This is a genomic window from Paenibacillus sp. EPM92, from assembly GCF_016586185.1.
In the GTDB taxonomy this organism is placed as follows: Bacteria; Bacillota; Bacilli; order Paenibacillales; family NBRC-103111; genus Paenibacillus_G; species Paenibacillus_G validus.
In genome coordinates, this window is sequence record NZ_BCPS01000040.1 from 1 (window position 1) to 51030 (window position 51030).

Annotated in this window: 56 protein-coding genes and 5 tRNA genes; 38 read left to right on the plus strand and 23 right to left on the minus strand. The window is 52.1% G+C overall.

The genetic code is table 11. The features are described from left to right. Window positions 1-67: 67 nt before the first annotated feature. A complete protein-coding gene (locus JMF85_RS07195) occupies window positions 68-304 on the minus strand; it encodes a hypothetical protein (protein WP_201317980.1) in 237 nt (78 codons plus the stop codon). Between the two features lie 11 nt (window positions 305-315). Continuing rightward, a complete protein-coding gene (locus tag JMF85_RS07200) occupies window positions 316-846 on the minus strand; it encodes a Druantia anti-phage system protein DruA (protein ID WP_201317981.1) in 531 nt (176 codons plus the stop codon). Window positions 847-1082: 236 nt separating this feature from the next. Here JMF85_RS07200 and rfbB point away from each other — a divergent pair, with 236 nt between their 5' ends. The 7 genes from rfbB (at window position 1083) to JMF85_RS07235 (ending at window position 8375) form a co-directional block, all read left to right on the plus strand. Next, entirely contained in the window at window positions 1083-2099 is a 1017-nt protein-coding gene (rfbB, locus tag JMF85_RS07205) for a dTDP-glucose 4,6-dehydratase (RefSeq protein ID WP_201317982.1), read from the plus strand. Between the two features lie 3 nt (window positions 2100-2102). Beyond that, window positions 2103-2954, plus strand: coding sequence for a dTDP-4-dehydrorhamnose reductase (rfbD, locus tag JMF85_RS07210; protein ID WP_201317983.1), 852 nt, complete (start codon window positions 2103-2105; stop codon window positions 2952-2954). After that, on the plus strand, window positions 2951-3898 hold the full coding sequence (locus JMF85_RS07215; RefSeq protein ID WP_201317984.1) for a glycosyltransferase family 2 protein: 948 nt from the start codon (window positions 2951-2953) through the stop codon (window positions 3896-3898). The genes rfbD and JMF85_RS07215 overlap by 4 nt, the downstream gene beginning before the upstream one ends. 162 nt (window positions 3899-4060) lie before the next feature. After that, on the plus strand, window positions 4061-4927 hold the full coding sequence (locus JMF85_RS07220; protein ID WP_201317985.1) for a glycosyltransferase family 2 protein: 867 nt from the start codon (window positions 4061-4063) through the stop codon (window positions 4925-4927). Between the two features lie 6 nt (window positions 4928-4933). After that, complete coding sequence (locus JMF85_RS07225) at window positions 4934-6340, plus strand: undecaprenyl-phosphate glucose phosphotransferase (protein ID WP_155615801.1); 1407 nt, start codon at window positions 4934-4936, stop codon at window positions 6338-6340. Window positions 6341-6435: 95 nt separating this feature from the next. Next, window positions 6436-7041, plus strand: a complete 606-nt coding sequence (gene cysC / locus JMF85_RS07230; RefSeq protein ID WP_201317986.1) for an adenylyl-sulfate kinase — start codon at window positions 6436-6438, stop codon at window positions 7039-7041. A gap of 131 nt (window positions 7042-7172) precedes the next feature. Further along, window positions 7173-8375 (plus strand): outer membrane lipoprotein-sorting protein, encoded by a 1203-nt coding sequence (locus JMF85_RS07235; RefSeq protein ID WP_155615803.1) that lies wholly within the window; start codon window positions 7173-7175, stop codon window positions 8373-8375. Window positions 8376-8465: 90 nt separating this feature from the next. Here JMF85_RS07235 and JMF85_RS07240 read toward each other — a convergent pair whose 3' ends face one another. Beyond that, window positions 8466-8843 carry a hypothetical protein gene (locus tag JMF85_RS07240; protein WP_201317987.1) on the minus strand — a complete coding sequence of 126 codons (378 nt, stop codon included), beginning with the start codon at window positions 8841-8843 and terminating at the stop codon, window positions 8466-8468. A gap of 192 nt (window positions 8844-9035) precedes the next feature. Here JMF85_RS07240 and alr point away from each other — a divergent pair, with 192 nt between their 5' ends. From alr to JMF85_RS07260, 4 genes are all read left to right on the plus strand, one after another. Further along, window positions 9036-10232 (plus strand): alanine racemase, encoded by a 1197-nt coding sequence (gene alr, locus JMF85_RS07245; RefSeq protein ID WP_054799557.1) that lies wholly within the window; start codon window positions 9036-9038, stop codon window positions 10230-10232. Window positions 10233-10552: 320 nt separating this feature from the next. Then, entirely contained in the window at window positions 10553-10834 is a 282-nt protein-coding gene (locus JMF85_RS07250) for a CopG family ribbon-helix-helix protein (protein WP_054796896.1), read from the plus strand. A 3-nt stretch (window positions 10835-10837) separates the two neighbouring features. After that, on the plus strand, window positions 10838-11188 hold the full coding sequence (locus JMF85_RS07255; protein WP_010494553.1) for a type II toxin-antitoxin system PemK/MazF family toxin: 351 nt from the start codon (window positions 10838-10840) through the stop codon (window positions 11186-11188). Between the two features lie 66 nt (window positions 11189-11254). Beyond that, the gene (locus tag JMF85_RS07260) at window positions 11255-13483 is read left to right on the plus strand and encodes a Tex family protein (RefSeq protein WP_201317988.1); all 2229 of its coding nucleotides are present in this window, start codon (window positions 11255-11257) and stop codon (window positions 13481-13483) included. 100 nt (window positions 13484-13583) lie between these two features. On the opposite strand, the gene cmpA is transcribed toward JMF85_RS07260, so the two are convergent. Further along, a complete protein-coding gene (gene cmpA, locus JMF85_RS07265; RefSeq protein ID WP_127609707.1) occupies window positions 13584-13727 on the minus strand; it encodes a cortex morphogenetic protein CmpA in 144 nt (47 codons plus the stop codon). 77 nt (window positions 13728-13804) lie between these two features. Beyond that, window positions 13805-14167, minus strand: a complete 363-nt coding sequence (locus JMF85_RS07270; protein WP_054799558.1) for a hypothetical protein — start codon at window positions 14165-14167, stop codon at window positions 13805-13807. 145 nt (window positions 14168-14312) lie between these two features. Here JMF85_RS07270 and JMF85_RS07275 point away from each other — a divergent pair, with 145 nt between their 5' ends. The 11 genes from JMF85_RS07275 to JMF85_RS07325 all read left to right on the plus strand — a co-directional run bounded on the left by JMF85_RS07275 (window position 14313) and on the right by JMF85_RS07325 (window position 20337). Then, complete coding sequence (locus tag JMF85_RS07275; RefSeq protein ID WP_054796867.1) at window positions 14313-14789, plus strand: SprT family protein; 477 nt, start codon at window positions 14313-14315, stop codon at window positions 14787-14789. Between the two features lie 18 nt (window positions 14790-14807). Further along, window positions 14808-14883: transfer RNA gene (locus JMF85_RS07280), tRNA-Asn, on the plus strand. 8 nt (window positions 14884-14891) lie between these two features. Then, window positions 14892-14979, plus strand: a tRNA-Ser gene (locus tag JMF85_RS07285). 266 nt (window positions 14980-15245) lie between these two features. Then, window positions 15246-16259, plus strand: a complete 1014-nt coding sequence (galE, locus tag JMF85_RS07290; protein ID WP_201317989.1) for a UDP-glucose 4-epimerase GalE — start codon at window positions 15246-15248, stop codon at window positions 16257-16259. 156 nt (window positions 16260-16415) lie between these two features. Further along, window positions 16416-16487: transfer RNA gene (locus JMF85_RS07295), tRNA-Glu, on the plus strand. An 8-nt stretch (window positions 16488-16495) separates the two neighbouring features. Continuing rightward, window positions 16496-16578 (plus strand) — tRNA-Leu (locus tag JMF85_RS07300). 135 nt (window positions 16579-16713) lie between these two features. Further along, window positions 16714-17133, plus strand: coding sequence for a pyridoxamine 5'-phosphate oxidase family protein (locus JMF85_RS07305; RefSeq protein WP_054796868.1), 420 nt, complete (start codon window positions 16714-16716; stop codon window positions 17131-17133). Between the two features lie 112 nt (window positions 17134-17245). Then, window positions 17246-17327: transfer RNA gene (locus JMF85_RS07310), tRNA-Leu, on the plus strand. Between the two features lie 383 nt (window positions 17328-17710). Continuing rightward, window positions 17711-17890 (plus strand): putative motility protein, encoded by a 180-nt coding sequence (locus JMF85_RS07315; protein WP_054799559.1) that lies wholly within the window; start codon window positions 17711-17713, stop codon window positions 17888-17890. Window positions 17891-18102: 212 nt separating this feature from the next. Next, on the plus strand, window positions 18103-18849 hold the full coding sequence (locus tag JMF85_RS07320) for a glycerophosphodiester phosphodiesterase (RefSeq protein WP_054796870.1): 747 nt from the start codon (window positions 18103-18105) through the stop codon (window positions 18847-18849). 99 nt (window positions 18850-18948) lie between these two features. Next, on the plus strand, window positions 18949-20337 hold the full coding sequence (locus JMF85_RS07325) for an S-layer homology domain-containing protein (RefSeq protein WP_236595763.1): 1389 nt from the start codon (window positions 18949-18951) through the stop codon (window positions 20335-20337). A gap of 60 nt (window positions 20338-20397) precedes the next feature. Here the strand turns inward: JMF85_RS07325 and JMF85_RS07330 are convergent, their stop codons facing one another. Further along, window positions 20398-20847, minus strand: a complete 450-nt coding sequence (locus JMF85_RS07330; RefSeq protein WP_127610122.1) for a DUF2621 domain-containing protein — start codon at window positions 20845-20847, stop codon at window positions 20398-20400. A 143-nt stretch (window positions 20848-20990) separates the two neighbouring features. On the opposite strand from JMF85_RS07330, the gene JMF85_RS07335 reads away from it, so the two are divergent. After that, on the plus strand, window positions 20991-22118 hold the full coding sequence (locus JMF85_RS07335) for a deoxyribonuclease IV (RefSeq protein ID WP_127610120.1): 1128 nt from the start codon (window positions 20991-20993) through the stop codon (window positions 22116-22118). A 60-nt stretch (window positions 22119-22178) separates the two neighbouring features. Beyond that, window positions 22179-23072, plus strand: a complete 894-nt coding sequence (purU, locus tag JMF85_RS07340) for a formyltetrahydrofolate deformylase (RefSeq protein ID WP_201317990.1) — start codon at window positions 22179-22181, stop codon at window positions 23070-23072. A gap of 206 nt (window positions 23073-23278) precedes the next feature. Here the strand turns inward: purU and JMF85_RS07345 are convergent, their stop codons facing one another. Further along, complete coding sequence (locus JMF85_RS07345; RefSeq protein ID WP_054799562.1) at window positions 23279-24424, minus strand: GGDEF domain-containing protein; 1146 nt, start codon at window positions 24422-24424, stop codon at window positions 23279-23281. A 330-nt stretch (window positions 24425-24754) separates the two neighbouring features. Between JMF85_RS07345 and tkt the strand changes: the two genes are divergently transcribed. Further along, window positions 24755-26758 (plus strand): transketolase, encoded by a 2004-nt coding sequence (tkt, locus tag JMF85_RS07350; RefSeq protein ID WP_141336321.1) that lies wholly within the window; start codon window positions 24755-24757, stop codon window positions 26756-26758. A gap of 16 nt (window positions 26759-26774) precedes the next feature. Beyond that, window positions 26775-27092: a pyrimidine/purine nucleoside phosphorylase gene (ppnP, locus tag JMF85_RS07355; protein WP_054796878.1), complete on the plus strand. Its 318-nt coding sequence runs from the start codon at window positions 26775-26777 to the stop codon at window positions 27090-27092. A 103-nt stretch (window positions 27093-27195) separates the two neighbouring features. Here ppnP and JMF85_RS07360 read toward each other — a convergent pair whose 3' ends face one another. Further along, a complete protein-coding gene (locus JMF85_RS07360; RefSeq protein WP_127610112.1) occupies window positions 27196-28449 on the minus strand; it encodes an NAD(P)-binding domain-containing protein in 1254 nt (417 codons plus the stop codon). 153 nt (window positions 28450-28602) lie between these two features. Here JMF85_RS07360 and JMF85_RS07365 point away from each other — a divergent pair, with 153 nt between their 5' ends. From JMF85_RS07365 to JMF85_RS07375, 3 genes are all read left to right on the plus strand, one after another. Further along, window positions 28603-29958, plus strand: a complete 1356-nt coding sequence (locus JMF85_RS07365) for a glucose-6-phosphate isomerase (protein WP_127610110.1) — start codon at window positions 28603-28605, stop codon at window positions 29956-29958. A 118-nt stretch (window positions 29959-30076) separates the two neighbouring features. Further along, a complete protein-coding gene (locus JMF85_RS07370) occupies window positions 30077-30718 on the plus strand; it encodes a YigZ family protein (RefSeq protein ID WP_054796880.1) in 642 nt (213 codons plus the stop codon). Window positions 30719-30787: 69 nt separating this feature from the next. Beyond that, on the plus strand, window positions 30788-31372 hold the full coding sequence (locus JMF85_RS07375) for a TetR/AcrR family transcriptional regulator (protein ID WP_127610108.1): 585 nt from the start codon (window positions 30788-30790) through the stop codon (window positions 31370-31372). Between the two features lie 103 nt (window positions 31373-31475). Here the strand turns inward: JMF85_RS07375 and JMF85_RS07380 are convergent, their stop codons facing one another. After that, window positions 31476-31877: a secondary thiamine-phosphate synthase enzyme YjbQ gene (locus tag JMF85_RS07380; RefSeq protein WP_054796881.1), complete on the minus strand. Its 402-nt coding sequence runs from the start codon at window positions 31875-31877 to the stop codon at window positions 31476-31478. 119 nt (window positions 31878-31996) lie between these two features. Between JMF85_RS07380 and JMF85_RS07385 the strand changes: the two genes are divergently transcribed. After that, window positions 31997-32218: a DUF1128 domain-containing protein gene (locus tag JMF85_RS07385; RefSeq protein WP_127610106.1), complete on the plus strand. Its 222-nt coding sequence runs from the start codon at window positions 31997-31999 to the stop codon at window positions 32216-32218. A 175-nt stretch (window positions 32219-32393) separates the two neighbouring features. After that, window positions 32394-32714 carry a 50S ribosomal protein L33 gene (locus JMF85_RS07390; RefSeq protein WP_201317991.1) on the plus strand — a complete coding sequence of 107 codons (321 nt, stop codon included), beginning with the start codon at window positions 32394-32396 and terminating at the stop codon, window positions 32712-32714. A 75-nt stretch (window positions 32715-32789) separates the two neighbouring features. On the opposite strand, the gene JMF85_RS07395 is transcribed toward JMF85_RS07390, so the two are convergent. The 5 genes from JMF85_RS07395 to cls form a co-directional block, all read right to left on the minus strand. Beyond that, complete coding sequence (locus tag JMF85_RS07395; RefSeq protein WP_230876374.1) at window positions 32790-33737, minus strand: alpha/beta hydrolase; 948 nt, start codon at window positions 33735-33737, stop codon at window positions 32790-32792. A gap of 21 nt (window positions 33738-33758) precedes the next feature. Further along, window positions 33759-34721 carry a peptide-methionine (S)-S-oxide reductase MsrA gene (gene msrA / locus JMF85_RS07400; RefSeq protein ID WP_127610102.1) on the minus strand — a complete coding sequence of 321 codons (963 nt, stop codon included), beginning with the start codon at window positions 34719-34721 and terminating at the stop codon, window positions 33759-33761. 93 nt (window positions 34722-34814) lie between these two features. After that, the gene (locus JMF85_RS07405; RefSeq protein ID WP_127610100.1) at window positions 34815-35144 is read right to left on the minus strand and encodes a DUF1904 family protein; all 330 of its coding nucleotides are present in this window, start codon (window positions 35142-35144) and stop codon (window positions 34815-34817) included. 160 nt (window positions 35145-35304) lie between these two features. Further along, entirely contained in the window at window positions 35305-35571 is a 267-nt protein-coding gene (locus JMF85_RS07410; protein WP_127610124.1) for a metal-sensitive transcriptional regulator, read from the minus strand. Window positions 35572-35755: 184 nt separating this feature from the next. Further along, complete coding sequence (gene cls / locus JMF85_RS07415; protein WP_201317992.1) at window positions 35756-37201, minus strand: cardiolipin synthase; 1446 nt, start codon at window positions 37199-37201, stop codon at window positions 35756-35758. Between the two features lie 354 nt (window positions 37202-37555). Between cls and JMF85_RS07420 the strand changes: the two genes are divergently transcribed. After that, complete coding sequence (locus JMF85_RS07420) at window positions 37556-37918, plus strand: VOC family protein (RefSeq protein ID WP_054796886.1); 363 nt, start codon at window positions 37556-37558, stop codon at window positions 37916-37918. Between the two features lie 57 nt (window positions 37919-37975). Here the strand turns inward: JMF85_RS07420 and JMF85_RS07425 are convergent, their stop codons facing one another. The 5 genes from JMF85_RS07425 to JMF85_RS07445 form a co-directional block, all read right to left on the minus strand. Continuing rightward, window positions 37976-38227 (minus strand): hypothetical protein, encoded by a 252-nt coding sequence (locus JMF85_RS07425; RefSeq protein WP_174817613.1) that lies wholly within the window; start codon window positions 38225-38227, stop codon window positions 37976-37978. A 2-nt stretch (window positions 38228-38229) separates the two neighbouring features. Next, window positions 38230-39216, minus strand: a complete 987-nt coding sequence (locus tag JMF85_RS07430) for a Gfo/Idh/MocA family protein (RefSeq protein WP_141336324.1) — start codon at window positions 39214-39216, stop codon at window positions 38230-38232. A gap of 301 nt (window positions 39217-39517) precedes the next feature. Continuing rightward, entirely contained in the window at window positions 39518-39694 is a 177-nt protein-coding gene (locus tag JMF85_RS07435; RefSeq protein WP_127610508.1) for a helix-turn-helix transcriptional regulator, read from the minus strand. Between the two features lie 635 nt (window positions 39695-40329). Beyond that, window positions 40330-41247 carry an RluA family pseudouridine synthase gene (locus JMF85_RS07440; protein WP_164751972.1) on the minus strand — a complete coding sequence of 306 codons (918 nt, stop codon included), beginning with the start codon at window positions 41245-41247 and terminating at the stop codon, window positions 40330-40332. 194 nt (window positions 41248-41441) lie between these two features. Continuing rightward, on the minus strand, window positions 41442-42017 hold the full coding sequence (locus JMF85_RS07445) for a YitT family protein (RefSeq protein ID WP_306439381.1): 576 nt from the start codon (window positions 42015-42017) through the stop codon (window positions 41442-41444). 128 nt (window positions 42018-42145) lie between these two features. Between JMF85_RS07445 and JMF85_RS07450 the strand changes: the two genes are divergently transcribed. After that, window positions 42146-42496, plus strand: a complete 351-nt coding sequence (locus tag JMF85_RS07450; protein ID WP_141336326.1) for a YuzC family spore coat inner layer protein — start codon at window positions 42146-42148, stop codon at window positions 42494-42496. 67 nt (window positions 42497-42563) lie between these two features. On the opposite strand, the gene JMF85_RS07455 is transcribed toward JMF85_RS07450, so the two are convergent. After that, window positions 42564-43139 carry a GbsR/MarR family transcriptional regulator gene (locus tag JMF85_RS07455; RefSeq protein WP_236595766.1) on the minus strand — a complete coding sequence of 192 codons (576 nt, stop codon included), beginning with the start codon at window positions 43137-43139 and terminating at the stop codon, window positions 42564-42566. A 259-nt stretch (window positions 43140-43398) separates the two neighbouring features. On the opposite strand from JMF85_RS07455, the gene JMF85_RS07460 reads away from it, so the two are divergent. From JMF85_RS07460 to JMF85_RS07480, 5 genes are all read left to right on the plus strand, one after another. Beyond that, entirely contained in the window at window positions 43399-44607 is a 1209-nt protein-coding gene (locus tag JMF85_RS07460) for a quaternary amine ABC transporter ATP-binding protein (protein ID WP_127610531.1), read from the plus strand. After that, on the plus strand, window positions 44594-45436 hold the full coding sequence (locus JMF85_RS07465; RefSeq protein ID WP_054796891.1) for an ABC transporter permease: 843 nt from the start codon (window positions 44594-44596) through the stop codon (window positions 45434-45436). Before JMF85_RS07460 ends, JMF85_RS07465 begins: the two co-directional genes overlap by 14 nt. Window position 45437: 1 nt before the next feature. Then, a complete protein-coding gene (locus JMF85_RS07470; protein WP_155615855.1) occupies window positions 45438-46340 on the plus strand; it encodes a glycine betaine ABC transporter substrate-binding protein in 903 nt (300 codons plus the stop codon). A gap of 286 nt (window positions 46341-46626) precedes the next feature. After that, window positions 46627-46857, plus strand: a complete 231-nt coding sequence (locus tag JMF85_RS07475; RefSeq protein WP_054796892.1) for a DUF2789 family protein — start codon at window positions 46627-46629, stop codon at window positions 46855-46857. 113 nt (window positions 46858-46970) lie between these two features. Beyond that, window positions 46971-48737 carry a B12-binding domain-containing radical SAM protein gene (locus JMF85_RS07480; protein ID WP_127610535.1) on the plus strand — a complete coding sequence of 589 codons (1767 nt, stop codon included), beginning with the start codon at window positions 46971-46973 and terminating at the stop codon, window positions 48735-48737. Window positions 48738-48885: 148 nt separating this feature from the next. Here the strand turns inward: JMF85_RS07480 and JMF85_RS07485 are convergent, their stop codons facing one another. The 3 genes from JMF85_RS07485 to JMF85_RS07495 all read right to left on the minus strand — a co-directional run. After that, window positions 48886-49851, minus strand: coding sequence for a type I phosphomannose isomerase catalytic subunit (locus JMF85_RS07485; RefSeq protein WP_155615856.1), 966 nt, complete (start codon window positions 49849-49851; stop codon window positions 48886-48888). Window positions 49852-50007: 156 nt separating this feature from the next. Then, on the minus strand, window positions 50008-50580 hold the full coding sequence (mnmM, locus tag JMF85_RS07490) for a tRNA 5-(aminomethyl)-2-thiouridylate-methyltransferase MnmM (protein WP_127610539.1): 573 nt from the start codon (window positions 50578-50580) through the stop codon (window positions 50008-50010). 73 nt (window positions 50581-50653) lie between these two features. Further along, window positions 50654-51030: c-type cytochrome (locus JMF85_RS07495; RefSeq protein WP_201317993.1), on the minus strand; the 377-nt coding region annotated here is incomplete at its 5' end.

A 51030-nucleotide genomic window follows, 5' to 3' on the forward strand; every position in this document is an offset into this window, starting at 1 on the left:
TGTTATGCCCAAAATGTCGAAAAAATCGCATCCTAATTTAATAGATTACGAGATTGGAGGACATAACTTATTCCTCAAAAAATCGTGTCTTGACAATGGGGAGCATTACACTTTTGCGGTCCAAGTCGCTTAGCAGCCCTTTGATGTAAGTTTCGCAATTATACTGCTGGTCGCTGCGAGAAAAACAAGAAGCGTAGCTACTCAGGTAGCTGCCAAGAAGCGAACCCAAAGCGGTGACGGATTGTTCGTTCAATCCGACCTCGGCAAATAATTCCGGACTCCAATCCGGTCTGCTCAACATCATGTCCCATGACCTCACGCGATCCAAATGGGATCCGGTCGCCGTGGGAGTTGGGCAATGAATTTCGGCAGCTTCCGACCCAACAGGTAAAGGAAGACACCCTTTCGATTTCCATGATACACAAAGCGTTTGCCTACCTTGCCAAAGCCGCGGGTCTCGCTTACGTACCGCCAGTTAGCGGCTTTATAGCAGGTTCCGGGATAACGAGTGAAGTCTACGAACATTTCCACTGCGTAAGGCGTAACACCGTGAAGTCTAGGCCAGTCGTTTTGGAGTAGACGAAGGGATTGGGACAATACATGAGAAGCCAGGTTCTTAATGCGAACCCATGGCAAAATGAGAAAACGGTTGTTGTTGACTACATGGGAAAGCAGCTTGTGCTTGCCATCGTCATCCCAGCCCAGCCACTGATCCCTTACGCCGACGCGTAAGGAAGCGCGATTAAAGCTGATTGCAGCGATGGGCATGTCAAGGTAAAGCACCTGATACTTGAGCCTGGGGCCGATCATACTTTCATAGCCAAGATAATGCCACGTACGAACCATATGGTTCTATATCTCCTCATTCTCGGTACCATTCACCAAAACATAAGAAAGGGGTTGAAACTCTTTCAAATTGCCAACCAGTGGATGCTGGTTTATTCCAATGTCCATACGTGTCCATCCTGTCTATGAAGTAACCTTACGACCGAATCCGACCTTCAACTTACCATATTTTGTTTTCCTTGTTCATCATTTTTTAAACTACGTTGTAGTGTTAATTTCGATTAGGTGGGGATGACGTGAAGCTACTCGTAACTGGCGGTGCGGGTTTCATCGGAACCAACTTCATGTTATACATGCTCAATAAATATCCAGAGTATCAGATCATCAATGTCGATGCGTTGACTTATTCCGGGAATTTGGACAATTTGAGAAGCATACAAAACAATCCGAACTACCAGTTTGTTAGAGCCGATATTGCAGATCGCGAAGCCATGTATGGTTTGTTCCGGCAAGGCATTGACCTTGTTGTTAATTTTGCAGCGGAGTCTCATGTGGATCGCAGTATTTTGGAACCTGATGTTTTTGTTAAAACGAACGTGATGGGGACACAGGTTCTTTTGGATGCTGCAAAAATCCATAAAGTTTCGAAATTCGTTCAGGTGTCAACGGATGAGGTTTATGGTTCTTTAGGAGAAACCGGTCTTTTCACGGAAACGACTCCGTTATCACCAAACAGCCCATATTCCGCAAGTAAAGCCGGAGGCGATTTGCTTGTTCGCGCGTATCACGAGACTTTTGGACTGCCGGTGAATATTACTCGCTGCTCTAATAATTACGGACCGTATCAATTTCCGGAGAAACTCATTCCACTGATGATAGCAAATGCACTAAACGATAAACCTTTACCCGTATACGGGGATGGCTTGAATATTCGCGATTGGTTGTATGTTGAGGATCATTGCAGTGCGATTGATCTTGTACTCCATAGAGGCGTGAATGGGGAAATCTATAATATTGGCGGCAATAACGAACATACGAACATTCATATTGTAAAAACAGTGCTTAAAGAATTAGGTAAGCCAGAGTCGCTGATTCGATACGTTCAAGACCGGCCTGGCCATGACCGAAGATACGGCATTGATGCTGCCAAAATTCGCACCGAATTGGGTTGGGTACCGAAGTATAACTTCGCATCAGGCATTAAAGAAACGATTCATTGGTATATCGACAACCAAGAGTGGTGGAAAAAAATTCAGTCCGGGGAGTATCAGCAATATTATGCGAAGCAATACGGTTCTCGGATGGGTGAATAAAAAGTGAGAATATTAATAACGGGTGCGAACGGGCAATTAGGCAAGGATCTGGATATTCAATTAAAGGATCAACATGAGGTATATGCTTTAGGTCGCAGAGAGTTAGATGTCACCTTTGAAGATCAATGCAAATCGCGGATCCTGGAAATACAACCGGATGTGATCGTACATTGCGCGGCTTATACCGCTGTAGACTTAGCTGAAACTGATGAGGATACGGCATATAAAGTCAATGTCTTTGGGACACGAAATTTAGCTGTGGCCGCGGAAGAAGTTGGTGCCAAATTTTGTTATCTTAGTACCGATTATGTATTCGATGGTACAGCATCTACGCCGTATAAAGAATACGACCATACAAATCCGCAGAGCGTTTACGGGAAAACGAAAAGAGCCGGCGAACATGTGACCCAAACCTTATCCTCCAAATATTTTATCGTTAGAACATCGTGGGTATATGGACGGGAAGGCTCCAACTTTGTTAAAACGATGCTCAAGCTTGCGAAAGAGCAGGGTACATTAAAAGTTGTTGCCGATCAGATCGGTTCGCCTACTTACACAGTGGATTTGGCCAGGTTTTTATCCGAATTGATTGTTACAGATCGATATGGAATTTATCATGCCTCCAATAAAGGAATATGTTCTTGGTATGAATTTGCCTGTGCTATCTTTGAAGAAAGTGGCATTAGCGTCAAAGTGGAGCCATGTTCTACGGAGGAATTTCTTAGACCTGCCCCGCGGCCGAAATATTCGGTGATGGACCATTTGTCTATCAGGGCAAACGGCTTTCAAGATTTACCCCATTGGAGAGAGGCTCTTCGAGATTTCTTAAGAGAACTGAGTGAAGAAAATAAATGAAGACAGTGAGCGTTCACATCGTCACTTACAACAGTGAAGCTTATATCGAAGAATGTCTGGAAGCTGTCTTAAGGCAGACCTATCCGATTGCTCAAATTATCGTAGTAGATAATGCTTCTTCGGACGGGACCAGAGCTATACTGGAAAAGTTTCAGGGTAAGGTCGAAACGATACTTAACCATTCCAATACTGGTTTTGCTCCGGCTCATAATCTGGCTATACATACATCTTCAAGCCATTACTATCTCGTGCTGAATCCGGATATCCAACTCCACGAAGAATATGTCGCTTATCTTGTTGGCGTAATGGAACGTTTTCCTGTGGTGGGCAGCGCTACTGGAAAACTTCTTCGTTCACAGGATCAAGGGACCGTAGACAGTACGGGTCTCATCATGAATTGTGCCAGAAGGGCTTTCGATCGCGGAGCAGAGGAACCTGCTTCGGATTGGAACGAGTCTTCCGAGGTTTTCGGCGTTTCCGGCGCTGCCGCGCTTTACAAGCGCGAGATGGTTGAAGATATCAGCATTGAGGGCGAGTTTTTCGATGCAGACTTTTTTGCCTATAAAGAAGATGTAGATGTAGCTTGGCGCGCACAGCTTCTGGGATGGAAAGCTTACTACGAATCGAAGGCCATAGCTATCCACGAGCGCGGATGGAAATCAGGAAATCGGAAGCAGCAGCCTGTTTTCGTTCGACGACTTTCTTACATTAACCGATATAAAATGATGTTGAAAAACGACCGAATCTCTTATGTATTTCGTCACTTGTTTTCCATAGTGCCGTATGAGATTCTCAGCCTCGGCTATGCTCTTGTCAAGGAACCGATGCTACTGCCGGCTTGGATCGATTTTTGGAGAAAGCTTCCTGCCGTTCTGGCTAAAAGAAGATGGATTAAGTTAAACCAAAAGGAGAATAACTCCAATATTTACCGATGGTTCGGTTAATATAATGATCTCGGATTTATCTGCCTCAGCGCAAATAAGCCATTCGGTATGATGGGGAATGGCTTATTTTGGCGTATTACATTTATTAGGAAAATGTCCGTGCGTTTTCATCGTTGACGCATTGATGATATAATCAATATCAAACATTGTATGGGAGATACCATGGACCTAAGCATTATTGTATTGAATTACAATACAAAGCAGCTGACCTTGAATTGTCTCGAATCGATTCGTAATTCGGTTACGGAATATCTTTACGAAATCATCTTGGTGGACAATCATTCTACAGATGGATCTATAGAAGCCTTCGAGAGGCATTACCCTGAAATAGAGCTTATTCGGAATCAAGTCAATGTGGGTTTTTCCAAAGGTAACAATCAGGCTATGAAGATTGCACGGGGAAGATATGTACTGCTGCTTAACTCCGATACGATCGTGAATTCGGATACATTAGATGTCATGCTGCAGTTCATGGACCAGCGACCAACAGTTGGCGCCGCAGGCTGTAAGGTGGTATTACCTGATGGATCGTTGGACAAGGCATGCCGACGTGGCTTTCCCACGCCCTCGGCGTCATTTTACTATGCATTCGGTTTCGCCAAGCTGTTTCCTAGAGTGCCCAGATTTAATCAATATCAACTGTCTTATTTGGACCCGGATCAGGACTACCCGGTAGATTGTCTTGTGGGTGCCTTCATGATGGTTCGTCGGGAAGTAATCGATCAGGTTGGAATGCTTGACGAGGATTTTTTTATGTATGGCGAAGATATTGACTGGTGTTATAGAATAAAGGAAGCGGGCTGGGGGATTCATTATTATCCTTACACGGAGATCGTTCATTATAAAGGCGCTAGCAGCCGACGGAGGCCCTTCAAAATTATATACGAATTCCATCGTGCCATGATCTTATTTCATAAGAAACATTATGAGAAGAAGTACTCCTGGGTGGTTAATCTTCTGGTGTATGCTGGGGTCGGCCTTAAATTAGCAATATCCATTATATTAAATCGCTTTGGATCGGTGAGGTGATGATACTTGATTCGACAAAGCCAAGGCTTTTTAACGCAAGTGTATGCTATAACAGACTTCATCTTCATTCAGCTTGTATTCTTGTTCTCTTGGTGGCTTAAATTTCGGAGTGGTTGGATCCCATACGAGAATACCTTACCTATTGCGGATTATGCTCTATGGAGCCTGATTTATGGTGGTATTGCGATCTTCCTGAGTTATTTCGTTAACTTTTACACACCGAAACGTCGTAAGAAATTCTCTTACGAGCTTTTTACCGTTATTCAGGTATATACGGTGAGCTTACTGATCTTACTTAGCTTTTTGTTTATCTTCAAGGAAGTTCATATCTCTCGATCCTACTTACTTCTTTTCCTTGTGAACAATATAATCATGATTAGTTTTTACCGGTACATCTTGAAGCATGTACTGAGGCAACTCCGAGAAAGAGGTTACAACAAGCAGTTCGTATTGATTCTAGGAGCGGGGACATTAGGCAAACGGTTCTATCAAAACCTGCTGCAGCATCCTGAACTGGGATATGAGGTGGTTGGATTCTTAGATGATCACCAGACAACACATGAAGTGGGGTTCGAATCCTATAAACCGATTTTAGGTCAGATTGATGAACTGGAGAGAATTCTAGAGAGCTTAATCATTGATGAAGTAATCATAGCACTGCCGCTTGCAGCCCATCATAAGTATGGGAAGATCATCAATATTTGTGAGAAAGCTGGATTGAAGACATTAATTATCCCAGACTATTATGATTACCTGCCGTCTAAGCCTTATTTTGATAATTTTGCAGGGATTCCACTCATTAATGTGCGGGATATTCCGCTAGATGAATTCCGCAATCGGTTTTTCAAACGCGCTTTCGATATTATTTTCTCGCTAATCGCCATTATTCTTACTCTTCCTCTATTGATCTGTATTGCAATTGGAATTAAGCTGACCTCACCTGGTCCGGTTATTTTTAAACAAGAGCGCGTAGGATTAAATCGACGCACGTTCATGATGTACAAATTCCGCTCGATGAAGGTTCAGAAGGAGTCCGATTCCGACACGAAGTGGACAACGGAAAATGACCCCAGGAAAACAAAATTTGGTTCGTTCCTGCGCAAAACAAGTCTAGACGAATTGCCGCAGTTCTTTAATGTTCTATTTGGTCATATGAGCGTCGTGGGGCCACGGCCGGAAAGACCTTATTTCGTCGAACAGTTCAAGGAAGAGATTCCGAAGTATATGGTGAAGCATCATATTCGTCCTGGGATCACAGGTTGGGCTCAGGCTAGTGGTTTTCGCGGGGATACGTCCATCGAAGATCGAATTAAGCATGATATCTTTTATATCGAGAATTGGAGCTTTATTTTCGATATCAGGATTATTTGGAAGACGATTGTAAACGGCTTTATAAATAAGAATGCATACTAGGAAAATCCCTGAATATGGGGATTTTGCTTGTTGTAGGCGTCATTTGTATAGTATGATACCTACAAGAATCAATCAAAGATAGGTTGTGGAATATCATGACTTCAGATTCACGTAATATAACTTGGCATCAAGCTGTAATTGGAAAAGCAGATCGCCATCAGTTGAACCAGCATGGCAGCTGTGTATTGTGGCTCACTGGACTTTCTGGCTCAGGGAAGTCCTCGCTAGCTGTATCACTTGAACGAGAGCTATTTGCAAGAAATATTCGTTCTTATGTGCTAGACGGCGATAACATACGACACGGTCTAAATAAAAACTTGGGATTTAGCGTGGAAGACCGGAAAGAAAACATTCGCCGGATCGGTGAAGTTGCAAAGCTTTTTGTGGATGCGGGTCTGTTCACAATTACGGCATTCATTTCTCCATTCCAAGAAGATCGGGATATGGTACGTAAGTTATTTAATCAGGATGAATTTATCGAAATTCATGTTTCTTGCTCCCTGGAAGAGTGTGAGAAAAGAGATCCTAAGGGGTTGTATAAGAAAGCCCGGAATGGTGAGATCAAAGATTTTACGGGTATTTCGTCGCCCTATGAAGTGCCGGCTAACCCAGAATTAGTGATTGAGACAGATAAGCTTAGTATCCAAGAATCAGTAGATAAGATCGTTGAGTTTTTGCAAAATAGAAAACTAATAGGATAGGCAGCTCCTATAACCGGCCGGTTATAGGAGTTTTTATTTCCTCCCCCAACTTTGTCCGCATAATCGTCCAAGTCCCCACATAGACATGTTATCAAGTTGGACAATGACAATGTGGTGGAGGGATGAGAGCAATGCGGCGATTTAAATGGGCGGTAGCTCTGACGTTGTGCTTGAGCTTGGTGCTTTCGGGATGCGGATTACTTGGGAAGAAGGATGCAGGCTCGGTTGTAAGGGAATTGGACAGCATCGTCAACAAGCTGGATAGCTATCATGCCGAAGGCACGATGACGCTGAATACGGGGACGGAGCCGCAGGAGTATTCGGTCGAAGTTTGCTATATGGCGGAGTCGTACTACCGGATCGCGCTGACGAATGCGAAGAAGGACATCACCCAGATCGTGCTGCGCAACGATGACGGGGTGTTCGTGCTGACGCCGCATTTGAACAAAAGCTTCCGTTTCCAGAGCGATTGGCCGGAGAATCAAGGACAGGTATACTTGTACCAGTCGCTCGTGCAAAGCATTCTGATGGATAACGAGCGTCAATTTACGACGGACGATAAATCGTATGTGTTCGACGTAGCCGCGAACTACCAGAACGGATCGCTAGCCCGCCAGAAGGTGTGGCTGGATAAGAAAAACTATGCACCGCAGCATGTGGAAGTGTCCGACACGAACAATAATGTCATGGTTGTTGTTAAATTCGAGAAGTTTGAATTCGGCACGAAGTTCGAGAAGGACCAATTTGATATGCAGCGCAACATGACGGGCTGGGATATGAAGACGCTGCCGACGCTGGGTCATGACCATGAAGGAGATAAAGCTGGAGCAGCCGATACGCAAGGTACGGATAAGGCTGCTAACGGGCAAGCAACCGGTGATAAAGCAGCAAACGGAGCTCAAGGGTCCGACAGTAAGGCAAACAGCGGTCAAGCGGGCAGTGCGAATGGTAAAACGACGGATAAATCGGCTGCTGTCGGCAATACCAACAAGCAGCAATCGTTCGGGATCATCGAGCCGAATTACATCCCGAGCGGTGTAAAGAAGCAGGATACAACCGAACTGAAGCTTGGCGAAGAGAAAGCGGTCATGCTGCGCTACTCAGGTAAGTACAACTACTCGTTGATCGAGTCGCGTCCTCAGGAGAAAACGGTGTCTATTTTGCCGGGGGATATTCTGGATCTGGGCTTTACGCTGGGCGTAGTGACGGGTGACGATAAGAAGACGTTGACTTGGACGTATGACGGTGTGGAGTTCCGTTTGTCCACGGGCGACCTGCCTGTGACGGAGATGATTAAGGTGGCTCAAGCGGTACAAGGAGAAATGGGTAAGTAAAAATTTCGGAATACTTGCAAGGTGAAGGCTGCAAGCAGGGAATTAGTGGTGGAGGAGCAAGCAGATAAATATTACAAATCCCAATAAAAACTACACACAGGAAGTCTTTCTAGGCTGCATAATCGGAGCCAGGGGAGGCTTCTTTTCCTGTTCCAAATCATGGTATGGAGATTTTGCCATCATCATAAAGTAAGAAGAAGACCTGAAAGAATACGGTTTAAAGAAAGAGTCTCCCCAATAAGGCTTACATACACGCATCGTTCCAGTTAAGCAAACCTTGTTTCGCTCGGGAGTGTGTGGCAGAAGCTCTTCTGCAAGCTCGGAACGAATCCCTGTAACCTCGGTACGAACCTCTGTAACTTCCGAACGGACATCTGCAAGCTCGGACCGCACCTGCTTCACATCCGACTTAATCTCCCGCATTTCATCAAGGATCAAGTGCAGCACTTGTTCGCTCGATGTGTTCATCCCCTGTTGTTTGCTAATGTAATCATTATACCGTATTTGTGATACAGCAGTAAACACGAAGGTCCTATTTGTTAGCTCATTAAGCAAGGAGTCGGTTCCATCTCAGTCAGTTGTCAGGGTTCTGTTTGTTGACAGCCGGGAGTAGTCGGATTAACATAGGTAGGGTCAAAGAGGCAGAAGAAGGTGGAATATGTGGATTCTTTTTATAGACCTACACGCGTAGAAATAAGTTTAGATGCGCTGCGTCACAACCTGGAGGCGTTCCGGGCGGTGCTGCCTGCACATGTGCGGATGATGGCGGTCGTGAAAGCGGACGCTTATGGGCACGGGGCGGTTGAGGTGTGCCGCGAGGCGCTGCAGGATGGCGTGGAGTACATCGCCGTCGCTTTTCTCGATGAAGGGTTGGAGCTGCGAAGAGCGGGCATTACGGCACCGATGCTGGTGCTGGGCTATACGCCTCCGGAAGGGCTTGTGACGGCCTGGGAGCACGATATTACGCTAAATGTATATACGGATGAAATATTGGACGCCTGGGAGCGGCTGCAGCCCGCTGAATCCGCCGCCAGGCCGCTGAAGATACATGTTAAACTGGATTCCGGTATGAATCGTCTCGGGATTGGTCCGGAGGACGAGGCGATCCGTTTTATTGAACGGGCGAGACGGACGGCGGGGATCGAGGTCGAAGGTTTGTTCACGCATTACGCTTGCGCTGACGAAACGGACAAAAGCCATACGTTTGGACAGTACGCGAAGTTTGCGCGGGTCGTGGAACATTTCCGCGGTCAAGGGTTCGAATTTCCGCTTGTACATGCGGGCAACAGCGCCGCGGCGATTGATTTGCCGGAATATACGTTCAATATGGTGCGCTTAGGCATCGGCATGTACGGCTTGTATCCGTCCGAGGAAGTGAATAAACAGCAGGTCGCTCTCCAGCCGGTGCTGAGCATCAAGACAGGCGTAGCGATGGTGAAGCAGGTGCCTGCCGGCGAGGGCGTCAGCTACGGGGCGATCTACCGGACGAGCGGCGAGGAGACGATCGCGACGCTGCCGATCGGGTATGCGGACGGGTACTCGCGGATGCTGACCGGGAAGGCCGAGGTGCTCATACGGGGACGCCGGGTGCCGGTCGTGGGCCGGATTTGTATGGATCAGTGCATGGTAAACGCGACGGGTATTGCCGATATTTCGATGGAAGAAGAGGTTGTAATCCTAGGAGCTCAAGGCAGCGAGAGGATCACGGCAGAGGAGCACGCAAGCTGGCTCGGTACAATTAACTACGAAATCGTCTGTATGATCTCCCACCGCGTCCCGCGGGTGTATGTGAAGGACGGGCGGGTCGTAAGGTCGGTGAATCCGCTGCTCAGGCATATGTGGGAACGGGAAGCCTAAGCGGGCGGATGGGCTGCAAATGCCGCATCATCCCTATCGGCACTAGCGCTCGTTCATGGGCTTGGCCGACAGGGAACGGCAAAATTCGCAGCATGAACGCTAGAAATAGGTACTGGTGACAATTTCCACTCTATTTTTTGCATGCCATTGAGAGGATTTTCTTGTTTTTCCGCGAATATGTATAGCACATACTCATGTGATTATCGGGGGTATAGCATAATTGATATACTTGGCGCATATATTGGTCTTGTATATTTTTTCTGGAAGATTGCCATAATGGAAATAAGCTTTTGGTATGTCTCTTGGGGGTGCATGAACAGGTGGCCAATGCTCATAACACGAAGCGCATCATGATCAGTCTGCCGGATTATTTACTGGAGGAAGTCGACCATCTGGTCGAGAAGGAGAACTCCAACCGCAGCGAATTTATCCGTCAGGCCATGAAACTTTACCTTGTCGAACGCAAGAAAAGACACTTGCGCGAGTCGATGCAGCGTGGGTACATGGAAATGGCGAAAATTAACCTTAACATGGCCTCGGAAGCATTTCAGGCGGAGGAAGAAGCGGATCATACGCTTGACCGTCTGGTTAGCGGGGTGTAGCGAGTGATTGTCAAACGTGGCGATGTTTTTTTCGCGGATCTTTCCCCGGTTGTTGGTTCGGAGCAGGGGGGCATTCGGCCTGTTCTGATTATTCAGAATGATATCGGCAATCGCTTCAGTCCCACGGTGATCGTGGCGGCGATTACGGCGCAGATTCAGAAGGCCAAGCTGCCGACGCACGTGGAGATTGACGCGGAAGCGCACGGTTTTGACAGGGACTCGGTCATTCTGCTGGAACAAATCAGGACGATTGATAAACAGCGTCTAACGGACAAAATTACGCACTTGGATGAAGAAACCATGCGCAAGGTCGATGAAGCTTTGCAGATTAGCGTCGGACTAATCGAGTTTTAAAACAGCGTATGAAGCGGGGGCGTACAGGGGCCCTCGTTTTTTCGTATGTCGGGAGGAGTCGTACGGATGGCCAAAGAGCAAACGATTCAAACGGAACAGCAGGAGGAGCGTCAAGCCTTCGAATTGACAGCGGAGATGAAGGCTGCGATTCAGGAACGCATCCTGAAGCAGATTGCGGCGGAGCTCCAGATCGGAAGCGGACGCGTCAAAACGACGGTCGGTCTGCTTGACGAGGGGAACACGATTCCTTTTATCGCGCGGTACCGGAAGGAAATGACGGGGGAGCTCGATGAGAATCAGCTGCGGGACATTGAAGAGAGGCTGACGTATCTCCGCAACTTGGAGAATCGGAAGCTGGAGGTTATCCGGCTTATTGACGAGCAAGGGAAGCTGACGGGCGAGCTGCGTTCGGCAATCGAACAAGCTGTGAAGCTTCAGGAGGTCGAGGATCTGTACCGCCCTTACCGGCAAAAGCGTAAAACCCGCGCCAGCGTCGCCAAGGAAAAAGGGCTGGAGCCGCTCGCCCAGTGGATCGTGTCGCAGCCTAGGCAGGGCGATATGCTGACGGAAGCATCGAAATACATAAATTCGGACAAAGGCGTTCAGACGGCCGAGGAAGCCGTTCAGGGCGCGATGGACATTATAGCGGAGCAAGTGGCCGACGACGCCAAAATTCGCGCATGGGTGCGCAAGTATACGTTTGATCAGGGCATCCTGCGCTCGGAGGCGAAGAATGCCGAGCTGGAGTCGGTGTACGAGATGTATTACAGCTACCAGGAGCCGGTCCGCAAGCTGCCACCGCATCGCATTCTGGCGATTAATCGCGGGGAGCGGGAGGACGTGCTGAAAGTAACGCTGGAGGTGCCGGTAGAACGTATTCACGACTACATTGGCAAACAGCTGTTGAAGGGACCCTCCATTGTACGCGATACGCTTGCGGCGGTGGTCGAGGATGCTTATAAGCGGCTGCTGGCTCCCTCCATTGAGCGCGAGGTGCGGGGTGAGATGACCGAGAAGGCTGAGGAGAAAGCGATCGAGGTGTTCGCGGAAAACTTGCGGAACCTTCTGCTGCAGCCTCCGGTGAAGGGGAAGGTCGTGCTTGGCGTGGACCCGGCGTTCCGGACGGGCTGTAAGCTGGCTGTCGTCGACGATACCGGCAAAATGCTTGAGATCGCGGTCACGTACCCGACGCCTCCGAATAATAAAGTCGCCGAAGCGAAGGCGGTCTTCAAACGATTGATCGACTCGTACGGCGTAGAGCTGATCGTCATCGGCAACGGGACGGCTTCGCGGGAAACGGAGCAGTTCGTCGCCGGGTTGATCGGAGAGATCAAGCAGCGCAAGCTGGCCTACTTGATCGTGAACGAGGCGGGGGCAAGCGTGTACTCGGCTTCCAAGCTGGCCCAGTCGGAGTTTCCCGATCTGGACGTGGCTGAACGGAGCGCCATATCGATCGCCCGCCGGGTACAGGATCCGCTCGCGGAGCTTGTGAAGATCGAGCCGAAAGCGATCGGCGTCGGGCAGTACCAGCATGACGTGTCGCAGAAGCGTCTGGAGGAAAGCTTGACGTTCGTCGTCGAGTCGGCGGTGAACCATGTCGGCGTCGACGTCAACACGGCGTCGCCTTCGCTGCTGTCGTACGTCTCGGGGATTAACAGTACGCTGGCGAAGAACATCGTGAAGTACCGCGATGAGAACGGGAAATTCGAGAACCGGCAGCAGTTGCAAAAAGTCCCTCGCCTCGGCGCCAAGGCGTTCGAGCAGTGCGTCGGCTTCCTGCGTATTCCGGACGGGGCTAACCCGCTCGATAATACGCCGATTCATCCGGAGTCGTACGCGGTGGTGGACCGGCTTTTCAAGGAGCTGAAGCTGGAGCTGGCGAAGCTGGGCAGCGAGGAGCTGAAGTCGATGCTGCAGCGGCTGGAGCCGGAGGAGCTGGCAACGAAGCTGGGTGTCGGGGTTCCGACGCTGCGGGATATTTTGGACTCGCTGCTGCGTCCGGGTCGCGATCCCCGGGAGGAGCTGGAGGCGCCGATTTTCCGCACCGACGTGCTGCAGCTCGAGGATTTGACGCCGGGCATGGAGCTGAAGGGTACCGTGCGCAATGTCATTGACTTCGGCGCATTCGTGGATATCGGGATCAAGAACGACGGGCTGGTACACATCTCCCAGATGAGCAACTCGTACGTGAAGCATCCGATGGATGTCGTCTCGGTTGGCGACGTCGTCACCGTCTGGGTGCTGAATATCGATATGAAAAAAGGCCGCGTCGGGCTTACGATGAAAAAGCCTTAAGTGGCATAAAATAGAGCATAGGCCGGAACAAGGGAAAATGGAGGCAGGTTCCCTTAAGTCTGGCATATGCTCTATTTGACGGTTGGCGTGTTTGTTGATGTTAAGGTTGAAAGTTGGATGCGGACGAATCGGATTCGGATTTACGGGTGCGGTAAAAATACCAGCAGTCGTTAAGCAATCGAATTTGCCGCCGGTTTTTGTTGTAAAACGCACGCATCAGTTGGTTGCAAAGCCATTGTGGCAAGCCCATCAGCCCCTTCCCTCTAACTGCTATACGACTAACATATGGGCGAGAGGGCTATGGGGTGCAGGTCCTCATGATTAGGCGAGTTCTTCTTCCTCTTCGTACCATTGCTCCAGCTGAGCCTGGAGGGCGCGAATTTCCGTGAGGAGGGATACGAGCGGGTATTGTTTCTCTTGCTGCTGCAGAGCGGCGAACGTTTGCTCAAGCCGATTGATGTAATCCAGGCCGTGCTGCAGCTCGTAGCCGGGACGTACAATTTCTAGCCCTTCAAACTCTGCGATAAAGTACGGAAGCGCGGGAATGCCGGATACCGTTAATTTGTCTAGCTCTTTATGTAAGCGTTGGTTCAGCGCTGCGAGCTGGTACATATGAGTGGAAGGCATTTCCACGAATTCCAGCTGTTCGTTTCTTTGCAGCAGGGCGTATTTTTTATTGGACATGAAGTTTAATCTCTCCTATCGTATAGCGAATCGCGTGTCGGGCAAATTTATGAAGATTCCTACTTGACAGTTTAGCCTAACCTGCGGTTACAATTCAAGTGAATGCATATGTATAGAGAAGAACGTAGGGGTGGGAACATGGGAAATGGATGACCGGCAGCTGCAGCAGTGGGTCGAACAAATTTCGCTGTCGTCGTTTGGACGTCCTTTTGAGCATAAGGCGAGGTTTAACCGCAGGTTGAGGGCGACCGGCGGGAGGTACTTCACACGCAGCCACGATATCGAGATCAGTTGGCACCAGTATGAGCAATTCGGCATGCAGGATGTGGAGAAAATCATTAAGCACGAGCTGTGCCATTATCACTTGCATTTGCTCGGGTCCGGGTATCAGCACCGCGACGACGAATTTAAACAGCTGCTCACGCTTGTAGGCGGGACGCGGTATTGCCAATCGCTGCCGTCTGCCTTACAGCGGAAGGAGCCTTATCGATATAAGCTTGTTTGCGTCGATTGCAGGGCCGAATATTTGCGCAAGCGGAAGACCGATCCGCGGCGGTTTGTGTGCGGTCACTGTAAGGGAAAATTGAAGCTGCTGGCGCTTGACTTGAGCAAACATTCATGATAAATTAACAATTGTCGTTCCCTGATAGCTCAGTTGGTAGAGCACTCGACTGTTAATCGAGTTGTCACAGGTTCGAGTCCTGTTCGGGGAGCCATTATTCTTGGAGAGATACCCAAGTGGCTCAAGGGGACCCTCTGCTAAGGGGTTAGACTGCGTAAGTGGTGCGAGGGTTCGAATCCCTCTCTCTCCGTAAGATTGCAAAAACAACCGCCTAATAAGGCGGTTGTTTTTGCGTTTGGAGAGGCCGGAGGAATTCGAACCCTGAGAGAAGGGCGCCGATGCACGGAACCTCGCCCGCTGCACAGCGGCAAGTTCATCGCTTGTCCGCCTGACCATTGGCGGCGATGAGGATGAGCTCGCCCGTTCACGATATCGAAGCCCAAGTCTTGCAAGAACGCAGGCATGTCGTGTACGCTAGAGTCGTAAACCATACGTTAGATGTCGGAGGGTGAGCAAGTGGCGGTACTGGTAACGGGCGGTGCGGGATATATCGGGACTCATACGTGTGTGGAACTATTGAACAACGGATATGACATTATCGTCGTCGATAACTTCGATAACAGTAAGCCGGAGTCGCTGAAGCGCGTGAGAGAAATTACGGGGAAAGACTTCAAACAGGTGCAGGCCGACCTATTGGACCGAGACCGGCTTGAGGCGATTTTTCAGGACAATCGGATCGAGGCGGTCATTCATTTTGCCGGGCTGAAGGCCGTGGGGGAGTCGGTGCGTCTTCCTCTGAAATATTATCACAACAACATTACCGGCACGCTGCTGTTGGCTGAAGTGATGCAGAAGCACGGCGTGAAGAAAATAGTCTTCAGCTCATCGGCGACGGTATACGGCATGCCGGAGCGGGTTCCGATCGACGAGGAGATGCCTTTGGGAGCTACGAATCCGTACGGTCGGACGAAGCTGATGATCGAGGACATCCTTCGCGACATATACATCTCCGACCCTGAGTGGAGCATTGCGCTGCTTCGTTATTTTAATCCGATCGGGGCTCACGCCAGCGGACGCATCGGAGAGGACCCGAACGGGATCCCCAATAATCTGATGCCTTACGTGACGCAAGTGGCAGTAGGCAAGCTGAAAGAACTGCAAGTATTCGGCAGCGATTACCCGACTCCGGACGGAACCGGCGTGCGCGACTACATCCACGTGGTCGATTTGGCGCTTGGTCATGTGAAGGCGGTGGAGAGCGTTCTCTCCAGTACGGGCGTTGAAGCATACAACCTCGGTACCGGCAATGGGTACAGCGTGCTTGAGATGGTGCGGGCCATGGAACAGGCTGCGGGGAGAACAATTCCTTACCGTATCGTAGACCGCAGGCCCGGCGATGTGGCGGTATGTTACGCCAATCCTGTCAAAGCCCGGGAGAAGCTGGGCTGGTCGGCGGAACGGGGATTGGCGCAAATGTGCGAGGATGCCTGGCGCTGGCAGCAGCAAAACCCCGACGGATACGGAAAATAAGCGCATGATGGAAAAGACCTGCCGGCATACCGCGCTTATGCCTGGCAGGTTTTGCAGTTCGCCAAACAGATGAACCGAGGCAGCGATTTTTTTGAAAAAAAGGTATTGCCAACCCTAAACCTATTCGCTATAATAACACTTGTCGCTTTTAAGCATGGCCCGTTGGTCAAGGGGTTAAGACACCTCCCTTTCACGGAGGTAACAGGGGTTCGAATCCCCTACGGGTCATACTATGCGCGGTTGTGGTGGAATGGCAGACACGCTATCTTGAGGGGGTAGTGGGCGTACGCTCGTGGAGGTTCGAGTCCTCTCAACCGCATTGAAGCATCAAATCGATGAAAGCAAGTCCGATTTCCAGAGCTGGAAGTCAGACTTGCTTTTTTGTTATAGACGCTGCCATTTGGGGGAAGATAACCGCAAGCTTAATTTGGGAAGCCGAGAGGAGAGGTTAACGATGCAGCAAACCGAGCTGCTGGAAGATCAAATAGCGGGCGTGCTGGCGGCGAATCGAATCTGCTCGTTCGGAACGGTAGACGGAAACAAGCCGATGGTACGCTATATGGCGTTATTCCATGAGGGGCTTACGCTTTACTTGGCGACGAACAGCAAAACCGATAAAGTGGACGAGCTTCAAAACAACCCGAATGTTCACGTTCTGGTCGGGTATGACGGCAAACGTTCTTCGGACATCCTCCAAATTCAGGCAAGGGCCGAGATATGCAAGGATAACGCATTGCGGGAGCGGCTCTGGAATGAGTCGTTTAAAGCATGGTTTCAAGGCCCTCATGATCCGGACTATGTCATACTGGAAATCAAGCCGGAACGTATCGAATACAACAGCGCGAATGCCGAGCCTCGAGTATGGCAAAAATAACCGCAACCAAGCGGCAGCGGCAACGATTTTACAGGAGCGCCGCTGCTTGCCCGAAGCCAACCGCTCCCACTTTACTCTTCTGTGCGAAAGAAGTATAATGGGATCTATATTCGCGGTTGTGGTGGAATGGCAGACACGCTATCTTGAGGGGGTAGTGGGCTTCGCCCGTGGAGGTTCGAGTCCTCTCAACCGCATACCAGCTTTACAAGAGCCTTCGCTGTTACGAGCGAGGGCTCTTTTTTATTATAGATACTTTACTTGTACTTCGTAAGTAAAGTATCTATAATAATAAGCGTAGGACAAGTAACCAAGAGGAGGTGACAAACAATGGCTCAATGTGCCTGTGGAAACACGCAAAACGCCCAAGGTCAATGCGATGGTTCGCATGCTAAGAAAGACAAATAAGGACCTGTAAGCGACGTTTTGTGTCGAAGCGATCGACCAAACAGCAACAACCGGGAACTTCCGCAGCGGCCGCTGCCGGAAGTTTATTGGCTTTACGCGGCGTTCCGCCGTACGGTATACTTTCGGTATCATACACTTGTTCCAACAAATGCTGAAGAAGGACCGTGATCCGATGCAAGTCAACGCAGCACTGAACGCAGCGGCTGGCCGTGACGCTTTGAAGCAAGCGGTAGGCATCGCCCTGCTCGGCAAATTGAAAGACATGCAGACGGCACAAACCGCAACGCTGCTGCAAGATTTTGCCGCGGCGCAGCATCCGTATTTGGGCAAAAGCCTAGATATTCGAGCTTGATCAACGTACATATCGAAATACGCTCATGAGGGAAACCTGTGCGGGCGGCTTGGCTCCATAGAGCGAAGCCGCCCGGCAGGTTTTTTCGTTCGGCGGACGGGCCTTTACAACATCTTAACCTGCGGACCGCGGCAGACCGATTGCAATCGGTCCATTGTCGTCGGATAATGACATCTGAAGGATAACGAGAAGATCCTAGGGAGGCCTGAGCCATGGTTGAAAACTGCAACGAACAAACATTGCGTCCGCTCATCATCGGACACCGCGGGGCCGCGGGGGAAGCGCCGGAGAATACGCTCGCCTCGTTCGAGCTTGCCGTAAGGCAAGGGGCGGACGCGGTCGAACTCGACGTGCATCTTACGGCGGACGGCGAGCTGGTCGTCTGTCATGATCACACCGTGAACCGTACGACCGACGGGCAAGGGCGAATCGATCAAATGACCGTCGAACAAATAAAGCGGCTGGACGCCGGGCGCTGGTATGACGAGAGATTCCGCGGAGAGCGGATTCCGCTGCTGTCCGAAGTGTTTGCGGCCCTGCCCGCGAATGTGATGATCAATGTTGAGGTGAAATGCGGGTACAGCGATAAGCTGTCCGGGCGGCTGGCGGAGCTTCTAGCCGGGTTCGGCCGGCTGGAGACGACGGTGGTCTCGTCCTTTTCCCATAAGGTGCTGTACCGGCTGAAGCAGCGTGAGCCGGCGATTCGCGTCGGGCTGCTGTATGTAGCGGATCTGGTGCGTCACTCTGTGCTTGCTGAAACGGCCGGAATGGACGTCTATTCCCTTCACCCGCAATATCAAGCCATCGGGCCGGAGGATGTGGCGGAGGCGCAGCGTCACGGGCTTCGGGTATATCCGTTCACGATTAACGAGCCCGAGCATTTGCGGCAAGCGGTGCAAGCCGGCTGTTCGGGGATCATTACGGATTTTCCGGCGCGGCTGAAGGCGATGCTGGGTTAAACTCGGGGCATGCCCCCGTTCTAATGACGATATTCCTTGAAGAGGTAACAATTCTTGCCCGTCTGACCGATATACGTTAAGAGACGGGAGGTAACGTTGATGATGAACAAAACACGCAACATCCGGACCCGCGGACTGGCTTGTCTGCTGTCCTTCGCTCTGTTGTTCATGCTGTTTCCGATGCGCTCGCTCCACGCCGAGAGCCGTTACTCCGATGTCGGCGCGAGTTACGGATGGGCGACGAGCTCGATCACGTTGATGTCGAACAAACAAATATTGACCGGATACCCCGACGGCCGATTCCGCCCGGAGAAAGCGGTAAGCAAAGCGGAATGGACGACCATGGTATACCGTCTCTTCGATAAATACCGGCCGAATGCGACGGCGACAGGGCTGAAGAAGGTCGGCTTCTTCGCGGACGTGACTTCCCTGCATTGGGCGTCCAAGCCCATCTCCGACGTGTACGACGCTTCGTTCCAGATCGGCGGTTACGGAGTAAACCGTGACGGTCAGCTGGCCTTCATGCCGGACATGCCGATGTCGCGGCTGCAGCTGGCGCAGATGTTATACGCGTTCTTCGGCGGGAAGCTGATGAACGACCGGATGAGCGACAATGACGTGTGTGCCGTTGTGCTGGACTTTAAAGATATTCCGGCAACCTTATATACGGACCCGGAGGCGTATGCATTCGCCAAAAACGACGGCAGGTATGATGCCAACGGCTGGATGTATGCGGAAGAGAACAGCGTGTACAAGACGCTGTTCATGGGCAAAGGCTCCAGCGACTGCACGCTCGGCGATGATCCGTTATCCAATGTGCAGGCGAAGGCGCTGGCCGGGTTAAAGTCTAACGGCATCATGACGCCGAACGATGACGGATATTTCCGGCCGAAGGAAGCGGTGAGCCGTGCGGAAGCGGTCGTTATTCTGGACCGGATTTATCATTATTTAAAAAATAACCAATGGCTATCCCTTTACTCGACGGTCGATCTTAGTGTAACTGGGCCCGATAACAGCGGAGGAGCGGCAGCTCCCGGCTCCCCGCCTGCGAATACGCCGGGAGGCTCATTCAACTACAACCCGAATCCGGGTGCGGCCTTCCCGTCGACGGATCGACCGCCGGGCTCGCAGGAATGGACGGACCGGTCGAACGTGCGAGTGACCGATTATTTTGACGATAAGGGCGTTATCGTGAAAAATATTGCATTGAACGGGGAAATCGAGACAGCGGTTCAGCCCGGAGGCACCAAATATTTGACCGTCGATTTGAAGTCCAAAGAAGCCGTCGATTTGTACGTGATCGTGGACGGACGGATCGGTTTCGTGAGGAAGGAAGAGCTGCCTCTCACGCTGACGGTCGGCAGCGCGCAGCTCGTCGGCATCCGTTCGCAGCTCCGCGACACGAGCTTGAAGAAGTACGGCGATTACACTGCGACGTTATCGGTTCAGCTGTCGGACAAAGAACCGGAGAGCAAGAAGAAAAAATAAACGGCCGCCTAGTAAAAAGGCTTCCTGTCCCGCAAATGGGAAAGGAAGCCTTGAATCTTTTTATTGCAGCAGATGTTTATGGGCGGTGTAATCGATTTGCTTCTTCTCCAAGAAGGAGATCAAGCTCTTGTAATCGCGCCGCGGCGTCGCCAGAATGTATCCCTTGATGCAGTGCTCGCGCGTGACGGCTGTCGCCTTCTCGTTCAGTGCGACTTCGCCGATCTTCGCGGCGATGGAATGCTTGGCGATATCGCGGAACGGCGCCGGGACGGGCTCAACGAGCACATCGAGGAATGCTTTGGATTCGTCGGTCCACAGGTGGCGGGACGCTTCCACGTAATGGTTCTGCCAATCGAGCTTGGACTTGCCGTCGGCCATCGGCAGCACCTTGAAAAATTTGCGGAACATGAAATATCCGCCTACCGACATCGAGAAAATCAACACGAACACCCAAAAAAATATAAACCACATAAACCCCTGATTCGGGGAGCTGCTCATCGCGTATAACATGAATATCGTCACCTCACTCCACATTATACCGCAACTTGCCTGTCAGGAAAATGAAAATCCCGGAAGAAGCCTCCCTTTCCTAGATTTCTTGCGGCAATCCTAGTAAAATAGATAAAAGCTAAGAAAGGGAGTGGATCGCGAACATGGTTAAAATCGGATCGCACGTATCGTTTTCAGATAAAGGGCTGCGGGGCGCGGCCAAAGAAGCCGCGAGCTACGGCTCGGGCACGTTCATGATCTATACCGGGGCGCCGCAGAACACGCGGCGCAAGCCCATCGAGGATCAATATATCGAAGAAGGCAAAGCGCTTATGGAAGAGCACGGCATCGGTGAAATTATCGTGCACGCTCCGTACATCATCAACCTTGGCTCTTATAAAGAAGACACGTTCGAGCTGGCCGTCCGCTTCCTGCAGGAGGAAATCCGCCGCACGGATTATCTTGGGGTGAAGCAGATTGTGCTGCATCCGGGAGCCTACACGGACAAGGATGCCGAGTACGGTATCGCGCGGATCGCGGAGGGCTTGAACGAGGTGCTGGCGGGCATCAAGGATACGGGCGTGAACATCGCGCTGGAAACGATGGCCGGCAAAGGCACCGAGATCGGACGCAGCTTCGAGGAGCTGGCCGCCATTATGGAGAAGGTGGAGCGCAACGACCGGCTGACCGTTTGCCTGGACACGTGTCACGTGAACGACGCGGGATACGACATTGTGAGCGATCTGGATGGGGTGCTGGAGGAGTTTGACCGCGTGGTCGGACTGGACAAGCTGGCCGTCATCCATTTGAACGACAGCAAAAACCCGCGCGGCGCGGGCAAGGACCGTCATGCCCCGGTTGGCGCGGGCTGGATCGGCTTCAAGGCGATGTACAACATCGTCCATCACGAGAAGCTGAACCACCTGCCGTTCATTCTGGAGACGCCGTGGATCGGCAAGGAGGACAGCTCGCAGCGTCCGATGTATGAGGCGGAGATTGCCTTGCTCAGCGGCACCGTGCAGCAGCGCTTTGGGGATGGCTTCTTGTCGGATGTGGAGAAGCTGGACCATTTCTTCAAAAAGCAGGACCTCGACTCCCGCCAATTCGTGCTGCAGACGTGGGAGTTGCTGAAAACGGACGCGAAAGCGAAAAAGGCGGACGGCCGCGAGCCGATGGAGCGTCTGTACGATTTAATCGCCGCGGACAACTTGTTCCCGGACTTGTCGGAGGAGCAAGTAAACCACCGTCTGACGGCGTGGTTTGCCGGCGAACACTTATTGGCTTCCGTCTAAGACGGATCGCTTATATAGATCATTTTTGAAGGCTCAACAGTAAAAGGAGAAGAGAGTTTCATGGTTCCCAAATTGAATCCCAAAACCAAGAGCGCCGAAGTAAACCGCGCCCGCATGCTGGTGTCCTGCCCGGACCGTCCCGGCATCGTGGCGGCGGTATCGCGATTCTTATTTGAATACGGCGCCAACATTATTCAGTCCGATCAATACACGATGGATCCGGCTGAGGGCGGGTTGTTCTTTATCCGCATTGAATTCGATCTCGACAATTTGGACCAGCGCCGCGCCCAATTGAAGGCGGACTTCGCCAAAGTGGCGGAGGAATTTCAAATGTCTTGGAGTATTACCCGGGCGAAACGGAAGAAGCGGCTCGCCATTTTCGTCTCCAAGGAAGACCACTGCTTGCTGGAGCTGCTGTGGCATTGGCAGTCCGGCGATTTGGATGCGGACATTGCGATGGTAATCAGCAATCATAACGATATGCGCGAGCTGGTCGAGCCGCTGGGTATTCCGTATTACCATATCCCGGTGACGGCGGATACGAAGGCGGAAGCGGAGCGTCGCCAGCTGGACCTGGTGACGGGGCAGGTCGATGCGATCATTCTCGCGCGGTACATGCAGATCATTTCGCCAAAATTCATCGAGTACTTTCCGAATAAGATCATTAACATTCACCATTCCTTCCTGCCGGCGTTCGTCGGCGGCAAGCCTTACGCGCAGGCGCACAACCGCGGCGTGAAGATCATCGGGGCGACCGCGCATTACGTCACGGAAGAGCTGGACGGCGGACCGATCATTGAGCAGGACGTTCAACGCGTCAGCCATCGCGATAACGTGGACGACTTGAAGCGGATCGGGCGTCACATCGAGCGTGCCGTGCTCGCGAAAGCTGTAAATTGGCACGTGGAAGACCGCATTATCGTACATCATAATAAAACGGTCGTATTTAATTAAAATGACGGCATGCAAAAGGTTCTGTTTTCCTGCGGGGGAACGGAACCTTTTTGCATGCCGTCATGTTCGCGTTTTGAGGCATCCCGAAAGCCGGGGCCGTATAGTATGCAAAAAAAGAAGCTGCAGGACACGGGCTTACGGGTGCGAGCGGCCGAATAAAGCCGTAGGAACCTGTGCTGATCGGACTGCGGTTGCTACGGCTTCTCTTAGTTCGAGCTGCGGATTTTCTCCGCCGACAGGTCGGTCGTGTTTAAGGCGGGGTACGGGGTGGAGTGTACGAAGGTTTTGTTTTTACCTGTCCGTTTGGCCGCGTATAAGGAGGCGTCGGCGCCCTTGAACAGCGCTTCTTTCCCTTTGCCCTTCATGTATTCCTGCAGCCCGATGCTGATGGTCGCAGCTTTGGAATCGAGCTCGGGGTGCAGCGTAACGTATAGCTTATGCCGGATTTGCTCGACGAGGCGGTAAGCTTCATCGAGCGTTTTCTCGGTGAAGATCACGGCGAATTCTTCCCCCCCGTAACGGGCGACGAAGTCGTTCGGCGTAACCGTTTCTTTAATAATGCTTGCAACGCGTATCAGAATGATGTCTCCGACCCAATGGCCGTAGGTGTCGTTAATTCTCTTGAAATTATCGATGTCCAAAATCGCGAGCTGCAGCGAAAGATCGTTAAGCTCGTTCTGCTCGATCAATTTTTCCAGATATTCATGAAACGTCTTGTGGTTGTACAGCTCCGTAAGCGCATCGATTTTGGAAAGCGTGTCCATAATAATGTTCTTGACCAGCAGTTCCTGCTTCGCTTCCGTGGCGTGCTTGAGGTTGTCCAGCAGTTCGATGCCGCTGCTCGTGATGGATAGCGCGATAACGGTCGTTCCCGTGTATAAGAACAGGATTCCAATCATATGCACCGGCTGCATCGTGAGGCGCAGCGGAGTGCTGACCCCGTACAAGACGCCGAATGAGAGCAGCACGAGAGCGAACGCGATTAAGATGGTTTGTTTATTAAAGGATAGAACGGATGTTAAAATCGGAAAGATAAAGATGGCGGGTACGATTCCGATCGACGGATTCATGAGAATGATGGACGAGGCGTACAAAATTCCGGTTGAAACCAGCAGCCAATCGCTCTGAGCGTGCCGGTAGCGGTACAGCCATTCAACGATCCCCGTGGCGATTGTGAGTAAAAGGGCATGCAGGGCGAGCGGTGCAATGATTTCCCGGGGGCTCATGTCGTGCTGGATGCGCTGAATGGAAAATTCCAGGATCACGGTCAGAAGGATGGTGATCCAATACAGATTGAGCATCTTTCGATACGTATGACGCGTATTGGCCAGTTCCAACAATATATGATTCATAGATCGACTCCCATGCAAACGTAGTACAGCGGACCCATTTCCAAGGTTGAAAAAAGCGGCTAGTCCTAATTCTCTATTTCGACAATAATACAGTAAATCCTTTGCGTAATTTTATTAATTTTTATCCGTTAAGATTTCGGGATGAAGGTTGATTGGATATGGCAAACTGAAAGAGACAATGGTACAATAAGGGATATTTGAAATGCGCCGGACATGTACGTACAAGTTGGCACTGCGTACTGTAAAGACGTGATCGGCCAGATCTTGCTGCAACCATGCCAAGCCGCTTCACCACATTGCAGCAAGAAAATAATGGAGTGGAGGATACTCATGACCGTTTCAAACAAGACAATCGATCAACTATCGGTGGATACGATCCGTACACTTTCCATCGACGCCATTGAAAAAGCGAAATCCGGCCATCCCGGCATGCCGATGGGCGCCGCTCCGATGGGTTACGAGCTGTTCGCGAAGCTGATGAAACATAATCCGGACGCACCGACGTGGGTGAACCGCGACCGTTTCGTCCTCTCTGCGGGCCACGGCTCGATGCTGCTATACAGCTTGCTGCATCTCTCGGGTTACGATTTATCGATGGATGAGTTGAAAAACTTCCGCCAATGGGGCAGCCGCACGCCGGGTCACCCGGAAGTGGGACATACCCCCGGTGTCGACGCAACGACGGGTCCGCTCGGACAAGGCTTCGGGATGGCGGTCGGGATGGCGATGGCTGAGGCGCATCTGGCTGCTGTTTATAACCGTGATCAATTCCAGGTGATCGACCATTATACATACGCGATTTGCGGAGACGGCGATCTGATGGAGGGCCTCTCCTCGGAAGCCGCTTCGCTCGCGGGCCATTTGAAGCTCGGGAAACTGATCGTGCTGTACGATTCGAACGATATTTCGCTCGACGGCGAATTGAACCTTTCGTTCTCCGAGAACGTCGCCCGGCGGTTCGAGGGTTACGGCTGGCAAGTGCTGCGCGTCGAGGACGGCAACGACCTCGGAGCGATTCATCAGGCGGTGCTGGACGCGCAAGCGGACTACCGTCCGACGTTGATCGAAGTGAAGACGGTAATTGGCTACGGCAGCCCGAACAAAGCGGGGAAAGGCGGCCATGTCGGTCCGCACGGCTCGCCGCTCGGCGTAGACGAAGTGGCGCTGACGAAGAAAGCGTACGGCTGGGACGAAACGCATCACTTCCATGTGCCGGATGAAGTAAGGGCACATTTTGCGGATGTGAAGAGGCGCAACGTCTCGCAGTACGAAGCGTGGAACGAACAGTTTGCCGCCTATGCGAAGGCTTATCCGGAGCTGGCGAAGCAGTTCCAGGACGCCGTGAACGGCGATTTGCCGGAAGGCTGGGACGAAGGCATCCCGGCGGATATCCCGGCGGATAAAGGCACGCGTACGGCTTCCGGCATCGTGCTGAATGCGATCGCGCAGCGCGTACCGTCACTCATCGGCGGTTCGGCGGACCTCGAGTCGTCGACCATGACGCACATGAAAGGCCTCGGCATGCTGACGCCGAAAGATTACAGCGGGCGCAACGTGTACTTCGGCGTGCGCGAGTTTGGTATGGGCGCAGCGGTAAACGGGATGCTGCTGCACGGCGGCTTGAAAGTGTTCGGCGGCACGTTCTTCGTGTTCTCCGACTACTTGCGTCCGGCGATTCGTCTGGCATCGATCATGGACGTGCCGGCGATCTACGTCTTCACGCACGACAGCATCGGTGTCGGCGAAGACGGTCCGACGCACGAGCCGATCGAGCAGCTGGCGGCGCTTCGCGTCATTCCGGGCATCACCGTCATCCGTCCGGCAGACGGCAGCGAAACGGCGGCGGCATGGAAATACGCGGTAGCGAACAAACGCGGCCCGGTCGCCCTCATCTTCTCCCGCCAAGCGGCGGCGAAGCTGGAAGGCTCCGAGAACGGCGCGCTTGAGCGCGGCGCTTATGTATTGGCCGACGCGCCCGGCGGCAAGCCGCAGGCGCAAATCATCGCTACCGGCACGGAGGTGCAGCTGGCCGTTGCGGCGCAGAAGCAGCTGGCCGAAGAGGGCATACCGGTGCGCGTCATCAGCATGCCGAGCTGGGAATTGTTCGATAAGCAATCGCAAGAGTATCAAGATTCGGTCATCCTGCCTGACGTCAAAGCGCGCTTGGCGGTTGAGATGGGTCATCCGTTCGGCTGGGACCGTTACGTCGGCGATCAAGGCAGCGTGCTCGGCATCGATAAATTCGGCGCTTCCGCTCCGGGACCGATCGTCATCCGCGAATACGGCTTTACGGTCGAGAACGTGGTGGCACGCGTCAAACAATTGTTGAAATAGAAGGAGATTCGTTCCCATGTCGCAATTTGAACAAGTGACCGTCGTCACGAAAGCCAACGTATATTTCGACGGCAAGGTAACCAGCCGCACGGTGATTTTCGCCGACGGCACGAAGAAAACGCTCGGCATCATGCTGCCGGGCGAATATGAATTCGGCACCGATGTGAAGGAGATCATGGAGATTCAAGCCGGCGAACTGAGGGTACTGCTGCCGGGCGCTTCCGAGTGGCTCGAAATCAACGGTACGGCTGAATTTACCGTACCGAAAGGCGAGAAGTTCAAGCTGGACGTACGCACGGTTACGGACTACATCTGCTCTTACGTTCACGAATAAGCCTGCTTCCAGAAGAAAACCCCGGCGGCCGCTTTCTCCAAGAGAGAAGGGCGACCGCCGGGGTTTTTGCCGCAGCGCGAGGCTGCGCTTCAAGACGCTTGCGCTATTCAGACTTGCTGCGTATGTATTCTTCGATCTTCAGGCGTACGTAAGGAGGCAGACCGGACAACATGCAGCCGTAAAGGAACTGATCCTGGTCCTGGTCGATACGGATGATGCGCGCCGTTACAGGCGGCAGATCGGCTTCCTGCGGGAAGTGGATCACGATGAACATGTCGCGGGCCAGCGGGAAGGAGCTCAGGATGCGTATGCCGCTCTCGGATAGGTCGACCAGCGTACCTTCGATCAGCTGCCCCGAGAACGAGCCTTCCTGCTCCCATTGATACACGGACAGGTGCAGCTTGATATTCAGACGCACACGGGCATTGCGGCGCCGTTCCGCGGCTTCCAGCTCCGGGGTTCCCTTGTTCGTCGCTTGCACCTGCAGGTGCATCCATTCCTCATAACATTGAATAATGGAGCTAAGGTCGTGCTCGCCGAGACCCCGGGCCAGACCCATCTGGAAAATATCCGTGGCGCTGTGCAGCATAGGCGCGGGCATTTGGAAGCTGTCGGCTACCTTGCCGGCCAAGAGCAGATCCTTCAGCATCCATTGCAGCGAGAATTGGCTGCTGAAGTCGCGCTGCAGAATTTTGGGCCCTTTCATTTCGGCTTGTCTGCTGTTAGCGGCGCCTGCCTGTACGACGTCGAGAAATTGCTCGGGCGCGAGTCCGGCCTTGGCCGCGATGGACAAGCCTTCCATCAAAGCCAGCGCGTTAATGCCGACCATCGTATTGTGCGCCAGCTTCGTGTACGAGCCGGAGCCCGAAGGACCCATATACATGATCTTGGCGCCCATCGCCTCAAACACGGGGCGCCGCTGCTCAAGCACCTCTTCCTGGCCGCCGACCATGAAGACGAGCGTGCCGCTCTCTGCGGCGGGTTGGCTGCCCGTGACGGGCGCGTCGAGAAAGTCAACGAGATGCGTAGCGAGCTCGTCGTATAATTTCCGGCTCGTTTCCGGGGAAACCGTGCTGCAGTCGATGACGGTTTGTCCCGGCCGCAGGCCGTGCACGATGCCGTTCTCGCCGAACACGGCGTCAAGGACGACTTGGTCGGTGCTCAGCATCGTGATGACGACGTCGGCCCCTCTGGCCGCTCCGGCGGGGCTTGCGGCGATTTCGGCGCCCAACGCCGCAAGGTCTTGCGCTTTGTCAACACTGCGGTTGTAGACGACGACTTCAAATCCTTTTTTCAACAGGTTCGCGGCCATAGGCTTACCCATGGTGCCGAGACCGATAAATCCGATCGTTGTCATTGGCAATCCCTCCTGTATACATTTTAGCATCTGGAGGGAAACCTGTGAATGTTCTCTTGCGTTACCGAAGGCAGATCAAGTATTCTATTTCTATAGGGATTTACGAAAATTACAGTTACATAACGAAGGTTCGGATCGGAGGAAACGAAATTAATGACGGCCAAACTGCAATTTGATTTCAGCAAAGCATTAGATTTCATCGGACGCCATGAGGTGGACTACCTGGCGGGGGCGGTGGCAACAGCCCACGAGCAGCTGCACAACGGAACGGGAGCAGGCAACGATTTCCTGGGTTGGATCGATCTGCCGGTGAACTACGATAAGGAAGAATTCGCCCGCATTCAGCAAGCGGCAAAGCGCATTCAGTCGAATTCCGACGCGCTGGTCGTCGTTGGAATCGGCGGCTCTTACTTGGGCGCGCGTGCGGCCATCGAGAGCTTGTCCCACAGCTTCTACAACCTGCTGCCGAAGGATAAACGGAAGACGCCGGAAATTTATTTCGTCGGCCAGAACATCAGCTCGACCTATGTTACGCACCTGCTGCAGCTGTTGGAAGGTAAAGACATTTCCGTGAACGTCATCTCCAAATCCGGCACGACGACGGAGCCGGCGATCGCTTTCCGGATTTTCCGCGAGCTGCTGGAGAAGAAATATGGCAAGGAAGGCGCGCGCGAGCGGATTTATGCGACGACCGACCAAGCGAAGGGCGCGCTGAAGAAGCTGGCGACCGAAGAAGGGTACGAAACGTTCGTCATTCCGGACGATGTCGGCGGACGGTACTCCGTGCTGACGGCGGTAGGTCTCCTGCCGATTGCAACGGCCGGCATCGACATCGAATCGATGATGCGCGGTGCAGCTGACGCCCGTGAGGCGTATGCGAACCCGAATTTGGCCGAGAACGAAGCTTACCAATATGCAGCGGTGCGCAATGCGCTGTACCGTAAGGGCAAGACGACGGAGATTCTTGTGAACTACGAGCCGTCGCTGCACTTCGTTTCCGAGTGGTGGAAGCAGCTTTACGGCGAGAGCGAAGGCAAGGATAACAAAGGCATTTTCCCGGCGGCGGTCGACTTCTCCACAGACCTGCATTCAATGGGACAATTCGTTCAAGAAGGAACACGGAATCTGTTCGAAACCGTCATTCAAGTGAAGGAAGTGTCGGAACAAATCGTCATCGGAACCGATGCTCAGGATTTGGACGGACTGAACTTCCTTAGCGGCCAGACGATGGATTTCGTCAATAAAAAAGCGTTCGAAGGCACAATGCTGGCGCATACCGACGGCGGGGTGCCGAACCTGATCGTTACGCTGCCGGATTTGACGCCATATACGTTCGGCTATATGGTCTACTTCTTTGAAAAAGCTTGCGGTATCAGCGGTTACTTGCTCGGCGTTAACCCGTTCGACCAACCCGGTGTGGAAGCATATAAGAGAAACATGTTCGCCCTTCTGGGCAAACCTGGTTATGAGAAGGAAAAGGCGGAGCTGGAAGCCAGACTCGGCAAGTAAGCCGGACGCTGGACGAAGCGGCAAAACAAAGCGGTTCACCCTGCCGGGTGATCGCTTTTTTTGCAAGCAATGTGCCGCAAGGCCCGCTTACGTGTGGAAGGAGGCGGCCTGAACCCGCATGTTGATGCAATATCGAACGGTGAAACGACTGGGCACTGCCGAGATCGTCATCAAGAAGTCCCGCTTTATCGGATTTGCCAAACCGGTGCACGATGAAGCGGAAGCCGTTGCTTTTATCGAGAGCATTAAGAAGGAGCATTGGAACGCTACCCATAACTGCTCGGCGTATTTGATCGGGGAACGCGATGAGATTCAGAAGGCGTCTGACGATGGGGAGCCGAGCGGGACGGCGGGTAAGCCGATTCTGGAGGTTATCAAGAACCAGGGTCTGAAAAATGTGGCCGTTGTCGTCACCCGTTATTTCGGCGGGATTTTGCTCGGCGCAGGCGGTTTAGTCCGGGCCTACACCGACGGAGCGGTCGCCGGACTGGCCGCGGCGGAGCAGGTATATAAGGTGCTTCACCGGGAAGTGCGGGTGACAATCGATTACACGTGGCTCGGCAAGGTGGAGAACGAGCTGCGCGGCCGCGGGATGATGATGGAAGAGACCGAGTTTACGGATAAAGTGACCTTGCGCTGTTTGCCGCTTGCGAAGGATGCCGATCACTTCATGGCATGGATGATCGACCTGACGCAAGGGCAAGGTGAAATTCAAGAAGGTGAAAGTCGATACGTCGAGCACGCCGAGCTTCCTGCATAGGAGGCCGGCGGCTTGTAGTATATATCATTCATTTCATATGGGCCTAACTATAATGGGAGTTGAAACCACGTGGCACGAAAAGCAGTTGAGCAGGAGCTAAGCCGCCAACGTATTTTGGATGAGGCACGCCATTTGTTTGTCAAACACGGCTATCATGCTTTAACGATGCGAAGCATCGCAAAGTCGATGGGCTACAGTCACGGCGCATTGTATTATCATTTTAGCGAGAAAGCGGAATTGTTCTACGCCCTGGTTACGGAGGACTTCCGGATGCTGCTGGAACGGCAGAAGGACATGCTTCGCCGCACCCGGCTGGGCGATATGGCGCAGCTTGAGAAGCTGATGCTGGAATTCATCAAGTTCGGTTTGGACAATCCGAATCATTACGAGATTATGTTTATGATCAAGGATCAGGAGCTGCAGCGCTATTCACGAACCGAACAAGCGCAGTGCCTGGACTTGTTCGCTACCGTGGTACGGTCGGTCGTTGCCCGCCAAAAAGACGATAAGAAAATGTACAGTTTGCCTTGGAGCTTGTTCATGTCGATGCACGGATTCATTTCGTATAATATTCATTACAATCAAACGTTCGAAGACGTCCGCAAGTTGGCAGAGCAGCATGTCAAATATTTGTGCGAGGGGCTGCGAGGGTGAACATCCTATAGAAGCGGCAACCGAAGAACTTTTGCAGCCCCACGCTTCAGTGCAGTAAAGTATATTTGCCTGTTCGCTTTGGAACTCATCTTTCTCGAGACGCTTACCCGCGTATAAACTTTAACAGACAAGTGCGTTCGCGCGGCCCGTCGAACTCGCAGAAGTAAATGCCCTGCCAGCGTCCCAAGACTAGCCTTGAGCCTGCAACCAATACGGTTTGCGAAGAGCCGACGGTCATGGCCTTCAGGTGGGAAGCGGTGTTGCCTTCCGCATGGCGGTATTTCGGATGCTCCCACGGGTAAACTTCGTCCAGGCGCATCAGTACGTCGTGCCGGACGTCCGGGTCTGCATTCTCTTGTATCGCAATGCCCGCCGTCGTATGCGGCGAATAAATGACGGCGATGCCGTCTTCCATTTGTTCCTGCTTCAGCAGGTCATGGACTTGGCGCGTGATGTCGATCATTTCGCTGTGCGCGTTCGTCCGCAGGTGCAGCTTATGGATCATAGCGGTTCCCCCTCTGTAAGGTAACGTCGTTAAACATTATATTACACAAGGCGCGGACGCTCCAAACATGGTACAATAAGTGGCGATACGGAAAAGTAGGCGGGAGGGAGACGCGAAAGATGGATCTTACGAAAAACACATTGGAAAATACCGATTTCATGATCGAGGAAATCAAAAAGAAGCTGCGTATGGCTTCTGGAGCGGCTTTGAAGGCCGTGTCGTTGAACGATACGCAATATGAAGATTTGCGTGACATTTACGACATGGTGGCCGGTAAAAACCAATTCAGCATCAGTGAAATAGAAGCGATTACAACCGAGCTCGGCCGGCTCCGCCGCTAACGGAAGGAGCCAGGCGCCAACCCGGTCCGGAAGATCGACAATGGGGGTAAGTACACATCTTGCCGGCTAAGCGGGACGACCGTACAATCAGATGAGACGAAGGCCTCGTACAATATATCGTTAACGCCAAACCGCCTGCGGCTTGGCCTGACGATCTTATTGGAGGTGGGTGTAGATGCACAAGGCAGTTGGCAAGCAAGAAGTCGCCAAGCTGGTGGGGAAATCCATTTATGCGGTTAAGAAGGACGGTTCAGTCGTTAGCGGCAAGCTGGTTCAAGTAAGCGGCGGCGAGCTGCGCGTTGCAGTTGGCGGCGGTAAAGACAAGAAGGTACGGACTTCTGCGGTGATTCCACTCGTTTTGTTCGATCTGCTCGCAATCGGTACAGCTCCATTCGCTGGCGGCTTCGGAGGCTTCGGAGGCTTCGGAGGTGGCTTCGGAGGCGGCTTCGGAGGCGGGTTCTCGGAATTCGGATTTGGCGGACCGTTTATTTGGTAACATGCATCATTCCAAGACAAAGACCCATTCGCGTTTGTACAGGCGCGAACGGGTCTTTGTCTGTTAGCGGATGAATCAGAGCACTGCGGCCTCGGTCCGCATATATTTGCCGATAAATGCAGTCATTGTGCGCTGATAAGTCGTCTGATCGACCTGGTAAGATTTGCCGTGACCGGCGTTCTCGACGATGAGCAGATCCTTCTCGCTGCGGCAGTTCTCGTATAAAGTGTGAACCATCTCGCAGGGAACGAACCTATCCGCGGCTCCATGGATGAACAGAATCGGCACCCTCGCTTTGCGCACCTGAACGAGCGCGGAAGCTTCGTCGAAGGCATAACCTGCTCGTATTTTCGTCAGAAGACTGGTACTCTGGAGCAACGGGAAACGGGGCAGACGATACATGCGCTGCAGTTGGTAGCCAAGCTCGTCTTTGGCGGACGTATACGAGCTGTCGGCGATCACCGCCTTCACTTGATCGGGCAGCGGCTCTCCACTGGCCATCAACACCGTAGCTGCGCCCATCGATACGCCGTGCAGTATAATAGCCGATCGATCCCCGGCATGCCCTACGATGTAATCGATCCATTTCAAGTAATCCCGGCGTTCCAGCCACCCGAATCCGATGACGTTACCTTCGCTGCGCCCATGGCCTCGATGATCGGGCATCAGTACGTTAAACCCGAGCTGCTCATGATAGTATTTCGCGAAAGCACCCATCTGCTTCGCATGGCCCGAATAGCCGTGTGCCAAAATCACGGTATGGGCTGCAGGCGCGCCGGCTTCCAAATAATAGCCGCGGAGCTTTAGCCCGTCGTCCGATACAATCTCCACCTCCCGAAAAGACTGCGCCTCGATCCAGGCTTGAGTTTCGGGAGCGAGAAAAGGTTGATCGGATCTCAGATCCGGGGTCTTGGCGAGAAAAGCTTTCGCGTTGCGGACTACGGCCTTGTTGTAAAAGTAAAAGCTGGCGGCGATGTCGGCTAATACCATAAATGCGATAATAACGATCAAGGCGCTTAGCAACGTACGTTATCCCTTTCCTTCTTACTCAAACAACGACTTGTACCGGCCGTACCCTTCGCGCTCCAGATCCTCCTTCGGAATGAAGCGCAGTGCAGCGGAATTAATGCAGTACCGCAGGCCGCCAAGCTCCCTGGGTCCGTCGTTGAACACGTGGCCGAGATGCGAATCCGCTTTGCGGCTGCGAACCTCGGTGCGGATCATGAAATGGCTGTAATCTTGCTTTTCCTCGATTATCCCGCCCGAGAGCGGCTTCGAGAAGCTGGGCCAGCCGCAAGCGGAATCGAACTTGTCGCGCGAGCTGAACAACGGTTCGCCGGAAACGATATCGACGTACAAGCCTTCGCGGTGGTTATCCCAGTATTCGTTGCGGAAGGCCGGTTCGGTGCCGTTCTCCTGCGTTACCTTCCACTGCATCGGAGTGAGCCGTTCTAGCAGGTCGGCTTTATCCTGGTCGGTGCTCCAGTGCGTCTTCAGGAAATCGTCGCGCCCGGAGCCGCGCCGGTACATCTTGTACCGCAGCGGATTTTTCTTGTGGTAGTCCTGATGGTATTCTTCCGCCGGATAGAACGTGCCGGCAGGCTCGATCGGCGTCACGATCGGGCGGTCGAATCGGCCGCTCTCCTGCAGCTGCCGTTTGGACGCTTCGGCCGCTTGACGCTGAGCTTCGGTATGGTAGAAGATGGCTGTTCGATACGAGGAGCCCCGGTCGCAAAACTGGCCGCCCGCATCTGTCGGGTCAATCTGCTGCCAGAACAGCTCCAGCAGCTCTTCATAAGGAAAAACGTCGGGCTCGAACGTGATTTGCACGGCTTCCGCATGGCCCGTCGTATCGGTGCACACTTCCTGGTAAGTCGGGTTTGTCGTGTGGCCCCCGGTATAGCCCGAAACGATGCTGACGATGCCCGGCCGTTCCTCGAACGGAGATACCATGCACCAGAAGCATCCGCCGGCGAAAGTGGCCAGTTCGGTTTTGGTTGACAACATGTTCGTTCACCTCGCAGTTGATATTGATTATTCAATCCTTCCATTATAGCTCAATCTGTCAGACGGTTCACCCGTTAGCTCTGCACGGGGCGATTACCCGAACCGCTTTCCGTTGACGTAGTAGCTGTCTTCTTGATAGGCGACAAAAGCGATTTCCGCCTCCGAGATACCGACGGTCTTCAAATGGGCGTCCACCGCTTGGGCGAAACGGTCGCGAACTTCTTGACCGCGCTCGAACCATGCGACTTCGATGAATGGAAACGAAGGCACCAATTCGCCGTCGAAGACGCCGGTCGTCTGGAGACACTCGATCGTAAAGTTGTCCGTCCCGCAGTCGCATACGCGGGCCAGCTCGTCGACGAGCGGACGGCTAATGGCGCGTACGAATTCCGTAGGGATGCCGCGTGTGATAAGATGGGGCATGAGTCCACGCTCCTTGTCAGGTGGTAGCATTCCTTCTATTGTAACAGAGAGGCGAGGAGCGTCTCAATGGGCGGCGATGCAGCGGCAGTTCGGGTAGGAGTATGGCATGTAGGCGAAGAGGCTCTCCGAAGGTCCGTTGACCGAAGGACAGCCTCTTGGCTTATCTGCTTTTGATTAAAAGTTGAACGGCTTCCGCCACTACTTTGCTTGTATCTCCGCCGGTTTCCTTCTCGTCGAGGATGCATTGTTCCAGGTTTTTGGCAACGATGCAGGCAATAGCTTTATCGGCGGCGTTTCGGATTGCAGAGATTTGAGCGACAACTTCCTTACAATGCTTCTCTTCTTCCATCATATTTAATACGCCGCGAACTTGTCCTTCCAGCCGCCGCATACGCTTCTTCAGATCGTCGTCATAATTCATAGCGATCCCAATCCTCCTATGACCCAAACCCGTGCCAGTATAAGTATTATTATGCCGGATTTGTCTGGTTTGCACAATAGAGCGGCTGGAATTTCATCACGTTAAATAAACAGGTTTACTTTCGCATCTGCGGCTTGTTTTGAATAGCGCCTTATCGTTCCGCTCTGGCCGCAGGCCATACGATGACGCCCTACAATATCGGCGAAAGCAGTCTCGCACAAGGCTCGCGAAACTTATGAAGCAGCGATCGCCTCTCGTAGGCCGTAAGAGTCAGCCATCTGCTGTGCAGCATGTCGTTCTCGAACGTCTCCTTCAGTTTGACCGCCGTTTCGGTATCGTAGATGAACGCGTTCACTTCGAAGTTCAGCTTGAAGCTGCGGATGTCGATGTTGGCCGTACCGACCGTCGCGATTTTGCCGTCGGTCACGATCGTTTTGGCGTGGAGGAAGCCTTTTTCATACAGATAACATTGCACGCCGCATTGCAGCAGCTCGCCGATATAAGAGAACGACGCCCAATAAACCAGCTTGTGGTCCGGCTTGCTCGGAATCATGATCTTGACGTCGACCCCCGAGAGGGCTGCCATTTTCAAAGCGGTGATGAGGCTTTCGTCCGGAATGAAGTAAGGGGTCTGGATGTAGATGTGCTCCTTGGCGTTGACGATCATCTTGAGGTAGGCGTTCTTGATCTGCTGCCATTCCGAGTCCGGCCCGCTGGAGACGATCTGCATCCCGACACGGCCCGGATGCTGCCCTAGCGGGAAGTAGCGCGGTTCGATCAGCACCTGATCGCCCGTCGCAATTCCCCAATCGAGGAAGAACAGCGCCTGCATGTGGAGCACCGAACCGCCTGCCAGCTTCAGGTGTGTGTCCCGCCAATAGCCGAACCGTCGGCTCAGCCCGAGGTATTCATTCCCGACGTTAAAACCGCCGACGTACCCGATCTGTCCGTCGATGATGACGAGCTTGCGGTGGTTGCGGTAGTTGACCCGCAGGTTCACATAAGGAATGCGGGAAGGGAAGAAGGCAGCAACGCTGCCTCCGGCCTCTCGCAGGTTGTGAAAGAAGCGGCGCGGCAGCGAGGAGCAGCCGATATCGTCATAGAGCAGGCGGACTTGAACGCCTTGCCGCGCTTTTTCCGTCAGCGCATCCACGAGTCTTTGCCCCAGGCTGTCATTGCGAATGATGAAGTACATGATATGCACGTGATCCTTCGCTTCCCGGATATCCCGCAGCAGCGCGTCGAATTTCTCATTGCCGTCGGTGAAAATTTCCACTTCGTTATCCTGCGTGTACAACGCATAAGCGCTCGATAAATTCATATAAATCATATCCTGGTAGTCGGCGGTGTCCGGATCGTGATAGGGAATCCGGTTCATGCGCAAATCTTCCTTCTGCTGCTCGACGAGCGTATCGACGATCCGCCGTTTGTCGTCCTTCAATCGGTAAATCTTCCGGCGGCTCAAGTTTTGGCCGAGAATCAAGTACAGAATGAAGCCGACGCCCGGCAGGAAGAGCAATACCATCATCCAGGCCCACGTGACGCCTACGTTGCGCCGCTCGAGAAAGATGACGGCTATCGCCAGCAGGACGTTCAGTATGGAAATGACGGAATACCCGTTCTTGATAATATCCATGAGCGGTCAGCCCCTCGACTATGAATGATATACGCCTGTGAAACATGTCCACTCCTCATAATAATACAATTTATTCGAAAGTGAAACGACGCCGGATGCGTTATGAAGATTTCCAGCCGCTCATCAAATGTTTCTGATACTTGGAACGGGATTATCGTGAGACGGACGGCGGCAAAGTTATTTGGCCGGACGGGTGTCAGGAAATGATTATCCATTATGGGGCAAGCTATGTGTCGGAAGAATGCTGAAGGCTGGATCGATCCGGCAGACGCAGGATGTCGTATTTATACAAGACGAGCAGGTAGTTCCGTGATAGAGTGGGGATATGCAGACACCATAAAGGGAGGAATCGCGATGATTCGTAAAATTGCAACAGCAGCCGTTTATGTAGAGGATCAGCAAAAAGCGAAGACGTTCTGGACGGAAAAGGTCGGCTTCGAGCTCGTTCGCGAAATGTCGATGGGTCCGGGCGGCAGCTGGCTTGAAGTAGCGCCGAAAGGAGCGGAAACGGCGCTGGTTATATACCCGCGGACGATGATGAAAAACTGGCAGGAGCTGAAGCCTTCGCTCGTATTCGAATGCGCCGACATCGATGCGACGTATCAGGCGATGAAAGCGAACGGCGTTCATTTTGAAGCGGAGCCGAACAAGATGCAGTGGGGCACATTCGCTATTTTCCATGACGAGGACGGCCATTCGTTCGTGTTGAGGGGGTAATGCGGCCGCCGTCCGCCACGGATAAGAACAACACAACAGTTGCTTATTTCCCGATGTTTAGCCCGATGATTTCACGTACTTCTCCTGACGCAAGCGGAACGCCGACCACGTATCGTCAATGGAGATCAAGGAGACGCCGATGTAACCGGCTTGCTGTAAAATTTCCCAGCCGCTGTCACGCGTGATGTCGGATTTCAGCTTCGAGCTTTTTTTCGGGTAGGCGACCCAGAAGATAGCGGCGTCTTTCAGCTTCGGCAGTACGTCCGGCGCGAGACGCTGCAGCTCGGCCTGATTGCGGGCTAACATCATGTTTACTCGATATCGGCCGGGTACACGAGCCCGATTTGCGCCCTTGCCTCGTCCATGATTCGCATCGCGGCCAAGGAAACGGCATGGGAGTTGATTGCAGACTCGCGCTCACCGCTGCGAATGAGCCGGATAAATTCCTCGATCTCGTAGAACATCGTATGCTGCGCTGAGGGGCGCGTCACGTCTTCGATCAGGCCGTTCCGGTAGCGGAGCTCCACCTTCTCGGGTTGGTTGATCTTGTCGATCACCAGACTGCCGTCTTCGCCGTGTATTTCGGAGGGCAGTGCAGAGCTGGTGATCTTGGAGTACATGACCACCGCGTCCATGTCCGGGTACGAGAGCAGAATGCTGCCCGCGCCGTCGACGCCGGAGTCCAGCATCACGCCGGTTGCTTGAATGCTCTTCGGAGCGCCGAAGAGGGCGACCAACGGATACAGGCAATAAATTCCCAAATCCATTAAAGCTCCGTTGGAGAAGGTCGGATTGAACGCGTTCAGGACGGTTCCGTTCCGGTAAGCGTCATAACGGGATGAATATTGGCAGTAGCTTGCAAAATAACGGCGGACTTGTCCGATTTTGGATACGTTGGCGCGAATCGCGGAGAAATTCGGAAGCAGCGTAGTTTTCAACGCTTCCATCAGAACGATGCCGCTCCGCTGTGCCGCTGCGATCATCGCTTCGAGCTCCTTCGCATTGGAGGCGATCGGCTTCTCGCACAGGACATGCTTGCCGCCGTCCATAAGGACGATCGCTTGCTTAGCGTGGAACGAATTCGGGCTCGCGATATAGACGGCATCGATCGAATCGCTTGCAGCCATCGCCTCGATATCGGTAAACACGGTGGCGGCTCCCCACTTGGCGGCGAATTCGCGGGCCCGCTCCTCCGTTCGCGAATACACCGCCGTTAACGTAAAATGCTCGGCGGCTTGCGCCGCTTTCAGGAACTCTTCGGTAATCCAGTTGGTTCCGATAATGCCAAATCTAATCATCAGTTATTCCTCTTTCTTCTTATGATTTCGATCGTCAGTCTGACTGCCACGAGCTTTTGCGCGAACTGATTTTTGCGCTCTTTTCCGTTATTCGCCGGCCAAGCTCTTCCTCCTGCAAGATGCCGTCCTGCCCGTGCTTCGTCCCCCAGGTCAAAGCGGAAAAAAATATTATGAACAAACTGCCGATGGTGATAACTTCAACAAAGCCGACTTCTTGACCGGCTTTAATTTTATAGATGGCAAATCACAACCAAGGCAGCGATCCCCGTGATCATGGCGACGATTTTTCGAGTATGCATGATTAGTTCTTTCCCTCCGCGAAAAATAATTCATCTACCGTAACTCCTAAATGTTTGGCAAGATCAAAAGCAAGCTGTAGGCTCGGGTCGTATTTGTTGTTTTCAATAGCGTTGATCGTCTGACGGCTAACCGCGCACAGTTCAGCTAATCGTCCTTGTGAAATTGGTGTGTCAAACATGTTTTACAGCAAGGGCGGAAAGGTTCGTTATGGAGAACCGTTATCCTCGCCATGAACGATTCACTTTTACTTCCAATATAGACAATAAGTATAAAAAATAACGATTTGAGCGTCACAAAGGTCTAAGCCAACCGAAGTGGATGGTCATATATTGATACCATCTTACAAAAGAGGTGATCCAATTTAATGGCCAATAGGTTTGTTAGACTTTCTCTTTTCTCGGGCTTTAACTTTACTGGGCGACGCATCGACTTTAGGCGCGGAGGCGTGGCGGTTCGAGATTTGGGAGCATTCCGTTTTAACAATGTCCTGTCCAGCTTCCGACTCCGAAATATCGCGATTCCGAGACAAGTCACGCTTATTTTGTTCTCGCGCACAAACTTCCGAGGGGCGTTCCGCGTATTTCGGGGATCCCAGAACGTAGCGGACTTAAGAAATTTTAATTTTAACAATGTAACATCCTCGTTCATTCTGGTTGGCCGCAGACTTACGAATAACGAGATTCAATTCCTTCGGAGGACGGGAAATCTGCCTGCTGACATCTTGGTGATCAACCAGTAATACAAAGGCCGGAAGGACGCATAAGCGTCCTTCTTTTAGCTGCTGCGGGCCTGAATCCTCCAGCTGCGTTGCAGTTACTGGGGAGAAGCGTTTCGGAAAGGACTTAGAAATGCCTTGGGGATGTCTGTTTCAAATCGCATCGGTTCACCCTTGGTGGGATGGAGGAAAGCTAATACCCGTGCGTGAAGTCCGAGTCGCCCGATCGCTTTTGATTTTGAGCCATATTTTTTATCGCCTACGATGGGATGCCCGATATCCTGCATGTGGACACGAATTTGGTTTTTTCGTCCCGTTTCGAGATGGACCTCCAGTAAGGAAAAGTTTCGGTTGGATTGCAGCACTTTGTAGTGGGTCACAGCGTATTGTCCGTCATTAGGAACAGGACTGGAGTACATTTTTAATGTGCTGCTTTCTTTCAACCACGACGAAACGGTGCCTTCCGTTTTCTTTACCGCTCCTTCTACAAGGGCAATGTAGGTGCGCTCCTGGACCATATCCTGCCACGAGTTTTGAAGAAGCTGCTGAACATGCTCGCTTTTGGCGAACATCATGACGCCGGAAGTATCCCGGTCTAACCGATGCACAATAAATATTCGATTTTGGGGATTGTCCGTACGAACGTGGGTCATGAGCTGCCGATAGGCGGTCATTTCGATCTCTTGGGGAGAAGCAATCGACAGCAAACCGGCCTCCTTCTGAATCACGATGATATCCTCATCCTCGTGCATAATGGTAAGCCCGATGATGGCTGGTTTTTCCGGCAGCCTATCCTTTCGAATCGTTACGGTTTGTTCGGGGCGAAGCGGGAAATTGTAGGCCGTCACGACCTGACCGTCAACCGATATTTGGCCGCGAGCGAGCAAAGATTTAACGGAATTGCGGCCGAGATGGGATATCTTCAATAAAAAAGGCAGCAGCTCTGCCGGTTCTTTGACGGTGTATACTTTGGTTTTAGCCTGGCTTCCGTCTGAATGCTTCTGTCTCTTGCTCATGCGGGATACCTCCTTGTCCACCGCTTGCGGGGACGCTGCGACTTTCGGAGGCGTTGTCTTTCTATTCATGCCATTCGCTCCGTTTCGTGTCATGGTTGCTACTACTATATCATGACCCCGTTCGTTTGCGAAATGAAATGCGCGCCGGCGACCGGATTTTGGAATGTGCATCTGAAGCAGGCCCGAGGAACTCTTCATTTCAGCGTACAAAAACTGGTCGCTACCCCGCCCGCGGTAATGGTCAGAATAGACAGCAGGAACGTTTCGGCCGACAGCAGCAGTCCTCCAAGGCAAATAATCAGGCCATCGACAATAAAAATAAGGACGCCTACATTTAAAGAAACCAGCTTCGAAAAATACTGTGCGAGCAAATCCGTTCCCCCGGTGCTGATCCCGTTCCTCAACATGATTCCGATTCCGGTTCCTACGATAAACCCGCCGATCACAGAGCTGCTGAAAGATGTCAACTTAATATAGTACAGGAAATGATAATGAAGCGGAGCCAGCAAATCGATAAAAATAGACGATACCAATAGGCCGTAGAGGCTGGTATAAAATATTTCGCGGTAATAAAACCAGGCTAATACAAAAATGGGGATGCTGCACATGAACATAACAACCCCCACTTTGGCGCCGGACAAGTAGTTAATAATGAGGGCAATTCCAATGAGTCCGCCATCCAACACCATAAAAGGCATCAGAAAAAAGTTAATGCCGATTGAAATCAGTACACTTCCGAAAAGTAAAGCGGAAATTTTTTGTGCAGACAAACAAACCAGCTCCCAGATCAGGCATGTCTGATTTATATGCAATTTCCAGGAAAACAATCCCAGTTCCCAGTAACACTTCCCGCAGCTCACACGTATATTGAGCTATACTCGGTGAAGGGGAATTCAAAATGGATGGGTTCAATCCACATGTCTATAGCCCTGGCTATGCTGTTCACAGACCTCCGTTTGCTTTTAGGCCGCCCAACGTACAACACTTTCAGCAATCGGCACAAAGCTTTATAACTCCGACCCAGGAGCTTCATGCCTTGCTGCATGCCATTGTATATCAAGAGGGATTCGCCAAGAAAGTAATGGATGCAAGTCAAGCAAGCCAAACGGACAAGGTCCGTGCGTTAATTCAGTCTGTTGGGGTACATGCTCCCTTTAAAGTACGTTATAATCCGACTGGCATCCATGTGACCTTACTCCCCCGGAATGCTCAAGTCTGCTTCAGTATTGAACTGGGCTTATGCTGGTGAGTGCTTGCAAGTCAAATACAAAAAAGCGCTGCTCCTTTGGATAGGGAGCAACGCTTTTTTTCTTTAATTACATGTGTTTATCCGGAACGTGTTCCTTAGGAACCAATTGGTAAATATCCCCCGATTCCATCGTGTCGATCAGACGGTCGAGCCACAGATAATAAGCGATGGCTTGATTGATTTTCTCGATATCCGATCGGAGATAGTCCTGCAAAACCTCTTCCTCCGGATGTTTGGCCGACAGCTCGTTTAATTCCGAAAGCGACTTTCGGAGAGCAAGAAGATTCAGTTCCACAGCTTTGCGCCATTTAATAACGAAAAAGTCGGCAAAGGTTTGATGCCAGTCTCTTTCCACTTCATACTGGTCTTTCCGCGAGCCTTTTTCCCAAACTTTATTGACCATATTGAGATCGACCAGCGTGCGAATTCCTGTACTCATGCTGGTTTTGCTCATTTCCATGGCCTCTCCCATTTCGTCGAGGGTCATCGGTTTATTCTGAAAAAACATTAACCCGTAGAGTAATCCGGTAGAAAGAGTAATTCCGTATAAATCCATATTTTTGCCGATTGATTCAATAATGCGTTTGCGCGCTTTTTGAATCGACTGTTCATGCGCTGCAGAGATGCCAGTCAATTCGTTAATCACTTCACCCACTCCTCTGTCGGTGTCCATCCAAGCTGAATGCTGACTCTGATTGTAGCCTTATTGTAAGAAACAATGATTACAAAGTAAAGGATGGGATTGAAAAGGATACGGGAGGAAAAGGGAGGAACTCGGAGGAAACTATTTGTACAGTTTTTACAGAACAAACTATATAAACGAATATAACGGTTGACACTGGCTTTATTTTTGCATTAGACTTGGTACAGAACTGGAAATGAATTGGAATGGGGGTGTCACCTTGGCTATCATTGAAGTTACAGACCTGACTAAAGTGTTTGGAAACGATCCGCAAAGCGTATTGACGTATCTCGATCAGGGTTGGAGCAAAGAAAAAATATACAAAGAAACGCGGCATACGGTAGGCGTAAATCGGGTTCATTTCTCCGTCCAACCGGGCGAAATCTTCGTCATTATGGGATTGTCGGGAAGCGGTAAATCAACGTTAGTCCGGTTGTTGAATCGGCTTATCGAACCGACACAAGGCCGTATCCTTATTCAAGGCAAAGATATCATGAAGATGAATCAAGAACAGCTTAGACAGGTTAGGCGAAATCAAATAAGCATGGTTTTTCAGAAGTTCGCGCTGTTTCCGCACCGGACTGTACTTGAAAATGTAGAGTTTGGATTAGAGGTTCAGGGGATAGAGAAAACGGAACGACAAAAAAAGGCCTCGGAAGCTTTGCAGCTGGTTGGACTCCAGTCATGGGCCAATAGCTATCCGGATCAGTTGAGCGGCGGTATGCAGCAGCGTGTCGGTCTTGCCAGAGCTTTGGCTAATGATCCGGATATTTTGCTAATGGATGAAGCATTCAGTGCGCTTGATCCGCTCATTCGTAAAGACATGCAGGATGAGCTGCTCGATTTACAGGAAAAAATGAAAAAAACGATTATTTTCATTACACATGATCTGGATGAAGCGCTTCGTATCGGTGATCGTATAGCGTTAATGAAGGACGGGGCGGTTGTACAAATCGGCTCACCTGAAGAAATCATGATCAATCCCGCGAATGAATACGTGGAACGGTTTGTCGAGGATGTGGATTTGTCCAAAGTTCTTACGGCATCCCATGTGATGCGAAGACCGGAGACAATCGGCCTGGACCGGGGGCCGAGGGTTGCTTTGCAATTAATGCGAGAGAGCGGCATATCGAATCTTTTTGTCGTGGACCGAAGCAAGAGGCTGCTGGGCGTCATTACCGCAGAGCATGCATCGGAAGCGGTGCGCGAAGGCAAAAGCCTGGAGGATATCGTCATCAGGGACACGCCTACAGTTGCGCCCGATGTCTTGCTTAACGATTTGTTCGATATATGCGGAACGTCCAAATACCCCGTAGGCGTGGTGAATGAAGCGGGCCGGATTATGGGGGTCATTGTTCGCGGCGCTGTTCTTGGGGCGTTGGCAGGCCACGCTTTGCCGAAGGAGGTAAGCGCGAATGACCATACCTAAGCTGCCGCTGGATGAATGGATTGAAAGCATCGTCAACGGTTTGGAGGACAGATTATCTGTTCTGTTTGATATCTTCTCCACGGTTATTGAAGGCATCGTTGATTTCTTTTCCTTCCTTTTCCTGCTTCCGCCCTCATTATTGATGGTGGTCATTCTAGCCGCTGTCGCCTACTGGTTTGCCAGCACTTCTCTTGCTGTATTTACTTTGCTGGGTCTCTTCTTAATCGATAATTTGGGTTATTGGGAACATACCATGGATACGTTGGCACTGGTTATGACTTCCGCCACGATTTCCATTATCCTCGGTGTGCCCTTGGGCATTCTGTGTGCCCGGGATAACAAGATTCAGAATCTGCTGACGCCTGTATTGGATTTCATGCAGACCATGCCGGCATTCGTTTATTTGATTCCGGCCGTAACCTTTTTCGGTCTTGGTGTAGTGCCGGGGGTTATCGCTTCGGTTATTTTCGCTGTCCCGCCTACGATTCGGCTGACGAATTTGGGCATACGCCAAGTGCCGCACGATTTAATAGAAGCCGGGGAAGCATTCGGATCAACGCCTAATCAAAAGCTGTTTAAGATTCAGCTGCCGCTCGCGGTTCCCTCCATCATGGCCGGTATCAACCAAACGATTATGCTGGCTCTATCGATGGTTGTTATTTCCTCGATGATTGGAGCGCAGGGGATTGGTGCGGATGTGTATCGCGCAGTTACCCAAATTAAAACCGGACAAGGTTTTGAAGCGGGTTTATGTATTGTTATTCTTGCTATTTTGCTGGATCGATTATCGCAGCATTTGGTCAAAAGAAAGCAGAAAAGGAGAGGGTAATATGTCGAATCCATCCAAATTAATGAAGGTGCTTGCGGTTATTGGCATTTCGAGTGTCGTTGCCCTGACGGGATGCGGGAAGGAATCGTCGACCGCTTCCTCCGAGTTTATAGGGGATCAGGTGGACTACAAAATCATCGGCATTGATCCCGGCGCAGGTCTCATGAAGTCTACGGAAAAAGCTTTGAAGGAATACGATTTGAAGGATTGGAAGCTTGTGGAGGGCTCCGGTGCAGCGATGGCCGCAGCGTTGGATAAAGCTTACAAAGATAAAAAACCGATCATCGTGACAGGATGGACCCCGCATTGGAAATTCGCCAAATACGAGCTGAAATATTTAGCAGATCCTAAAGGCGTGTACGGGGGCGATGAGCAAATTCATACGATTGCAAGAAACGGGTTAAAAGATGATCATCCGTCCGCTCACGCTTTGCTGGACAGGTTCGAGTGGTCGCCCGACGATATGGCGAAAGTCATGGTAGCCATACAAGAGGGGAAAAAACCGGAGCAAGCGGCTGCTGATTGGATTAAAGACAACGGTGCGAAGGTAGACGAGTGGGTAAAAGATATTCCAAAGGCAGAAGGGAAGACGCTTAAGCTTGCGTATGTAGCGTGGGATTCCGAGATTGCAAGCACGAATGTTGTGAAACAAGTGCTCGAAAGCAAGTTAGGTTATAAGGTCGAAATGCTGCAGGTGGAGGCCGGACCGATGTGGGCCGGAATTGCGGGCGGCGATGCCGACGCCATTGTAGCTGCCTGGCTGCCGACCACCCATAAAGATTACTATGACAAGTATCAAGGCAAATTCGAAGATTTGGGCCCGAATTTGAACGGTACGAAAATCGGCCTTGTCGTTCCTTCTTATATGAATATTGATTCCATAGAGGATTTGAAAAAGAAATAAAAGGCTCTTGCGCGCCTCGCGCCTATTGAACAAGATGATGGAGCAAGCGCTGCTGCCCTATGTATTTGGGTGCAGCGCTTTTTTGCGGGTTGCGGTGTGAAAGGTATGTTCCTTAGGGAGGAATTTTTGCATGTTTTTTGTTGAACCTGCAAAAGATAAGATGCCATACCGCATACCCTGAAAAAAGAGATTTTAACGAAACGTTGATATTCGTCTAATCTTGTCTTAATGTTCGCGCTGTATGATAAAGGTAAGTATTCACAAAGGGAAGGACGTTGGAACAACTATGATTTTATATCAAATGGCCAAACGGCTTGAGGAACGAAACCGGCTCCAGCACACGATCGAGCAAAGCGGCGGAGACGTGGATGCGCTCGTTACGCAGAAGGAGCTGGTGGAAGAGCAGCTGATGTCGCAAGCGAATATTTGGACCGAAACCGGGCAGGATGCATTTATGCTCGATGCGGTAACTCCGAATACGGATTGGATGCAGCCGGGAGGCGGCTTGTATGAATAAGGAAAATGGACGAAGGGTTCCATTTTCTTTTTTTGTGTTCATACGTGTTTCCGTGTAGAATAAGGATACTTTACACCACTCGTCCGCGAGAATAAAGAGGTTCTGTATATATCATGAAAAGCATTGTATTATCCACATTAAACGCCAAATATATCCATACGTCACTAGCCCTGAGGTACTTGAAATCGTTCAGCCAGCAGGACTTCCCGGACATCCAAATCGCCGAGTACACGATTAAAGATCCCGCGATGAACATTGTCTCGGACCTGTATCGGCGCGAACCGGCGGTCATCGGCTTTTCCTGTTACATCTGGAACATCGAGGAGACGATTGTCGTCATCGGCATGCTGAAGAAAATTATGCCGGAGGTCGTCATCGTGCTCGGGGGTCCGGAGGTTTCTTACGATACGGAGTATTGGATGAAACGGCTGCCGGAAGTGGATTATATCGTCATGGGCGAAGGCGAGGAAACCTTCCACCATCTATTGACGGAGCTTCAAGGGGACCGCGCGTTCTACAGCGTATTTGGCCTCGCTTATCGCAAAGAAGACCGCGTCATCCTGAATGCGCCGCGGCCGAAGCTGGCGCTCGACCAGATCCCGACGCCGCATCGGTTTGCTGAGGATGTGCCGAGCTTGGCGAACCGTGTCGTATATTTCGAGACGAGCCGGGGCTGTCCGTTCAGCTGCCAGTTCTGTTTGTCGTCGATCGAAGTCGGCGTGCGTTATTTTGACGTGGAACGGACGAAGAGCGATTTGCTTTACTTGATTGAATCCGGAGCGAAGCTGATCAAATTCGTCGATCGCACGTTTAATATTAAACGCGACTATGCGATGGACATGTTCGAGTTTCTTATTCACAATCATCAGGGCTGCGTCTTCCAGTTCGAGATTACGGCTGACATCATGCGTCCCGAGGTGCTTGATTATTTGGCGGAGCATGCGCCGCCGGGCGTCTTCCGCTTCGAGATCGGCGTGCAGTCCACCAATGACCTGACGAACAGCCTCGTCAAGCGCCGGCAAAATTTCAGCAAGCTGACCCGCACGGTCACGAAGGTGAAGGAGAGCGGCAAAATCGATCAGCATCTCGATTTGATCGCGGGGCTGCCTGAGGAAGATTACGATTCGTTCCGCAAAACATTCAACGACGTATTTGCCCTCGGGCCGGAAGAGCTGCAGCTCGGCTTCTTGAAAATGCTGCGCGGCACCGGGATGCGGCATGATGCCGACAAATACGGCTACAAATACATGGATCACGCACCGTATGAAATTCTCGGCAACAACATCCTGCCGTTCTCCGACCTGGTGCGGATCAAGCGGGTGGAGGACGTGCTGGAGAAGTACTGGAACGCTCACCGGATGGATCACACGGTGAACTATTTGATTAAGCGGGAATTTACGTCCGCCTTCGATTTTTTCCAGGAGTTCGGGGATTATTGGGAGGAGCGGGGCTGGCAAAAAATCGGCCACCAGCTCGAGGATTTATTCACCCGGCTGCATGCATTTCTGAAGCATCGGGGGACGGAGGGACTCGAGGTGATCGAGGGTCTGATGAAGCTCGATTATTTCCTGAACCACAAGTACAAGCCGCGAAAAATCTGGTGGGATTTCTCGCTCGATAAAGCCGCGCAGGCGGAATATCTGCGGGCGCTCGCCGAGCGTCCCGAAGCCGTATCGTCACGATTCGCCGCGCTTGGAATCGGGGAGAAGGAGCTGCACAAGCACGTCATGATTGAAGTGCTGCCGTTCCGCCTCGACCGATATTTGCAAGAGGGCGTGCTGGACCGGTCGAGCGATCAGCTGCTGATCGTCTATTTTCCCCCGGACGCGTCGCTCAAGCCGCAGCCGTTCACGCTGTCGCTGGAGCCGGCCGGGGCTTAACCGGCAAGTTCGCAAGAGGCCAAGAGGCGCCCTGTCAGGGGCGCTTTTTTGGGTTTTCATGCGCTCAAACGGATAACAGCGAAACGACGGCGGTAAAGGCGCAAGGGTACAAAAAAACCGTCCGGCCCACATAGCCGAACGGTTGAATTTAAGGCAAATAGCTGCGCAGCACGGTCATGCTGCCCGCGAGTGCGTAGTCGCCCAAGTTCGCCGGAAGCAAGAAGCATTCGCCGGCTTTCACGGCGAGTTCGCCGTCTGCCCAGCGGATTGCGCCCGTTCCTTCGCAGACGATATGGATGACGAAGCTGTCCGGCACGGTTTGCAGGCTCCATTCGCCTTCGACTCGGCCTTTTTCGGTGATGAAGAAAGGGGATTGGACGAGGGTTAGCCATTGCTGCGGTCCGCTCAGCTCCGTCTTCATATAAGTCGCGCCGGATCCTTCATAGGCGATAACGTTCAACGAATCTTCAATATGCAGCTCTCGCGGCTTGCCGTCCAATCCGAGCCGGTCGTAATCGTACAGCCGGTAGGTGCTGTCGGAGTTTTGCTGAATTTCCGCGACCAGTACGCCGGCGCCGAGAGCGTGCACCGTACCGGCCGGAATGTAGAAGCTGTCCCCGGCTTCGACGGAAATTTCATGGAGGCAGTCCATGATCCGGTTGTCTGCAATCGCTGCCGCCAACTGTTCGCGGGTGACGCCTTCTTGTAAGCCGTATATGATTTTGGCGCCCGGTTTGGCGTCCAGGATGTACCACATTTCGGTTTTGCCGAGTTCGCCTTGCGGCAGACGCTCGTAATGATCGTTCGGATGAACCTGCACCGACAAGTCGTCCTGACAATCCAGCAGCTTGATCAGCAGCGGGAAGCGGCCGTTTTTCTCGGAGAAGCCTTTGCTCCCGAACAGCGTTTTCCCGTATAACTCGCGAATTCGATCCAGTCCGAGCCCGGCCAGCTCGCCGTTCGCGACCGTTGTCGTGCCGTTCGGGTGATCGCCGATCATCCAGCCTTCGCCGATAGGACCTTCGGGCAGCGCTAAGCCGAATTGCTCCAAGGCTCGCCCGCCCCACACTCTGTCTTTAAACTCCGGATTGCATTTCAACGGGTATGGTTTCATGGTTTTGCGCGCTCCCTACTTTCGTGTCTCTTGAATCCTCTCACTTCTTGAAAATTATATCAATTCAAGCGGGAATGCGCTATAGCGCGAGAGACCGTCTATACAAAGAAAGCATCCCGCTTTTGGATCTAAAGGGGATGTTTCGGGTATACAACACTATCTTTTTTCAATAGCGATGACATAAGGCGGGCGGTTGCGTTGGTTCAGGAATCGGTAGGTGAGCACCTGGTAGTCCGCTTGCGGCAGGGCGGCCGCCCAAGCTTCCACGGCTTCGGCTTCTTCCGGTCCGCCCGGGTGCCCCGTGTACAGCACGATCGTGATGATGCCGCCGCGGCGCAGCAGTCCGGCCGCAGCCTGCAGCGCGGCAAGCGTGGAGTCGGGCAGCGTGACGGTGCCGTGATCGTGTCCCGGCAAATAGCCGAGGTTGAACGCCACGGCGGCGATCCGTCCGTGGTGCTCTACGGGAATGGCATCGGCCAGCTCCGCATGGCTGCGGAGAACGAGCTCCACCCGGTGCCCCGGCACTTCTTGCGCGCAGCGTGCCGCGGTGCATGCGATCGCTGTTTCTTGAATATCGAAGGCGTACACGATGCCCCCCGTGCCGACTTGCTTGGCCAGAAACACCGTGTCCACGCCGTTGCCGGCGGTGGCATCGATGACCGTTTCGCCGGCCTGTACGCGTTCTTCCATTAATTTATGCGCGAAACTAAGAATAGAGATGAATCCCAAGGACGAACGACTTCCTTTCCTGCATCAGTGTTCAGTCGTACAAGTTCTTAAGTATAGTCGCTTATTTCTTCACTTATTTCTTCACGGTCAGCCAAGCGGCCAACGTTTCCACTTCTTCTTCGCTTAAGGTTTCCTTGAAGCCGGGCATATCGCTGCTGCCTTCTCGAATCTGTTCCACGAGCTGCGCTTTCGATTTCCGTCCGCCGACCTTCGACAGGCTGGGGCCGACGTTTCCTTGCAATTGATCGCCGTGGCAGGCGAGGCAATTATCTTTGTAGAGCGGCTGGGCCTGCGCCGACACATCGGCAGCCGCGGGCTCCGCCATCGCGGGCTCGCGCGGCTTCGCCGGGGCGGCGAAGCCGCTGCTGCCGGAGCCGGAACCCGGCTCCGAGGTTGCCACCGCCGGCGCCGTCACCTTGCCTGGCGCAACCGGCGCTCGCTGCGGCTCGG

Coding starts and splice junctions, on each gene's coding strand:
- JMF85_RS07195 (WP_201317980.1), bottom strand. CDS start 304: ATGATGTTGAGCAGACCGGATTGGAGTCCGGAATTATTTGCCGAGGTC.
- JMF85_RS07200 (WP_201317981.1), bottom strand. CDS start 846: ATGGTTCGTACGTGGCATTATCTTGGCTATGAAAGTATGATCGGCCCC.
- JMF85_RS07215 (WP_201317984.1), top strand. CDS start 2,951: ATGAAGACAGTGAGCGTTCACATCGTCACTTACAACAGTGAAGCTTAT.
- JMF85_RS07220 (WP_201317985.1), top strand. CDS start 4,061: ATGGACCTAAGCATTATTGTATTGAATTACAATACAAAGCAGCTGACC.
- cysC (WP_201317986.1), top strand. CDS start 6,436: ATGACTTCAGATTCACGTAATATAACTTGGCATCAAGCTGTAATTGGA.
- JMF85_RS07235 (WP_155615803.1), top strand. CDS start 7,173: ATGCGGCGATTTAAATGGGCGGTAGCTCTGACGTTGTGCTTGAGCTTG.
- JMF85_RS07240 (WP_201317987.1), bottom strand. CDS start 8,843: ATGAACACATCGAGCGAACAAGTGCTGCACTTGATCCTTGATGAAATG.
- JMF85_RS07260 (WP_201317988.1), top strand. CDS start 11,255: ATGGCCAAAGAGCAAACGATTCAAACGGAACAGCAGGAGGAGCGTCAA.
- JMF85_RS07270 (WP_054799558.1), bottom strand. CDS start 14,167: ATGTCCAATAAAAAATACGCCCTGCTGCAAAGAAACGAACAGCTGGAA.
- JMF85_RS07275 (WP_054796867.1), top strand. CDS start 14,313: ATGGATGACCGGCAGCTGCAGCAGTGGGTCGAACAAATTTCGCTGTCG.
- JMF85_RS07305 (WP_054796868.1), top strand. CDS start 16,714: ATGCAGCAAACCGAGCTGCTGGAAGATCAAATAGCGGGCGTGCTGGCG.
- JMF85_RS07315 (WP_054799559.1), top strand. CDS start 17,711: ATGCAAGTCAACGCAGCACTGAACGCAGCGGCTGGCCGTGACGCTTTG.
- JMF85_RS07320 (WP_054796870.1), top strand. CDS start 18,103: ATGGTTGAAAACTGCAACGAACAAACATTGCGTCCGCTCATCATCGGA.
- JMF85_RS07325 (WP_236595763.1), top strand. CDS start 18,949: ATGATGAACAAAACACGCAACATCCGGACCCGCGGACTGGCTTGTCTG.
- JMF85_RS07330 (WP_127610122.1), bottom strand. CDS start 20,847: ATGTTATACGCGATGAGCAGCTCCCCGAATCAGGGGTTTATGTGGTTT.
- JMF85_RS07335 (WP_127610120.1), top strand. CDS start 20,991: ATGGTTAAAATCGGATCGCACGTATCGTTTTCAGATAAAGGGCTGCGG.
- purU (WP_201317990.1), top strand. CDS start 22,179: ATGGTTCCCAAATTGAATCCCAAAACCAAGAGCGCCGAAGTAAACCGC.
- JMF85_RS07345 (WP_054799562.1), bottom strand. CDS start 24,424: ATGAATCATATATTGTTGGAACTGGCCAATACGCGTCATACGTATCGA.
- tkt (WP_141336321.1), top strand. CDS start 24,755: ATGACCGTTTCAAACAAGACAATCGATCAACTATCGGTGGATACGATC.
- ppnP (WP_054796878.1), top strand. CDS start 26,775: ATGTCGCAATTTGAACAAGTGACCGTCGTCACGAAAGCCAACGTATAT.
- JMF85_RS07360 (WP_127610112.1), bottom strand. CDS start 28,449: ATGACAACGATCGGATTTATCGGTCTCGGCACCATGGGTAAGCCTATG.
- JMF85_RS07365 (WP_127610110.1), top strand. CDS start 28,603: ATGACGGCCAAACTGCAATTTGATTTCAGCAAAGCATTAGATTTCATC.
- JMF85_RS07370 (WP_054796880.1), top strand. CDS start 30,077: ATGTTGATGCAATATCGAACGGTGAAACGACTGGGCACTGCCGAGATC.
- JMF85_RS07380 (WP_054796881.1), bottom strand. CDS start 31,877: ATGATCCATAAGCTGCACCTGCGGACGAACGCGCACAGCGAAATGATC.
- JMF85_RS07385 (WP_127610106.1), top strand. CDS start 31,997: ATGGATCTTACGAAAAACACATTGGAAAATACCGATTTCATGATCGAG.
- JMF85_RS07390 (WP_201317991.1), top strand. CDS start 32,394: ATGCACAAGGCAGTTGGCAAGCAAGAAGTCGCCAAGCTGGTGGGGAAA.
- msrA (WP_127610102.1), bottom strand. CDS start 34,721: ATGTTGTCAACCAAAACCGAACTGGCCACTTTCGCCGGCGGATGCTTC.
- JMF85_RS07405 (WP_127610100.1), bottom strand. CDS start 35,144: ATGCCCCATCTTATCACACGCGGCATCCCTACGGAATTCGTACGCGCC.
- cls (WP_201317992.1), bottom strand. CDS start 37,201: ATGGATATTATCAAGAACGGGTATTCCGTCATTTCCATACTGAACGTC.
- JMF85_RS07420 (WP_054796886.1), top strand. CDS start 37,556: ATGATTCGTAAAATTGCAACAGCAGCCGTTTATGTAGAGGATCAGCAA.
- JMF85_RS07425 (WP_174817613.1), bottom strand. CDS start 38,227: ATGATGTTAGCCCGCAATCAGGCCGAGCTGCAGCGTCTCGCGCCGGAC.
- JMF85_RS07430 (WP_141336324.1), bottom strand. CDS start 39,216: ATGATTAGATTTGGCATTATCGGAACCAACTGGATTACCGAAGAGTTC.
- JMF85_RS07435 (WP_127610508.1), bottom strand. CDS start 39,694: ATGTTTGACACACCAATTTCACAAGGACGATTAGCTGAACTGTGCGCG.
- JMF85_RS07440 (WP_164751972.1), bottom strand. CDS start 41,247: ATGAGCAAGAGACAGAAGCATTCAGACGGAAGCCAGGCTAAAACCAAA.
- JMF85_RS07450 (WP_141336326.1), top strand. CDS start 42,146: ATGGATGGGTTCAATCCACATGTCTATAGCCCTGGCTATGCTGTTCAC.
- JMF85_RS07465 (WP_054796891.1), top strand. CDS start 44,594: ATGACCATACCTAAGCTGCCGCTGGATGAATGGATTGAAAGCATCGTC.
- JMF85_RS07470 (WP_155615855.1), top strand. CDS start 45,438: ATGTCGAATCCATCCAAATTAATGAAGGTGCTTGCGGTTATTGGCATT.
- JMF85_RS07475 (WP_054796892.1), top strand. CDS start 46,627: ATGATTTTATATCAAATGGCCAAACGGCTTGAGGAACGAAACCGGCTC.
- JMF85_RS07480 (WP_127610535.1), top strand. CDS start 46,971: ATGAAAAGCATTGTATTATCCACATTAAACGCCAAATATATCCATACG.
- JMF85_RS07485 (WP_155615856.1), bottom strand. CDS start 49,851: ATGAAACCATACCCGTTGAAATGCAATCCGGAGTTTAAAGACAGAGTG.